The 55520-nt window shown below is 71.1% G+C and carries 53 protein-coding genes and 1 tRNA gene (2 of these 54 cut by a window edge); 27 read left to right on the plus strand and 27 right to left on the minus strand.

The window, feature by feature from the left end; all coding sequences use genetic code 11:
- Window positions 1–1127, plus strand: partial view of a UDP-N-acetylmuramate dehydrogenase gene (locus QFZ26_RS11400; protein WP_307042161.1) — the 3' portion only. It extends 64 nt beyond the left edge of the window; the window shows 1127 of its 1191 coding nt (coding positions 65–1191); the start codon falls outside the window, past its left edge; its stop codon occupies window positions 1125–1127.
- 107 nt (window positions 1128–1234) lie between these two features.
- On the opposite strand, the gene QFZ26_RS11405 is transcribed toward QFZ26_RS11400, so the two are convergent.
- Both QFZ26_RS11405 and QFZ26_RS11410 read right to left on the minus strand, forming a co-directional pair.
- Window positions 1235–1618 carry a hypothetical protein gene (locus tag QFZ26_RS11405; protein WP_307042163.1) on the minus strand — a complete coding sequence of 128 codons (384 nt, stop codon included), beginning with the start codon at window positions 1616–1618 and terminating at the stop codon, window positions 1235–1237.
- Window position 1619: 1 nt separating this feature from the next.
- Window positions 1620–3317 carry a PspC domain-containing protein gene (locus QFZ26_RS11410; protein ID WP_307042164.1) on the minus strand — a complete coding sequence of 566 codons (1698 nt, stop codon included), beginning with the start codon at window positions 3315–3317 and terminating at the stop codon, window positions 1620–1622.
- A 114-nt stretch (window positions 3318–3431) separates the two neighbouring features.
- Between QFZ26_RS11410 and QFZ26_RS11415 the strand changes: the two genes are divergently transcribed.
- The gene (locus QFZ26_RS11415; protein ID WP_307042165.1) at window positions 3432–4661 is read left to right on the plus strand and encodes an ATP-binding protein; all 1230 of its coding nucleotides are present in this window, start codon (window positions 3432–3434) and stop codon (window positions 4659–4661) included.
- Window positions 4654–5322: a LuxR C-terminal-related transcriptional regulator gene (locus QFZ26_RS11420; RefSeq protein WP_307042168.1), complete on the plus strand. Its 669-nt coding sequence runs from the start codon at window positions 4654–4656 to the stop codon at window positions 5320–5322. Before QFZ26_RS11415 ends, QFZ26_RS11420 begins: the two co-directional genes overlap by 8 nt.
- A 114-nt stretch (window positions 5323–5436) precedes the next feature.
- Here QFZ26_RS11420 and QFZ26_RS11425 read toward each other — a convergent pair whose 3' ends face one another.
- The 6 genes from QFZ26_RS11425 to QFZ26_RS11450 form a co-directional block, all read right to left on the minus strand.
- Window positions 5437–7143, minus strand: coding sequence for a long-chain-fatty-acid--CoA ligase (locus QFZ26_RS11425; RefSeq protein ID WP_307042170.1), 1707 nt, complete (start codon window positions 7141–7143; stop codon window positions 5437–5439).
- Complete coding sequence (locus tag QFZ26_RS11430) at window positions 7140–8402, minus strand: bifunctional phosphatase PAP2/diacylglycerol kinase family protein (RefSeq protein WP_307042172.1); 1263 nt, start codon at window positions 8400–8402, stop codon at window positions 7140–7142. The genes QFZ26_RS11425 and QFZ26_RS11430 overlap by 4 nt, the downstream gene beginning before the upstream one ends.
- Before the next feature lie 443 nt (window positions 8403–8845).
- On the minus strand, window positions 8846–9487 hold the full coding sequence (locus QFZ26_RS11435; protein ID WP_307042174.1) for a response regulator: 642 nt from the start codon (window positions 9485–9487) through the stop codon (window positions 8846–8848).
- The gene (locus QFZ26_RS11440) at window positions 9484–10725 is read right to left on the minus strand and encodes a sensor histidine kinase (protein WP_307042176.1); all 1242 of its coding nucleotides are present in this window, start codon (window positions 10723–10725) and stop codon (window positions 9484–9486) included. The genes QFZ26_RS11435 and QFZ26_RS11440 overlap by 4 nt, the downstream gene beginning before the upstream one ends.
- Window positions 10726–10745: 20 nt before the next feature.
- Window positions 10746–11561, minus strand: coding sequence for an ABC transporter permease (locus QFZ26_RS11445; RefSeq protein ID WP_307042179.1), 816 nt, complete (start codon window positions 11559–11561; stop codon window positions 10746–10748).
- A complete protein-coding gene (locus tag QFZ26_RS11450) occupies window positions 11558–12451 on the minus strand; it encodes an ABC transporter ATP-binding protein (RefSeq protein WP_307042180.1) in 894 nt (297 codons plus the stop codon). The genes QFZ26_RS11445 and QFZ26_RS11450 overlap by 4 nt, the downstream gene beginning before the upstream one ends.
- A 274-nt stretch (window positions 12452–12725) precedes the next feature.
- On the opposite strand from QFZ26_RS11450, the gene QFZ26_RS11455 reads away from it, so the two are divergent.
- Window positions 12726–14300 (plus strand): carboxypeptidase-like regulatory domain-containing protein, encoded by a 1575-nt coding sequence (locus QFZ26_RS11455; protein ID WP_307042182.1) that lies wholly within the window; start codon window positions 12726–12728, stop codon window positions 14298–14300.
- A gap of 1 nt (window position 14301) precedes the next feature.
- On the opposite strand, the gene QFZ26_RS11460 is transcribed toward QFZ26_RS11455, so the two are convergent.
- From QFZ26_RS11460 to QFZ26_RS11470, 3 genes are all read right to left on the minus strand, one after another.
- The gene (locus QFZ26_RS11460) at window positions 14302–15645 is read right to left on the minus strand and encodes an RNA polymerase sigma factor (RefSeq protein WP_307042184.1); all 1344 of its coding nucleotides are present in this window, start codon (window positions 15643–15645) and stop codon (window positions 14302–14304) included.
- Between the two features lie 19 nt (window positions 15646–15664).
- A complete protein-coding gene (locus QFZ26_RS11465; RefSeq protein ID WP_307042186.1) occupies window positions 15665–16075 on the minus strand; it encodes a YciI family protein in 411 nt (136 codons plus the stop codon).
- A gap of 115 nt (window positions 16076–16190) precedes the next feature.
- Window positions 16191–16934, minus strand: a complete 744-nt coding sequence (locus QFZ26_RS11470) for a LysE/ArgO family amino acid transporter (RefSeq protein ID WP_307045052.1) — start codon at window positions 16932–16934, stop codon at window positions 16191–16193.
- Between the two features lie 77 nt (window positions 16935–17011).
- Between QFZ26_RS11470 and QFZ26_RS11475 the strand changes: the two genes are divergently transcribed.
- Window positions 17012–17956, plus strand: a complete 945-nt coding sequence (locus tag QFZ26_RS11475; RefSeq protein WP_307042188.1) for a LysR family transcriptional regulator ArgP — start codon at window positions 17012–17014, stop codon at window positions 17954–17956.
- 18 nt (window positions 17957–17974) lie between these two features.
- On the opposite strand, the gene QFZ26_RS11480 is transcribed toward QFZ26_RS11475, so the two are convergent.
- Together QFZ26_RS11480 and QFZ26_RS11485 are read right to left on the minus strand one after the other, a co-directional pair.
- Entirely contained in the window at window positions 17975–18193 is a 219-nt protein-coding gene (locus tag QFZ26_RS11480) for a dodecin (protein WP_307042190.1), read from the minus strand.
- A gap of 103 nt (window positions 18194–18296) precedes the next feature.
- A complete protein-coding gene (locus QFZ26_RS11485) occupies window positions 18297–19514 on the minus strand; it encodes a pyridoxal phosphate-dependent aminotransferase (protein ID WP_307042192.1) in 1218 nt (405 codons plus the stop codon).
- Between the two features lie 107 nt (window positions 19515–19621).
- On the opposite strand from QFZ26_RS11485, the gene QFZ26_RS11490 reads away from it, so the two are divergent.
- On the plus strand, window positions 19622–22639 hold the full coding sequence (locus QFZ26_RS11490) for a hypothetical protein (RefSeq protein WP_307045054.1): 3018 nt from the start codon (window positions 19622–19624) through the stop codon (window positions 22637–22639).
- Between the two features lie 25 nt (window positions 22640–22664).
- Here QFZ26_RS11490 and QFZ26_RS11495 read toward each other — a convergent pair whose 3' ends face one another.
- Window positions 22665–24191: a deoxyguanosinetriphosphate triphosphohydrolase family protein gene (locus tag QFZ26_RS11495; RefSeq protein ID WP_307042194.1), complete on the minus strand. Its 1527-nt coding sequence runs from the start codon at window positions 24189–24191 to the stop codon at window positions 22665–22667.
- A gap of 231 nt (window positions 24192–24422) precedes the next feature.
- Between QFZ26_RS11495 and QFZ26_RS11500 the strand changes: the two genes are divergently transcribed.
- The 5 genes from QFZ26_RS11500 (at window position 24423) to rplA (ending at window position 27174) form a co-directional block, all read left to right on the plus strand.
- Window positions 24423–24495: transfer RNA gene (locus tag QFZ26_RS11500), tRNA-Trp, on the plus strand.
- A gap of 40 nt (window positions 24496–24535) precedes the next feature.
- Entirely contained in the window at window positions 24536–24811 is a 276-nt protein-coding gene (secE, locus tag QFZ26_RS11505) for a preprotein translocase subunit SecE (RefSeq protein WP_307042196.1), read from the plus strand.
- Between the two features lie 65 nt (window positions 24812–24876).
- Window positions 24877–25803: a transcription termination/antitermination protein NusG gene (nusG, locus tag QFZ26_RS11510; RefSeq protein WP_307042198.1), complete on the plus strand. Its 927-nt coding sequence runs from the start codon at window positions 24877–24879 to the stop codon at window positions 25801–25803.
- 153 nt (window positions 25804–25956) lie between these two features.
- Window positions 25957–26385 (plus strand): 50S ribosomal protein L11, encoded by a 429-nt coding sequence (rplK, locus tag QFZ26_RS11515; RefSeq protein ID WP_307042201.1) that lies wholly within the window; start codon window positions 25957–25959, stop codon window positions 26383–26385.
- Window positions 26386–26484: 99 nt separating this feature from the next.
- A complete protein-coding gene (gene rplA, locus QFZ26_RS11520) occupies window positions 26485–27174 on the plus strand; it encodes a 50S ribosomal protein L1 (protein ID WP_307042203.1) in 690 nt (229 codons plus the stop codon).
- 82 nt (window positions 27175–27256) lie between these two features.
- Here rplA and QFZ26_RS11525 read toward each other — a convergent pair whose 3' ends face one another.
- On the minus strand, window positions 27257–28042 hold the full coding sequence (locus tag QFZ26_RS11525) for an alpha/beta fold hydrolase (RefSeq protein ID WP_307042205.1): 786 nt from the start codon (window positions 28040–28042) through the stop codon (window positions 27257–27259).
- Window positions 28043–28301: 259 nt separating this feature from the next.
- Window positions 28302–28664, minus strand: coding sequence for an acylphosphatase (locus tag QFZ26_RS11530; protein WP_307042207.1), 363 nt, complete (start codon window positions 28662–28664; stop codon window positions 28302–28304).
- Window positions 28665–28670: 6 nt separating this feature from the next.
- Between QFZ26_RS11530 and QFZ26_RS11535 the strand changes: the two genes are divergently transcribed.
- A complete protein-coding gene (locus QFZ26_RS11535) occupies window positions 28671–29027 on the plus strand; it encodes an iron chaperone (RefSeq protein ID WP_307042209.1) in 357 nt (118 codons plus the stop codon).
- 92 nt (window positions 29028–29119) lie between these two features.
- On the opposite strand, the gene QFZ26_RS11540 is transcribed toward QFZ26_RS11535, so the two are convergent.
- A complete protein-coding gene (locus QFZ26_RS11540; protein ID WP_307042212.1) occupies window positions 29120–30484 on the minus strand; it encodes an NAD-dependent succinate-semialdehyde dehydrogenase in 1365 nt (454 codons plus the stop codon).
- 188 nt (window positions 30485–30672) lie between these two features.
- Here QFZ26_RS11540 and QFZ26_RS11545 point away from each other — a divergent pair, with 188 nt between their 5' ends.
- Both QFZ26_RS11545 and QFZ26_RS11550 read left to right on the plus strand, forming a co-directional pair.
- Complete coding sequence (locus QFZ26_RS11545) at window positions 30673–31845, plus strand: CaiB/BaiF CoA transferase family protein (RefSeq protein WP_307042213.1); 1173 nt, start codon at window positions 30673–30675, stop codon at window positions 31843–31845.
- Window positions 31842–33044 (plus strand): acyl-CoA dehydrogenase family protein, encoded by a 1203-nt coding sequence (locus tag QFZ26_RS11550; protein WP_307042215.1) that lies wholly within the window; start codon window positions 31842–31844, stop codon window positions 33042–33044. The genes QFZ26_RS11545 and QFZ26_RS11550 overlap by 4 nt, the downstream gene beginning before the upstream one ends.
- 118 nt (window positions 33045–33162) lie before the next feature.
- Here the strand turns inward: QFZ26_RS11550 and QFZ26_RS11555 are convergent, their stop codons facing one another.
- Entirely contained in the window at window positions 33163–33546 is a 384-nt protein-coding gene (locus tag QFZ26_RS11555) for a hypothetical protein (RefSeq protein WP_307042217.1), read from the minus strand.
- 241 nt (window positions 33547–33787) lie between these two features.
- Here QFZ26_RS11555 and QFZ26_RS11560 point away from each other — a divergent pair, with 241 nt between their 5' ends.
- From QFZ26_RS11560 to QFZ26_RS11575, 4 genes are all read left to right on the plus strand, one after another.
- Window positions 33788–34606 (plus strand): amino acid ABC transporter substrate-binding protein, encoded by an 819-nt coding sequence (locus QFZ26_RS11560; protein ID WP_307042219.1) that lies wholly within the window; start codon window positions 33788–33790, stop codon window positions 34604–34606.
- Window positions 34607–34726: 120 nt separating this feature from the next.
- Window positions 34727–35389: an amino acid ABC transporter permease gene (locus tag QFZ26_RS11565; RefSeq protein ID WP_307042221.1), complete on the plus strand. Its 663-nt coding sequence runs from the start codon at window positions 34727–34729 to the stop codon at window positions 35387–35389.
- Window positions 35390–35465: 76 nt separating this feature from the next.
- Entirely contained in the window at window positions 35466–36218 is a 753-nt protein-coding gene (locus QFZ26_RS11570) for an amino acid ABC transporter ATP-binding protein (protein WP_307045056.1), read from the plus strand.
- A 22-nt stretch (window positions 36219–36240) separates the two neighbouring features.
- On the plus strand, window positions 36241–36990 hold the full coding sequence (locus tag QFZ26_RS11575) for a Pr6Pr family membrane protein (RefSeq protein ID WP_307042223.1): 750 nt from the start codon (window positions 36241–36243) through the stop codon (window positions 36988–36990).
- Here the strand turns inward: QFZ26_RS11575 and QFZ26_RS11580 are convergent.
- The 3 genes from QFZ26_RS11580 to QFZ26_RS11590 all read right to left on the minus strand — a co-directional run bounded on the left by QFZ26_RS11580 (window position 36887) and on the right by QFZ26_RS11590 (window position 41432).
- Window positions 36887–38380, minus strand: coding sequence for a flavin monoamine oxidase family protein (locus QFZ26_RS11580; RefSeq protein WP_307042225.1), 1494 nt, complete (start codon window positions 38378–38380; stop codon window positions 36887–36889). The two genes, QFZ26_RS11575 and QFZ26_RS11580, sit on opposite strands and share 104 nt — an antisense overlap.
- Before the next feature lie 98 nt (window positions 38381–38478).
- Window positions 38479–39894 carry an aspartate aminotransferase family protein gene (locus QFZ26_RS11585; protein ID WP_373460759.1) on the minus strand — a complete coding sequence of 472 codons (1416 nt, stop codon included), beginning with the start codon at window positions 39892–39894 and terminating at the stop codon, window positions 38479–38481.
- 53 nt (window positions 39895–39947) lie between these two features.
- Window positions 39948–41432: a CoA-acylating methylmalonate-semialdehyde dehydrogenase gene (locus tag QFZ26_RS11590; protein ID WP_307042226.1), complete on the minus strand. Its 1485-nt coding sequence runs from the start codon at window positions 41430–41432 to the stop codon at window positions 39948–39950.
- A gap of 158 nt (window positions 41433–41590) precedes the next feature.
- On the opposite strand from QFZ26_RS11590, the gene QFZ26_RS11595 reads away from it, so the two are divergent.
- From QFZ26_RS11595 to QFZ26_RS11605, 3 genes are all read left to right on the plus strand, one after another.
- Window positions 41591–43261 (plus strand): PucR family transcriptional regulator, encoded by a 1671-nt coding sequence (locus tag QFZ26_RS11595; RefSeq protein ID WP_307042228.1) that lies wholly within the window; start codon window positions 41591–41593, stop codon window positions 43259–43261.
- 257 nt (window positions 43262–43518) lie between these two features.
- Window positions 43519–43977, plus strand: a complete 459-nt coding sequence (locus QFZ26_RS11600; RefSeq protein ID WP_307042230.1) for a VOC family protein — start codon at window positions 43519–43521, stop codon at window positions 43975–43977.
- Between the two features lie 13 nt (window positions 43978–43990).
- Complete coding sequence (locus tag QFZ26_RS11605) at window positions 43991–44725, plus strand: winged helix-turn-helix transcriptional regulator (protein ID WP_307042232.1); 735 nt, start codon at window positions 43991–43993, stop codon at window positions 44723–44725.
- Between the two features lie 28 nt (window positions 44726–44753).
- On the opposite strand, the gene QFZ26_RS11610 is transcribed toward QFZ26_RS11605, so the two are convergent.
- A complete protein-coding gene (locus QFZ26_RS11610) occupies window positions 44754–45338 on the minus strand; it encodes an MOSC domain-containing protein (RefSeq protein WP_307042234.1) in 585 nt (194 codons plus the stop codon).
- A gap of 243 nt (window positions 45339–45581) precedes the next feature.
- On the opposite strand from QFZ26_RS11610, the gene QFZ26_RS11615 reads away from it, so the two are divergent.
- Window positions 45582–45899 (plus strand): hypothetical protein, encoded by a 318-nt coding sequence (locus tag QFZ26_RS11615; RefSeq protein ID WP_307042236.1) that lies wholly within the window; start codon window positions 45582–45584, stop codon window positions 45897–45899.
- Between the two features lie 183 nt (window positions 45900–46082).
- Window positions 46083–46733: a hypothetical protein gene (locus QFZ26_RS11620; RefSeq protein ID WP_307042239.1), complete on the plus strand. Its 651-nt coding sequence runs from the start codon at window positions 46083–46085 to the stop codon at window positions 46731–46733.
- Between the two features lie 17 nt (window positions 46734–46750).
- On the opposite strand, the gene QFZ26_RS11625 is transcribed toward QFZ26_RS11620, so the two are convergent.
- Both QFZ26_RS11625 and QFZ26_RS11630 read right to left on the minus strand, forming a co-directional pair.
- Complete coding sequence (locus QFZ26_RS11625; protein WP_307042241.1) at window positions 46751–47110, minus strand: cupin domain-containing protein; 360 nt, start codon at window positions 47108–47110, stop codon at window positions 46751–46753.
- Window positions 47107–48555 (minus strand): NAD(P)/FAD-dependent oxidoreductase, encoded by a 1449-nt coding sequence (locus QFZ26_RS11630; RefSeq protein ID WP_307042243.1) that lies wholly within the window; start codon window positions 48553–48555, stop codon window positions 47107–47109. The genes QFZ26_RS11625 and QFZ26_RS11630 overlap by 4 nt, the downstream gene beginning before the upstream one ends.
- Window positions 48556–48697: 142 nt before the next feature.
- Here QFZ26_RS11630 and QFZ26_RS11635 point away from each other — a divergent pair, with 142 nt between their 5' ends.
- Window positions 48698–49489 carry a glycoside hydrolase family 16 protein gene (locus QFZ26_RS11635; RefSeq protein WP_307042245.1) on the plus strand — a complete coding sequence of 264 codons (792 nt, stop codon included), beginning with the start codon at window positions 48698–48700 and terminating at the stop codon, window positions 49487–49489.
- 12 nt (window positions 49490–49501) lie between these two features.
- Here QFZ26_RS11635 and QFZ26_RS11640 read toward each other — a convergent pair whose 3' ends face one another.
- Together QFZ26_RS11640 and QFZ26_RS11645 are read right to left on the minus strand one after the other, a co-directional pair.
- Complete coding sequence (locus QFZ26_RS11640; RefSeq protein ID WP_307042247.1) at window positions 49502–51046, minus strand: helix-turn-helix domain-containing protein; 1545 nt, start codon at window positions 51044–51046, stop codon at window positions 49502–49504.
- A 136-nt stretch (window positions 51047–51182) separates the two neighbouring features.
- Window positions 51183–52136 (minus strand): TIGR03557 family F420-dependent LLM class oxidoreductase, encoded by a 954-nt coding sequence (locus QFZ26_RS11645; RefSeq protein WP_307042249.1) that lies wholly within the window; start codon window positions 52134–52136, stop codon window positions 51183–51185.
- 270 nt (window positions 52137–52406) lie between these two features.
- Between QFZ26_RS11645 and QFZ26_RS11650 the strand changes: the two genes are divergently transcribed.
- From QFZ26_RS11650 to QFZ26_RS11660, 3 genes are read left to right on the plus strand one after another with little or no spacing between them, the layout of a single operon-like run.
- Window positions 52407–53201 carry a hypothetical protein gene (locus tag QFZ26_RS11650; protein ID WP_307042251.1) on the plus strand — a complete coding sequence of 265 codons (795 nt, stop codon included), beginning with the start codon at window positions 52407–52409 and terminating at the stop codon, window positions 53199–53201.
- Entirely contained in the window at window positions 53198–53662 is a 465-nt protein-coding gene (locus QFZ26_RS11655; protein WP_307042253.1) for a phage holin family protein, read from the plus strand. Before QFZ26_RS11650 ends, QFZ26_RS11655 begins: the two co-directional genes overlap by 4 nt.
- On the plus strand, window positions 53659–54252 hold the full coding sequence (locus QFZ26_RS11660) for a DUF3618 domain-containing protein (protein ID WP_307042255.1): 594 nt from the start codon (window positions 53659–53661) through the stop codon (window positions 54250–54252). Before QFZ26_RS11655 ends, QFZ26_RS11660 begins: the two co-directional genes overlap by 4 nt.
- A gap of 63 nt (window positions 54253–54315) precedes the next feature.
- Here the strand turns inward: QFZ26_RS11660 and QFZ26_RS11665 are convergent, their stop codons facing one another.
- Window positions 54316–55520, minus strand: partial view of an amidohydrolase gene (locus QFZ26_RS11665; RefSeq protein WP_307042258.1) — the 3' portion only. 451 nt of this gene lie beyond the right edge of the window; 1205 of the gene's 1656 nt are visible here — the last part of the coding sequence; its start codon lies beyond the right edge, outside the window — the gene reads right to left on this strand; it ends in the stop codon at window positions 54316–54318.

The raw sequence follows: 55520 nt of genomic DNA on the forward strand, positions 1-55520 counted from the left end.
TCGTGACCGCCACGACCCAGCGCGATCTCGTCGACCTCGCCCGTGAGGCCTGGGCGACGGATGCTCCGTGGCTCGCGCTCGGCGGCGGCTCGAACCTGCTCGTGGCCGACGACGGCTTCGACGGCACGGTCATCCGGGTCGCCACGCGCGGCATCGAGGTGCTGCCGAACCCCGGCGACGCGGCATCCGCCCGCATCCGGGTGCAGGCCGGCGAGTCGTGGGACGACCTCGTCGCGTGGACCGTCGAACACGGCTACTCGGGCATCGAAGCGCTCTCGGGCATCCCGGGGTCGGTTGGCGCCGCCCCCGTGCAGAACATCGGCGCCTACGGGCAGGAGCTCGAGGCGACCCTCGTGGCGATCGATTTCCTCGACGAGGGCGCCGATGCCCCGCGCCGCATGACCGCCGAAGAGCTCGAATTCGGCTACCGCACCTCGGTGCTGAAGCAGGGGCTGCGCGGCATCGTCGTCTCGGTCGAGCTCGAGCTGCACGACACCGCGGCCGAGCGTGCCGTGCTCGGCGAGGCTCTCGGCCAGCCGATCGCCTACGGGCAGCTCGCCGACGCGCTGCAGGTGCAGCTCGGCGACCGGGTGCCCAGCGCCCTCGTGCGCGACAGCGTGCTCGCGCTGCGCCGCGCGAAGGGCATGGTGCTCGACCCGACCGACCCCGATTCCGTGAGTGCCGGGTCGTTCTTCACCAACCCGATCGTCAGCGAGCACGCTGCACGAACGCTTCCGGCGGGCGCACCCCGGTGGTACCTCGAGCCCGAACCGCCCGAGGAGGTGACGCCGCTCGGCTCGCTCGCGACGGAGTCGCCGCTCGACGCGTTCCTCGCGCACCAGGCGGCGCTCGAGGCATCCGTCGACGAGTCTGGTGCCGCGGCAGGCGAGTCGCTCGTGAAGCTCTCGGCGGCGTGGCTCATCGAGCAGGCGGGCGTGCACCGGGGCTTCGCCCTGCCCGGCTCGCGCGCCGCCGTCTCGTCGAAGCACACGCTCGCGCTCACCAACCGGGGCGGCGCGAGCGCCGACGAGATCGCGCAGCTCGCGCGCTTCGTGCAGAGCCGGGTGCAGGCGGAGTTCGGCATCGTGCTCCAGGCCGAGCCGATGCTCGTCGGGCTCGAGCTGTAGCCTGCGCGCTGTAGCCTGACCGCCGAACGCGTCATTTCGCGCCATCCGGGTGGCCTGCATCGGCCATCGTGTCGGGATATGACGCGTTCGAGTGATTCGCGGGCTCGTCAGCGCGTGGCGCGCTCGCCGCGGCGGATGAGCCCGACGATGCCGAACAGCGCCACGATGATGCCCAGCACGACGACCGCGTAGAGCGCGGCCGCGAGCGGGCTCAGCGTCGTGAGCCACTCGCCGGTCGCCTCCCGGCGGTCAGGGTCGAGCATGATCCACAGGGCCGTGCCGGCGAGTGCGCCGAACAGCAGCGACCAGACGAGCGCGCCCCAGCGCACGGTCGGTCGAGCGTGGGCGGATGCCGCGGCGCCCGTGTCGCTCGGACTGGCGGGCTCGTCGTGCGCCCGGTCGTTCCAGCCGGCGATGACGGCCGTGACGGCGGCATCCGTGTCGGTCGGGTGTTCCGGCGTCGTGCCCGGAGTCTCAGCGGACGCGTTCATTTCATGCTCCTTCACGGATGTCGACGTGCACGTCGCCCGATTGCTGCGTGAGCACGATGCGCACGTCGGCGGTCTCGGCGCCCCCCTCGGCGGGGCTGATCACGCCGGTGTCGCCGCCGAGCAGGAGGACCCTGCTGTCGGTATCGCCGAGCTGCGGCATCGACTCGGTCGAGCCGTCGGGTGACGAGATGAACAGCTCGATCGCGCCGGCTTCAGCGGCGTCGAGCAGCACCCGGGCGCCCTGGTCGATCGTGATCCAGGTGTCGCCGGTGCCCTGGCTGAGCTCGATGGTCGGCGTGCCCGAGTCGAACCTCGGCGTGACGTAGAAGTAGGCGTCGCCGAACGGCTGCACGAGACGCTGGGAGTGGTCGACCGCGATGCCGTAGCTCGGCGGCACGAGCGCTCCCTGCGGCATGATCGAGGCGCCCGCGACGGCCACGAGCATCGACGCGGTGGTGAGCGTCGCGAAGAACGCGAGCGACCCGCTGCGGCGCCGGCGCAGTGCCGCGACGAACATGCCCAGGGCGAGCACGATGGTGGCCACGGCGAAGGCGATCGGGATCGCGAAGTCCGCGACATCCGCTGCGCCCAGCGCCCAGATCGCCGCGATCGAGCCGGCCACGAGGGCGATGCCGATGGCGGTGCAGACGTAGGCGGCGCTCGCACGGGGCCGACTCGCCCGACGTTCGGCCCGAGCCTCCTCGGCGAGGGCGGTCAGGGCGATGGCGCGCTCCTTGTTCTCGGCGGCGGCCCTGGCGCGTGCGGCGCGGTCGGCGTCCTGCTGCGCCGTCTTCCACGCCGCGTGCGAGAGACGCCACGCCTCGTGCTGGGCGCGCCACTCCGCGATGGCCGCGGCGTCGGCGCCTTCTGCGGGCACCGGCGGCTCGGCGGTCGCGTCGGCCGGGGGCGCGGCAGGCGCCGTCTCCGGTGCCGTCGTTGCCGCGGCGGTGAACGCCACCGCGCCGGTCGCCGCGGCGGCAGGCCGTTCAGCGGGCGGGAACGGGTACGTGCCGGCTGGATTCCCCGGGCCGGCGGCGGCGCCTGCGGAAGCCATTCGCGGTCCGCCGCCGCCCGGGGAGTGCTGGGAGGCTCGACGCGCGAGCCAGATGACGAGCACGACGAGGCCGGCGACGACGGCCATCACCCAGAGCACCCGCAGTGGCCACAGCACGTCGATGCCGGCGACCGACCAATCGGGCCACCAGCGCCAACCGAGCCAGCCGCCCTGCACCAGCGGGACGAAGCCGATCACGCCCATGACGGCGATGCCGACGATCGCCGGGTCGACGACGCCGCGCGTGAGCCGCTCGAAGTGGATCTCGCCGTCGACGTCGGGCAGCAGCAGCCACGCGATCGCGTAGAGCAGCACGAACGGAGCACCGAGCACCGCGACCACGACGACGATGCCGCGCAGGATGATCGGGTCGATGCCGAGCCGGGCGCCGACCCCGGCGCACACGCCGCCGAGCCATCCGGCCCGTCGCGGAACGCCGAGCCGGCGGAGCCAGGCAGAGAAGCCGATGCCGGTGCCCGGCGCGGCCGCGGCATCCGCTCGCCGATCGGAACCGGCCGCACCGGGGGCACCGGAGGATGGAGCCGATCCGGCCGCGCCCTCGGCAGACTGGCCGGACCCCGTGGAGTCCCCCTTCACGTCGTCCGGTGCTGGGCCCGCCTCTGGGGCGGTCGAGTTCGTCTCCATGCCTCGATGCTGGCAGTGCGGCGGATGCCCCGCCATGGGGTGAATCCCTGATTCGACCCTGAGCCGCACGCCCCGGCCTCGGTGGCCGGGCGCGGGTCTGCTTGGATGGCTGGCATGGAGTCGACCGGCGAGACCGTGGCGGATGCCTCGCGCACGTCGCCCGCGGGCGGCGTCGGCGTCGTGCCGCTCGCCCGCGCGCGGCACTGCGTCGCGACGGGCGTCTCAGCCGGCCTCGCCGCCCACCTCGGCTGGCCGCCGGCGATCGTGCGCGCGGCCTTCATCGTGCTCTCCTTCGCCGGCGGCGCCGGAATGCTCCTCTACGCGTGGCTGTGGGCGTTCATGGCGGTGGCGCCCGGCGACGAGCGGCCGACGCACCGGGCGCCGGTCGCGTGGATCCTGGTCGCCGGCTCCGCTGCGGCACTCCTCACGGCGTGGGCGACGAGCGGCCGCATCGTCGAGGCCGGCGGCACCGGGCTCGACTGGTGGTTCGGCGTGGTGCTCGCCGGGGTCGGGCTCGCCGTGGCATCCGGTGCCTGGGCGACCTTCATCGACCGCCCCGACCCGGCGCGGGGGCCGCGCACGGAACTCGCGGTGCGCATCTCCGCCACGGCCCTGCTCGTCATCACCGCCCTCGCCCTCGTGCTCGGGCCGAACGCGTACTGGTACCCAGTGCCGACGTTCGCCGCCGCGCTGGCCGCCGTCATCGGCATCGCGCTCGTCTACGTGCCGACCCTCATCGCCCAGTGGCGCGACCTCACGGCCGAGCGCACGAAGCGCATCCGTGAGGAGCAGCGCAGCGAGATCGCCGCGCACCTGCACGACTCGGTGCTGCAGACGCTCGCCCTCATCCAGAATCGTGCCGGGGCGACGAGCGAGGTCGCCCGCATCGCCCGGGCGCAGGAGCGGGAGCTGCGCGACTGGCTCTTCGCCGGCGACACGCCCGCCGACAGCGATCTCGGCACCGACCTCCGCGACTTCGGCGCGGCGCTCGAGATCGATTACGCGGTCACGGTCGACGTCGTCGTCGTCGGGGAGTCTCGCGAGCGGGGGAGCGGCGAGCTCGCGGCCGCCGCACGCGAGGCGATGCTGAACGCCGCCCGGCACGCGGGCGGGGAGGTGTCGGTGTACGTGGAGTCGAGCCCCGAGGCGGTGGAGGTGTTCGTGCGCGACCGCGGGCCGGGTTTCGCGCTCGCCGAGGTGCCGGGCGACCGGCTGGGCGTACGCGAGTCGATCATCGGCCGCATGCGGCGGGCGGGCGGCTCGGCCGTCGTGCGTGCGGGCGCCGGCGGCATCGGCACCGAGGTGCGGCTGCGGTTCCCCGACGAGGAGGCCGGTCGTGGCTGACCCGGTACGCGTCGTCGTCGTCGACGACCACTCGATCTTCCGGTCGGGGCTGAAGGCCGACCTCGACCCCGGCATCCTCGTCGTGGGCGAGGCGCACGACGTGGAGTCGGCAGTCACGGTGGTGACGGATGCCGCGCCCGACGTCGTGCTCCTCGACGTGCACCTGCCCGGGGCCGACGTGCCCGCAGGCACGAGCGGCGGCGCGGAGGTGATCCGCCGTGCGGCGGCATCCGTGCCCGGCACCCGCTTCCTGGCCCTCTCGGTCTCGGACAAGGCCGAAGACGTCGTGGGCGTGATCCGAGCCGGCGCCCGCGGGTACATCACGAAGGGGTCATCCGGTGCCGATGTGAGCCGCGCGGTGCATGCGGTCGCCGGCGGCGACGCCGTGTTCTCGCCGAAGCTCGCGGGCTTCGTGCTCGACGCGTTCGGCGCAGCGGTGGGCGAGACGGCCTCGGCGAGCGATGAGCTCGACCGGCTCTCGGCGCGCGAGCAGGAGGTCATGCGGCTCATCGCCCGCGGCTACGCCTACAAGGAGGTCGCCGCCGAGCTGTTCATCTCGACGAAGACGGTCGAGACGCACGTGTCGGCGGTGCTGCGCAAGCTGCAGCTCTCGAGCCGGCACGAGCTCACCGCGTGGGCCAACGCTCGCCGGCTGCTCTGACCAAGCGACGCATGCCCCGACTCCCCGCCAGCGCAGGAAAATGGGCATGACGGCGTCGCCTCAGGCGATCTTGCGCCTCTTCTCCTGCAACAACGCGCGATCTGAGACGGCCGCTCAGCTCGCGGCGCGCTCCTCGAGGAGCCGCTCGCGCACCTGGCGCCGCAGCACCTTGCCGATGAGCGATCGAGGCAGTTCATCGACGGGCGTGATGCGCCTGGGCACCTTGTACGCGGTGAGGCTCTCGCGGCAGAAGTCGCGCAGCACCTCGGCGTCGAAGACCGCGCCCTCACGCAGCTCGACGGCCGCCGCGACCTCTTCGCCGCCCGCCGACCGGGGCAGGCCGACCACCGCGGCACCGCGCACGTCGGGGTGCCGCAGCAGTGCGCCCTCGACCTCCGATGGCGAGACGTTGAAGCCGCCCGTGATGATGAGCTCCTTCACCCGGTCGACGACCGACACGAAGCCGTCGTCGGCGACGCGCACGATGTCGCCCGTGCGGAGCCAGCCGTCGGGCAGCAGCGTCTCGGCCGTCTCGGTCGGGCGCCGCCAGTAGCCCTGGAACACCTGCGGGCCGCGAATGAGCAGCTCGCCCGCTTCACCCGCCGGCCGGTCGTCGTCGGGATGCTCCGGGTCGACGACGCGGATCTCGGTGCTCGGGAACGGCACGCCCACCGTGCCGGGGCGCCGCGTCGGCCCCATCGGGTTGCCGAGTGCGACGGGCGAGGACTCGGTCATGCCGTAGCCCTCGACGAGGAGGCCGCCGGTCACGGTCTCCCATCGCTCGACGGTGGCTTCGGGCAGGCTCATCGCGCCCGAGATGGCGAAGCGGATGCCCCGGAGCGGCGCCGTGCCGCGCTGCTCCGCCGCCCGGGCGAGCGCGTCGTAGATCGGCGGCACCGCGGGCAGGAACGTGGGCGGCGAGTGCTTCGCCGCCGCGAACACGAGATCGACGTCGAACTTCGGGAAGAGCACGAGCCGAGCGCCGAGGCTCATCGCGAAGGTCAGGCAGAGCGTCATGCCGTAGGCGTGGAACAGGGGCAGCACCCCGTAGAACACCTCGTCGCCCTCGCGGAGGCCCGGCACCCAGGCTCGGCCCTGCATGGCGTTGGCGCGCAGGTTGCGGTGCGTGAGCACCGCGCCCTTCGGGGTGCCGGTCGTGCCGCTCGTGTACTGCAGCAGGGCGATGTCGTCGAGCCCCGGCCGCGGATGCCGCTTCGAGATGGGCCGGCCACCGGCCACCTTCTCCCAGGCCGCGACGCCGCGGGCGGTCGGCTTGGTGGTGAGGGCGGCGCGCGACGCCCGGGCCTTGCGGATCGGCAGGCGAAGGGCCATCCGTTTGCCGAAGGGCAGGGCGCGCGTGAGGTCGACGGCGATCAGGTGCGCCGGCCGGATGTCGCGTGGAAAGTCGGCGACCGTGTCGGCCACCGCATCCCACACGACCGCGACCTTCGCCTCGTGGTCCTCGAACTGGTGCCGCAGCTCGGGCGGCGTGTAGAGCGGATTGTGCTCGACCACGATCGCGCCGAGCCGCAGCACCGCGTAGAACGCGGCGACGTGCTGCGGGCAGTTCGGCAGCACGAGCGCGACCCGGTCGCCGGCGCGCACCCCGAGTCGACGCAGCCCCTCGGCGGCGCGCGCGATCTGCGAGCCCAGCTCGCGGTAGCTCGTCTCGGCCCCGAAGAACTCGAGGGCGGTGCGACCGCCGAAGCGGGCGACCGCATCGTCGATCATGTCGGCGAGTGTCTGCGTGGGCTGCTCGATCTCGTGCGGCACCTCCTCGGCGTAGTGGGCCAGCCAGGGTCGGTGCTCGTACGGATTCACCGTGCGATCGTATTCCTCGTGACTGGTCTCGTGCTGGCAATCGCGTCGCCGGCTCGTGGCGTCGCGGCCGGCCGGTACACGCTGAGCGACGCGGCCACCACCCGCACGGTGCTGCGGTATCCGAGCCGCGGGTCGCGGGCGGAGGCCTCGGCCGTCGCCTCGAGCGCGACCTCGCCGTCGTGGGCGAAGCCGGGCGGCTGCCCGTGCCGCGGGTGCACCGTCACCTCGAGTGACTTCGTGGTGAACGACTCGATGCGCCGGGGCAGCAGCCGGATGCTCCGCAGCACCGCGCTCGTGCGCCGGCCGAACGCGAGCGACGCCGCCGCCCGGGCGCGAGAGCCGGCGTGCAGCATCCGCACGTCGAGCACGCCGCCGTCGAGGCGCCGTCGTTGCAGGGGCGCGGGGGTACCCGGGTCGTTCGGCCCGACGCCCACGAAGAGCGTCCAGACCCGGGCGCGGCGTCCGGCGACCACGATCGTCACCGGGTCGGAGCGGCGGAGCACGCGTGCTGCGGCGATCACGGCGGCGGGCCACTTGCCCCAGCGCTGCTCGCGCCGCTCCCGCTCGGCGACGAAGTCGGGGTAGATGCCCACCGAGGCCGTGTTCAGCACGGTGATCGGCTGGTCGTCGCCGAACGCGAGCTCCGCGACATCCGCCCGCACACCCTCGCCGCGCTGCAGCGCATCGACGGCGAAGTCGACGGATGCCACGCCCGCCGTGCGCGCGAAGTGGTTGAAGGTGCCGCCCGGCACGACGACGAGCGGCAGGCCGGCCGCCCTCGCCTGGTGGGCGACCGACGCGACCGATCCGTCGCCGCCGCACACGCCGAGGATGCGGGGCGGGTGGTCGCGTGCGAGCACCGCGCGCACCACCTCGCCGGGATCCTCGTCGTTGTCGAGGAGCTGGATCTCGGCGTTGGGCAGGCGATCGGCGAGCACCCTCGCCGGGTCCTGCCGCACGACGCCCGTGCCCGACGACCGGTTCACGACGAAGAACACCCCGTCGCCGTCGGGCGAGGCGGGCAGGGTGCAGTCGCGACCGCTCGGCGGGGGCAGCGGCATCTCGCCGGGCCGGGGGCGCACGAGGACGGCGCTGAGCCCGGCGACCCAGACGCCGAGCGCGATGCCGCCGACGACATCGGACAGCCAGTGCGCGCCCGTGTGCAGCCGCGAATACGCGACCCCGAGCGCCGCGGGCGCGAGCGTCGCGCCGAGCCGAGGCGACTCGAGGGCGACCTCCGGCCGCGAACGCGGCGGCACTCGCCGAATGGCCCGACGGGAACGACGGCGTGACCGGGGGCTTCGGCAGGTGCCGGCCGATCGGGACGTCGGCCAGCAGCGGGCGGTCACCGCCGAAGATGCGCTTCGCGATGAGGTTCGTGAGCGCGCTCGCCACGAGGAGCGACACGAGGCCGCGGCCGGCGGCGCGACGACGGCCGACCACGAAGAACGCGCCCGCGAGGCTCCACCAGAGCACGCCCTTGTCGGCGAACCCGCTCACGTGCGACCAGAACCGGTCGGCGAGTGGATGCGCGTGCCGCCCGTTCACGGCCGCGCCGGCCGCGGCATCCACGCGCCGCACCCAATGCGGCAGGATCCGGGTGCGGCGCACGGCGACGCGGAGGCTCGTGAATGCCATCCCGACAGCGTAGGTGCGGGCGCGGGTCGCGTCCACGGGTTGCGGAGCGGCGCGCGAAGATGCTTCAGATCAGGCCCAACTCCATGGCCCGGGTCACGGCGCGAGTGCGGTCGTTCACCTCGAGCTTCTCGAAGACGTGCAGCAGGTGCGTCTTCACGGTCGCCTCGCCGATGAAGAGCGACCGGGCGATCTCGGGGTTCGATCGGCCCGTGGCGACCAGACGCAGCACCTCGAGCTCGCGCGGCGAGAGCTGGGGGGCAGCGGATGCCGCGGAGGCACCTGCGCGAACGCGGGAGACGAGTTTCGCCGCGATCGACGGCGCGAGCACGGTCTCGCCGGCGGCGACGGCGCGGATGCCGGCGAGGATCTCCGCCTGCGGCGCCGCCTTCAGCAGGTAGCCGCTCGCACCCGCCTCGATCGCGGCGAGGATGTGGTCGTCGGTCTCGTACGTCGTGAGCACGAGCACCCGCGTGCCAGGCGACGTCGCGACGATGCGGGCGGTCGCCGCGGCGCCGTCGAGCACCGGCATCCTGAGGTCCATGAGCACGAGGTCGGGTCGCTCCGCTTCGGCGACGGCGACCGCCTGGGCGCCGTCGGCCGCCTCTCCGACGACCTCGATGCCGGGCTCCGACTCGAGGAGCCCGACGATGCCCGCTCGCACGATGGGGTGGTCGTCGGCCACGACGATGCGGATCGGATCGGTCATTCGGTGGCTCCTGCGGCTCCTGCGGCGTTGTCGGCGCGGTCGGTGGTGTCGACGGTGTCGTCGTGGGCATCGGGCCGGGCGCTCGGCACGGTGACGCGGAGCACGGTGCCGCCGCCCGCGCCCGGCTCGACCGCGAACGACCCGCCGACCAGCGCAGCCCGGTCGCGGAGGCCCGCGAGCCCGAACCCGCGCTCGCCCGGCACCGTGGAGCCGGGCCCGACGCCGTCGTCGCGCACGCTCAGCACGACCTCGTCGCCGACCGGGGCGAGTGCGACCGTGACCTCGGCATGTGACGCCTGAGCGTGCTTCCGCACGTTCGCGAGGCCCTCCTGCGCGGCGCGGAGCAGCACGACCTCGTGTTCGCGGCTGAGTGCCGCGGCATCCGATGTCACCGTGACCTGCACCCCCGTCTCGCGCTCGAACGAAGAGCCGAGGCGACGCAGGGCATCGCCGAGTCCACCGTCGGCCGAGATGGGTGCGAGCGATGCCACGAGCCCCCGCGCCTCGGTGAGCGCGTCGCGGGCCATCTGCTCGATGAGCTCGACGTCACCGCGCGCTGCGTCGGCCGCCTCGCCGTCGACCGGCGCCAGCCGATTGCCCGCCCGCTGCGCCACCATCACGAGCCCGGTGAGGCTCTGTGCGATCGTGTCGTGGATCTCACGGGCAAGCCGTGCCCGTTCGTCGACGACGCCCGCATCGCGATGCATCGCGGCGAGCTGACCCTGCGCCGCCTGCAACTCCGCAAGGAGCCGCCCGCGTTCCTCGCCGTATTCGGCGATGCGGGTGATCCAGAGTCCGAGCGCGATGCTGAAGACGACGGAGAGTGTCGCAATGGGCACGCCGCTGAACGGGTCGCCGAAGTGCAGGGCGTAGCCGACGGCCATGCCGGCGGCCACCAGCACATTCGACGCGATGGCGGCGGCGATCGCGGGCGCCGTGGCCCACAGGAACGGATACACGAAAGCTTGCAGGATCGCGACGCCGGGCTCGAAGAATGCGCCGACCGCGACGATCGCCGCGAACGAGACCGCGATCATGACGTAGTGCCCCATCGGCGCCGCGGGCTCCCCAGTGGCGACGAAACGGCGCGCATACACGGCGTACAGCACGAGGAAGGCGGCGGCAGCGGCCCACGTGCCCCATTCGCCCGAACCGTACGGCGGCTCCCGAAGGGTGATGAGCACGGTGACGGATGCCACGGCGATCGCCGCGGCATCCCACCACCGCACTGTCAGCATGCTGCTACCTTCGCACGCGGTCACGCGTCTCGTCGGATCCATCGAAAGGTCAACCGGCTGATGACGAGCCCGACGACGAGCCATGCGACGAGCCAGAACGCGACCCACCCGAGCTCCCACTCGCCCTGTTGCTCGAGCACCTTGAACGCATCGGGCAGGAACACGGAGCGCATGCCCTGCGCCATCCACTTCAGCGGGAACAGGCTCGCGACGTTCTGCATCCACTCGGGCAGGATGTTGAAGCGCAGGTAGACGCCCGAGATGAACTGCAGCACGAGCACGATCGGGATGACGACCGCCGTCGCGCTCTTGCCCGAGCGCGGCACCGCCGAGAGCGCGATGCCGAGGAGGGCCGAGGTCGCGACCCCGAGCACGAACACCCATGCGAACGTGAGCCACGCCCCTGCCTCGGTGGGCATGGCGATGCCGAAGAGCGTCGCCGAGACGAGCAGCAGGAGCGCCGCCTGCAGCGTGGCCGTCACGAACACCTGGCCGATCTTGCCGAGGAAGTACGACACCGGCGAGAGGGGCGTGCCCCCGAGTCGCTTGAGCGTGCCGTCGCCCTTCTCGGTGGCGATGTCGACGGCGAGGTTCTGCACGCCTGACAGCAGCATGCCGGCCGCGAGCATGCCGGGAAGGTAGTAGGCGCCCACCGAGATCCCCTCGACGCCGGGGGCGACTTCGATGTCGCCGGCGGCACTGAAGGCCGCCGTGAAGATGCCGAGCATGATGATCGGGAACAGGAAGGTGAAGAACACCGCGTCGGGCGAGCGGAAGTAACCCTTCGTCTCGTAGCCGATGCGCGACGCGCCGATCGGCAGGATTCCGGTGCTCATGCGAGTGCCTCCTCGTCGTCGCGCGCGTCGGCGCCGGCCGCGCGCACCAGTTGCAGGTAGATGTCTTCCAGGCCCGGCCGGATGACCTCGAGCCCCTCGGGCTCGCGGCCGAGTTCCGCCACGACGGATGCCACGAGCTCGGCCGGCCGCTCGGTGCGCACCTCGTGCGGGGCGCCGTCAGCGCCTCGCCATCGCACGATGGGCACCCGCGCGTCGGCGCCGCCGAGCGAGTCGACCGGCCCGACGTCGACGAGCTTCCCCCCGAGGATGACGCCCGCGCGGTCGCCGAGCTGCGCGGCCTCGTCGAGGTAGTGAGTCGTCAGGAGGATCGTCGTGCCCTCGGCCTTGAGGCCGCGGATGAGGTCCCAGAACTCGCGGCGCGCCTCGGGGTCGAACCCTGTCGTCGGCTCGTCGAGGAACAGCAGCTCGGGCCGGCCGATGATGCCGAGCGCGACGTCGACGCGTCGGCGCTGCCCGCCCGAGAGCTTGGAGATGCGCGTGCGCGCCTTCGCCTCGAGGCCCACGGCGGCGATCACCTCGTCGACGTCGCGCGGGTTCGGGTAGAACTTCGCGAAGTGCGCGAGCTGCTCGCGCACCGTGAAGACGCCGCTCTCGGTGGCCGACTGCAGCACGATGCCGACCCGCGCCTTCCAGTCGAGCCCCGCATGCGCGGGATCGGCGCCGAGCACGCTCACCTCGCCGGCGGTGCGCAGCCGGTAACCCTCGAGGATCTCGACGGTCGTCGACTTGCCGGCACCGTTGGGTCCGAGCAGGGCGAAGGTCTCGCCGCGTGCGATGTCGAGGTCGATGCCGTCGACCGCGGCGAGCCTCCCGTAGACCTTGCGGAGCCCGCGGATCCGCACCGCGGCATCCGTGCGTGTGATGTCCATGCTCCGAGCCTGCCGCGTCGTCGCCTCGCGCGGCAGCCCCCATGCGGTCGATTCGACCATCCACCGATGGGTGGATGATGCCGCACCATCAATGGTGGATGCATCCCACGCGGTGCCCGGTGCGCGCGTGTGCCGCGAGGCCCCGCGATCCTCGCCTCCTGGCCTGAGTGGGGCGTATCGGGAACGTGCGCGCGGCCGGATATGCTTCAGCAGCGTGTCCGGCGATGAATGCCGTGCATTTCCCCCGCGCTCTGCGCCCTACCCAGAGGATTCGATGACGAACCACCTCATTCCGCGCGCGCGATCGCGCGCGATCACGCTGCTCCTCGCCCTCAGCTTGTCGGCTGGCGCCGCCCTCGGCGGCTCGGTGCCGGCATCAGCCGACGAGACGTCTGGCACCATCTCCGGAACCATCGTCGGCCAAGGAGATCCTGCGGTGCCCTTGACGGGTGGCGCCGAAGTCACGGTCTACCCCGTGGACTCGACGATGCCGAGAGGTTTCGCATCCGCAACGGCGGGGGCGTTCACCCTGTCCTTCCTTCCGGCCGGCGAGTACCGGCTGGCGGTGCGCCAGTGGATGGCCACCGGGTGGGCCAACGTCCCCGCGATGGCCGGCTTCAGGCCGACGCTCGAGGAACTCGCCACCCTGCCGATCGTGCAGGTCGTTGCCGGGAGCACTACGACCACCGAGGTCGTGCTTCCTCGCCTGGCGTCGATCAGGGGCACCGTCACCTCCGCTGTCGATGGCTCCGCTGTCGCCGGCGCGTCCGTGTCGGTGACCAACGTGGCGCCGTTCGGCCGCGGCGGGTACGCGACGACGGATGCCGCAGGTACCTACGTGATCGAAGGGCTGGACGCCGGATCCTACCGCCTGTCGGTCAGCTCGGGCGGGCTCGCCCCGTTCGAGTCCCCCGAGCTCGTCGTCGTCGGTGCCGGAGCTGCTGTGACGGGGGTCGACGCCGTGTTGAGCCGTGGCGGCACGATCTCGGGAGTTGTCACTTCGAGCGACGGTTCATCGGTCGTGGGCTCCCCGGTGAGCGTCCACGGAGCGAACGGATGGACCGTCAAGGTGACCAGCGTCAGAGCGGATGGCACCTACACGATCGATGCTCTTGCGCCCGGCGAGTACCGACTCGGCTTCGGCACGTTCAAGGACACCCCGGGGGAGTTCATCGAGGAGTGGTATTCCGACGCAGTCGACTTCGACTCGGCGACGGTCATCACGATCGCTGACGGCGAGACGCTCACGGGCTTCGACGCCGAGATCGCTCCGTTCGCTGAAACGATCGTTCCCGGCACCGTCACGATCGTCGGCAACGCCGCTCCGGGCGAGACGCTGACCGTCCACAACGGCACCTGGACTCCCGCCCTCGATACGACTCGGCACGAATGGCTTCGCGACGGCCAGCCGATCGAGGGCACCTTCTGGAACCAGTACACCGTCACCGAGGCCGACCTCGGAACCCGTATCTCGGTACGCGTCACCGGCTCCGCATTCGGCGTGCGTTCGGCCACGACGACGAGCGAACCCACCAAGGTCGTGAAGCAGCGCATGGCGCCGGGCATGCCGTCAATCGTCGGCGCTCCCCAGGTCGGCGGACTCCTCACGGTCGAGCCAGGCGACTGGACGCCCGACCCGGTGCGCTTCTCCTACCAGTGGCTGCGCTGGGGCCAGCCCATCGAGGGAGCCACGTCGCGCAAGTACACTCCCACCGAGCAGGACGCCGGAGCGTACCTCTCCGTGCGGGTCACGGGCCACAAGCCCGGCTGGGGGGCCACGAGCGTCGTGAGCGCGTGGTCGGGTCCCGTGCAGGCGGTGCCGATCTTCGTTCCGACCGCGCAGGGGTGAGTCAGGCCGGGTCGAGCGCCGCAAGCCTCCGTTGGAGGAAGCGGCGCTCCGGCCCGGTCGGCGCGAACTCGATCGCGGTGCGGTACCGTCGCGCCGCTTCGATGACCCGCCCGCTTCGGCGCAGCAGTTCGGCCTGCGCCGCGGCGAGGAGGTGAGCGTCGCCGAGCCGCCCGGATGCCTCCAGCCGCCCGAGCTCGGCGAGTGCGTCCTCCACGTCGCCGGCCAGTCCGAGCGCCACGGCGCGGTTGAGCTCGATGACCGGCGTCCGCCCTGCAGCGAGGAGGACGTCGTACCAGTCGGTGATCGCGCGCCAGTCGGTGTCTTCCGCCGTTCGAGCCCGCGCGTGCACCGCCTGGATCTCGGCCTGCACCCGGTAGGGCCCGACCTCATGTCCCGGGCTGCGCACCTCGAGCAGTGCCAGCCCTTCGGCGATCTCGGCCCGGTTCCACCGGGAGCGGTCCTGGTGCTCGAGCGAGACGAGCTCGCCGTCGGCGTCGACGCGGGCGGCGGATCGCGCGTGCTGGAGCAGCAGCAGCGCGAGGAGGGAACGGGCCTCGGCGGCATCCGGAATCAGCGCCACGACGAGCCGGGTGAGACGGATCGCCTCCTCCTGCAGGTCGAGCCGGAGCAGCCGGTCGCCCGACGACGCGAGGTACCCCTCGTTGTGCACGAGCATGAGCACCGCGAGCACGCCGCCGAGCCGCTCGGGAAGCTCCGTGGCAGACGGCACCCGGTATGGGATGCCCGCGTTGCGGATCTTCCGCTTGGCGCGCACCAGACGCTGCGCCATCGTCGCCTCGGGCACGAGGAATGCGCGTGCGATCTCGGGCGTCTCGAGCCCGCCGACCGTGCGCAGGGTGAGCGCGACCCGCGCCTCGAGCGGCAGCGCGGGGTGCGCGCACGTGAAGATGAGCCGCAGGCGGTCGTCCCATTCGGGCCCGGATGCCGCGAGGTCAGCCGGATCGTTCGGCGACCCGCCGCCCGTCAGCTCGTCCATCGCGATCCACTCCTTCAGCTTCCCGAACTCGACGCCCCGGCGGCGCAGCACGTCGAGGGCGCGGTTCCGCGCGACGGTCGTGAGCCAGGCGCCAGGATTCCGGGGCACGCCCTCGACCTCCCACCGACTCGCTGCCCGCTCGAACGCGTCGGCGGCCGCCTCCTCGGCGAGGTCCCAGTCGCCCGTCGCACGGATGAGCGAGGCGACGATGCGGGTCCACTCCTCGCGGTACACGCGGGTGACCGCGTCGGCGACGTGCGCGGCCCCGGGCCCGGCGTCGGCGACCTCGCCGCCGACGCCGGCCGAGTCGGGCGCGGCATGCGCTGCCCGATCGTCGATGCCGCTCATGCGCGACCAGGCGTCGCGTTCACGACCCCAACGCCGGCTCGGTGCGGCGCCCGCGATCGCCGGCCTCGCGATCTTCCCGCGCCACGGGGTCCTCGGCGGCGTCGATCGGCCAGAAGGGCCGGAGCTCGATGCGACCGAACCTCGCCATGGGGTGCTTGCTCGCGATCTCGATCGCCTCGTCGAGGTCGCGGCAGTCGAGCACGTCGAACCCGGCGATCCACTCCTTCGACTCGGTGAAGGGGCCGTCGGTCACGAGGAGCTCACCGCTGCGAACGCGCACCAGGGTGGCGTCCTCGACGGGCCGCAGCCGCTGCCCGAAGACGTGCACGCCTCGCGCGTCGACCTCCGCGACCCACTCGCCGATGTTGTCTTCGGCCGGAACGAAGGACTCGGCCTCGGGGTCGGTCGCCACGAACATCATGTACTGCATGGTCTGCTCCTCAGTGCTGGGGTCTGTCGTACTCGATGGTGTCCTCCGTGTTTCACACGGTATGCCCACACGACGAACGGCGGCAGGGCGAATCGACACCTGCCGCGAGCCGGCGTCAGTGCGGGAGCACGAGCAGCACGCCGAGCGCGACCATCACGACGGCGATCAGGCCGTCGAGCACCCGCCAGGCCCGCGGGCTCGCGAGCACGCCGCCGAGGAGGCGTGCGCCGTACGCGAGGCCGAAGAACCAGAGGATGCTCGCAACCCCGGCGCCCACCGCGAACGCCCAACGCCCGTCGCCGTGCGTGTTCGCGACCGACCCGAGCAGGAAGACCGTGTCGAGGTACACGTGCGGGTTCAGCCAGGTGAGGGCGAGGCACGTGAGCACCGCGGTCGCGAGCGTCGAGCGGGCGACGCGGGTGCGCGGCACGGTCGTGGTCGTGGTCGTGGTCGTGGTCGCGAGGGCAGCGGATGCCCCGGGGCGAGAGGATGCCGCGGGTGTCCCGTCCCCGGCATCCGCCCGCCCCGGGGCATCCGTCACCGCGGACGCATCGCCGCCGGCGACGAGCGCCTCGCCGCTCGGGCGCAGCGCCCGCCGGGCGGCCAGCACGCCGTAGCCCACGAGGAACGCGGCGCCGGCCCAGCGGATGACCTCCACGAGCCACGGCACCGCCGTGAGCACCGCCCCGATGCCCGAGACCCCGACGAGGATGAGCGTGAGGTCGCTGAGCGCGCAGATCGCCGCCACGGCGAACACGTGCTCGCGCCGGATGCCCTGCCGGAGCACGAACACGTTCTGCGCCCCGATCGCGACGATGAGCGAGAGGCCGAGGCCGAGGCCGGCGAGAGCGGAGGAGATGGGCACGAACCGACGGTACGCGGCATCCGTCAAGCAATCCAGCTCAAGATTCTTCAGCTGCATTAGCATCGCTTCAGATGGAGATTCCTCTCGACCTCGCCCGGACCCTCGCCGCCGTCATCGACGAGGGCACGTTCGACGCGGCCGCCCGGCGCCTGCGCATCACGCCGTCGGCGGTCTCGCAGCGCATCAAGTCGCTCGAGCTGCAACTGGGGCGCGTACTCGTCGTGCGGTCGAAGCCGGCGCGCGCCACCGACGCCGGTGCGGCCATCGTGCGGCTCGCGCGGCAATTGGCGCTCCTCGAGCACGACGCGCTCGCCGACTTCGGCCTCGGCGACGACACCGCGCGACCCGTGTCGGTGCCGCTCGCGGTGAACGCCGATTCGCTCGCCACGTGGTTCCTGCCGGCGCTCGCCCGAGTCGCCGCGCGGCATCCGGTGGTCTTCGACCTGCACCGCGACGACCAGGACTTCACCGCCGGGCTCCTCGAGTCGGGCACGGTCATGGGCGCGGTCACCTCGCAGGCGACGCCGGTGGCCGGATGTCTCGTGCGCCCGCTCGGCGTCATGCGCTACCAGGCCGTCGCGACTCCCGCCTTCGTCGCGAGGTGGGCGCTCACGGCACCGTCGCGCACGAGCGGAGCGGATGCCGCGAGCTCACCCGCGCCCGACGACCGTGCCGCGCTGGCGGCCGCGCCCATCGTCGACTTCGACCGTCGCGACGACCTGCAGCGCGAGTACCTCGCCGCGTCGGGCCTCGACCCCGAGACGCCGCCCCGGCACTTCGTGCCGGCGTCCAACGACTTCGCGACGGCGATCAAGCTCGGGCTCGGATGGGGCATGCTCCCGGGCTTCCAGTGCGACGCCGAGCTCGCGAGCGGCGACCTCGTCAGCCTCGGCGGGTCGCCGATCGACGTGCCCCTCCACTGGCAGCAGTGGAACCTGCGATCACCGCTCCTCGACACGATCGCCGACGAGCTCGGCGCCGAGGCGCGCACCGCGTTGCGGCCGCTGACGCGCTGACGCGTACCGATGCGCGGATCAGGCCTCAGGATCTTCGATCTTGAAGCCGACCTTCATCGTCACCTGGTAGTGGGCGACGGCGCCGTCTTCGATCTCTCCGCGCACCGAGACGACCTCGAACCAGTCGAGGTTGCGGATGGTCGCCGCGGCGCGGGCGATGCCGTTGCTGATCGCGGTGTCGATGCCGTCGGGCGACGTGCCGACGATCTCGCTGACGCGATACGTGTGGTTGCTCATCGTGATCTCCTCCGCGCGGTGGGACGCCATCGTTCCCGCTCCTGCCGACGGTACTCCGGCACGTGGGCGATGGTCGAGTGTCGCCGCGGGGAGCGGTGGCGCGTCAGGCGAACAGGCGCTGCAGCCGCTGCACGCCCTCGAGCAGGGGTGCGTCGCCCAAGGCGTAGCTGAGCCGCAGGTAGCCAGACGGGCCGAAGGCCTCGCCCGGCACCGCGGCGACCTCGGCCTGGTCGAGGATCAGGTCGGCGAGCTCGAGCGAGGTGGTTGGCGTGACGCCGCCCCACTCGCGGCCGAGCAGCCCCGAGACGTCGGGGTACACGTAGAACGCGCCCTGCGGCACGGGCACGGTCATGCCGTCGATCTTCGCGAGCTCGGCGACGATGGTGCGGCGGCGGCGGTCGAACGCCCGGCGCATCTCCTCGACCGCGTCCTGCGGCCCGTTGAGGGCGGCGATCGCCGCTCGCTGGGAGATGTTCGACACGTTCGACGAGAGGTGCGACTGCAGGTTCGCGGCGCCCTTGATGACGTCGGCCGGGCCGACCATCCAGCCGAGCCGCCAGCCGGTCATGGCATAGGTCTTCGCGACGCCGTTGACGAGGATCGCCTGGTTCGCGAGCTCGGGCACGGCCTCGACGATCGAGAGCGCACGCGGCGGCGCGCCGCCTTCGTCGTCGGCGTAGGTGAGGTTCTGGTAGATCTCGTCGGAGACGACCCAGATGCCGTGCTCGAGCGCCCATTCGCCGATCGCCCGCACCTGGTCGGCGGGGTAGACGGCACCCGTCGGGTTCGACGGCGAGACGAACAGCAGCACCTTGGTGCGGTCGGTTCGCGCCGCCTCGAGCTGCTCGACGGTGACCAGGTAGCCCTGGTCGGCGCCTGCGAACACGTCGACCTGCACGCCGCCCGCGAGCTTGATGGCCTCGGGGTACGTGGTCCAGTACGGAGTGGGCACGAGCACCTCGTCGCCCGGATCGAGCAGCACCTGGAAGGCCTGGTAGACCGCCTGCTTGCCGCCGTTCGTCACGACGACCTGGCCGGGGGAGACCTCGAGTCCGGAGTCGCGCAGCGTCTTCGCCGCCACCGCCTCTCGCAGCTCGGGCAGGCCCGCGGCCGGCGTGTACCGGTAGTTCTTGGGGTCGTGCGTGGCGGCGAGCGCCGCCTCGACGATGTACTCGGGCGTCGCGAAGTCGGGTTCGCCGGCTGCATAGGAGATGACCGGGCGCCCCTCGGCTTGGAGGGCCTTCGCCTTCGCATCGACCTTGAGCGTCGCGGACTCGGCGATGGCGGCGATACGGGCGGAGAGGCGCGGGTGTTCGGTCACCTGCCCAGCGTACTTCGCCGCGCGGGCGCGCGCCGAGCTGAATCGACCTGCTCATCTGCGCACTCGAGTGGGACAATCGTCCCACTCTTGGTACGCTGCACCGCGTGATGACGCAGACCCGACGACCGGTGCTCGTCGGGATCTCGCTCGCAGTGCTCCTCGCCCTCGGCGTGGGCGTGGCGTTCGTGCTCGGCGATGAGCTCGGCATTCGCAGTGAACCCGCCGACGTGCCCAGCGAGACGCTGGTCGCCGCACCCGAGACCCCCGCCGTCGGGCCGCCGGCGTTCACGCGCATCAGCGCGCCGGCATCCGCTCGCCTCGACCTGGCCGTGAGCGAGCTCGACGACGCCGTCGCAGAGGCGGATGCCACCGACGGCGCCGTCACCCTCGACGTCAGCGTCGGTGATGGGCCGGCCGACGACGAGTCGTACTCGCTCGAGGGCACGGCCGATGCGCTCCGCATCGTCGCAGCGGGCGAGGCGGGCGCCGTGCGCGGCGTCTACGACCTCGCGGCGGCCGTTCGCGACCGGAGGTCGATCACCGAGCACCTCGGCGAGACGGTCGACTCCAGGCTCGACTTCCGCATGGCCGACCTCGGTGCCGTCGGCGTGACCGTCGATGAAGCCGAGTGGGCCGAGGGCGACGACTACTCGCACAACTCGAAGGCGTTCGCCGACGTCATCCTCGCCGAGGCACCGTACATCGACGAGACGGCGCTCGAGGCATCCCGCATCGAGTTCGAGGAGTACGTGCAGCACGTGCTCGCCGAGGGCTACAACGCCATCGCGATTCCCGGGTTCATCGAGTACCTCACGTTCGACCGGGTCGGCGACGGCGACGACGTCTACGGCGCCGACGACACGCACGTCGCGCGCGCGCTCGCGATGCAGGAGGCGTTCGGCCCGATGTGGCAGTACGCGCACGATCTCGGCCTCGACGTCTACTTCCGCACCGACATGCTCATGCTCACGACCCCGCTCGAGGAATACCTCGAAGCGGAGTTCGGCGGCCTCGCCACCGAGGACCCCGCGTTCTGGGACGTCTACGCCGCGGGGCTCGACGAGCTCTACGCCGCGATGCCCTACGTCGACGGCGTGCTCATCCGCATCGGCGAGGCCGGCCGCGTCTACGACCTGCCCGGATGGGACTACTACTCCGAGCTCGCCGTGACGACCGTCGACGCCGTGCGCGCGATGCTCACGGCCTTCACCGGGCAGGCCGAGGCCGCCGACCGCGAGGTCATCTTCCGCACCTGGAGCGTCGGCGTCGGCGCGGTCGGCGACATGCACACGAACGCCGACTCCTACCGCGCCGTGCTCGACGGCATCGAGTCCGAGCAGCTCATCGTCTCGACGAAGTACACGCTCGGCGACTTCTACAGCCACCTGCCGCTCAACGACACCCTCGAGATCGGTGAGCAGCGCCGCATCGTCGAGTTCCAGAGCCGGCGCGAGTTCGAGAACTTCGGCGCGTTCCCGAACGACCTCGGCGTGCTCTACCAGCAGGCATTGCAGCGGTTCATCGCGGCCAACCCCAGGGTCGAGGGCATCTGGACCTGGACGCAGGACGGCGGCCCGTGGCGCGCCGGCCCGCTCTCGCTCGAGCTGAAGGCGGGGTTCTGGCAGCTGCCCGAGCTCAACACCGAGCTCGCCGTGCGCCTCGCCCGCGACCCCGACGCCGACCCGGCGGCCATCACCGCCGACTGGGCACGACGCTGGTTCTCCGACGACCCCGCGACGGTCGACGCGATCGGCCGGGCGATGGCCGACTCCCGCACCGCCATCACCGACGGGCTCTACATCGGGCCGTTCGCCGACCGGCGCGTGTTCGCCATCGGCCTCGAGCCACCGCCCATGATGTGGATCTTCGAGTGGGACATCGTCACGGGCGACAGTGCCGTGCTCGACGTCATCTACGAGGTGAGCCGCGGGCGGCTCGACGAGGCGATCGAGGGCGGCCCGCGCGCGCTCGCCGCAGTGGAGCGCATGCGAGCCGAGATCGAGGCGACGGATGCCGCGAGCTGGCACGATCCGGCGCTGCGCGACGAGTTCCTCGCCACCCTCGACTACCAGGCGAGCACCTACGCGTTCCTCGCCGACTACCGCACCATGTTCCTCAAGCACGCCGAGTGGCACGACACGCATTCGGGCGAGGCCTACGAGGCCTGGGATGCCGCGAGGCTCGCGTACCGGGCGAGCGCCGCCGAGCACGAGGCCGCGTACTCGGGCGATCCGTATCACCCGGCGTACAACCTCACCGCCGCGGAGCTCGGCGTCGACCGCGCCGAGCGCGACCTGCCAATGGCGTGGGCGGCCCGCATCACGCTGCTCCTCCTCGCGGCCTGGCTGGCCTACGGCATCGCCGCCGGGTACGGCAGGGCGAAGTGGCCGGGCGCTCGCGCGGCTCGCGCCATGTGGGTCGCCGCGACGCGACCGTGGCGGGCCGTCGAGGTCACCCGCGACCTCGGGCGACTCGATCGAGCCCTGCTCGTGGCCGTGCCGGCGGTCTTCCTCGCCGCGAGCCGCGGCATCCAGACCTGGTTCCTCGCCGCGTCGCACCTCATCGTGACGCTGGGGTCGTGGCTCGTGTTCGCGATCGCCGTGCTGCTCCTGCTCCGGCTCGCGCGCCGTCCCGCCTGGCCGGTGCTCGCCGCGATCGGCGGTGCCGCGGTGCTCCGCATCGGCCTGCTCCTCGCCGTGCTCACGCCCACAGGCCCCGGCGGGTACTGGTTCGAGTTCTGGACCGACCCGCTCGCCCGCTCGATCTACGTCACGATCGCGTTCGCCGCGTTCGGGTGGGTGATCGTCGCGGCCGGCTGGGCGCTCGCCGTGCAGCTCGGTGCCAGGCGAGCGCTCGGCGCCCTCGTCGCGGCGGTCGGTGCGGTGCTCGCCGTCTTCGGCGCGTTCATCGCGACGCTCGGCCTCGAGTCGGCGCTCACGACGTGGAACGACGAGATGGCGCTCCTGCCATGGGGTCTCTCGCGGATCCTCGGCATCACCGTCTACCTCGACATCCCCGCCGACACGGCGTGGGTCGCCGCGGCTGCGGGCGTCGTGCTCGTCGTCGTCGGGGTGCTCCTGGCGCTGCCGTGGCGTCATCGAAGCCGTGCTGCCGCCGTGGCCTGAGCCGCGGCATCCGTCGCCCCGTGGGTCAGAGGTTCTTGCCGATGTCCCAGAGACGGTCGGGGCGCCCGTCGAGCGCCTCGGCGACCGCGAGCGCCTGATCGTCGGAGAGTGAGGCGACGTAGTCGACGACGCCGCGGCCGATGCCGAGCGACCGCACTTCGGCGGCCTCGGGCGTCGGGACGCCCTCGGGACGGGACTCGCGGAGCCGCGCATAGCCGTCGCTCGCGATCTCGACGAGCTCCTTGAGGCGCTGCGGCACTCGATCGCGATCGTGCTCATCGGTGATCCAGGCGTGGAGTCCCTTGACCGCCCGTGACAGCACCCGGCTGAGGCCGCGCTGGTACATCACGATGTCGGCGCGGTCGAGGATGAAGTGCCGGTGCACGAACTTCAGGATCTCGACCTCATGCCACGCCCGCCGGTCGAGGGTCACGAGTCCGGCACGCACCACGTCGGGCGGCGCCGGCACGACCGACGACTGCAGGTGGCTGATCCAGCGGTTCGTGAACGACGAGAGCGAGCGTTCCGACGCGATCGAGCCGTCGAACTGGATCGCGAGCAGCCCGTCGACGAGGTCTTCGGCGACGACGTCGACGGCGTCGGCGAACGCGTCGTCATCGGCGACCCACGGGTCGCTGCGGCCGAGCTTGCGCCGCAGGCTCTCGAGTGCGCTGCCGGGAGGCGCCGTGCGGGCGGCGAGCGCCTCGTCGTCGAGCCCGCGCAACGGCACGCTCGACTCGATCCAGCCGCGGAACTCGCGCGCGACCGCGCCCTGGCTGAGCACGCCCGCGCGGTAGAAGTCGTCGACGTCGTGGATGGAGTAGGCGATGTCGTCGGCGATGTCCATGATCGAGCACTCGAGCGACTGCTGCAGCGGCGGAAGGCCCGCGCGGGCCTGCTCGAGGTCGAGGGCGTCGATGCCGTAGGCCGAGAACTTCAGGGCGTCCACGCCGTCGGCGGTGCGGCGGAGCCCACGCGGCAGCGGCCCGTCGCTTCCGCCACTCGCGGCCGCGTCGCCGACGTACCGGGTCCACGGGTACTTCGCGACCGCGGTGCGAACCGCCGCCGTGAGGTTGAGGCCCCGTGGCGCCGCCTCGCTCACGTCGAGCGCGGTGAGGATGCGGTAACTCTGCGCGTTGCCCTCGAACCCGTCGACGAGCCCCAGCGTCTCGCGCGCGAGCCGGTCGAGCACACGCTCGCCGAGGTGTCCGAAGGGCGGGTGGCCGAGGTCGTGGGCGCTCGCCGCCGCCTGCACGACCACGGCGTCGCAGCCGTGCTCGAGTGTGAGCGGACGCGCCGGCGACGCGGCATCCGTCAGCTTGACCGCGATCGCGCGTGCGACCGCCGTCACCTTGATCGAGTGGGTGAGCCGGTTGTGGATGAGCGGCCCGGCGCCCGGCTGTGCGATCACCTGGGTCACCGCCGAGAGGCGGGAGAAATACGGGGAGAACCTGATGCGCTCGAGGTCGAGCCGGAACTGCGAGTGCTCGCCGGTGACCTCGGCACTGCTGCGAGGCTCCGGCACCAGGCGGGCCGCTCGTTCCATGGGCATACGCCCAATCTATGCCGCCGAGGCGGGGGAGAGCGGGAGCGGTGCGCCCCGGCATCCCGGGCGGCATCCGCCCAGCTTTACTCTGCCTGCACGGTCGCATACACTTGGTGAGGTTGTTGAAGTCAGCCAAGATTTTCCGCGCCTGTTTTCTGGCTTACCCCCGGTGAAGAACGTGGTCAATCGTGGTGCCTCGACACCCGTGGAACAACGCCGGTCCTCCGGTCGTTCCATAGGGCGGTGGCTCAATTGGTAGAGCAGCGGTCTCCAAAACCGCAGGTTGCAGGTTCGAGTCCTGTCCGCCCTGCGAGCCGGCAGCGATTGCCGGCCCACGAAAGGTGTACCAGGTGGCCCGGAAAGTAATCGACGAACCCAGTGAGGACGTCGTCGCCAACGCGAAGCGCGATCGCGCCTCGCGTCGGAACCCTTTCGCACGCATGGCACTGTTCATTCGACAGGTCATCGCCGAACTCAGGAAGGTCGTCACCCCGACCCGTAAGGAGCTCGTCAGCTTCACGGTCGTGGTGCTCGTGTTCGTCGTCATCATGATGACGCTCGTGTGGGCCATGGACCAGTTGTTCGGGTGGGCAGTGCTGTACGTCTTCGGGACACCGGCGGGCTGATCGGGCTCTCCGCCCGATACTCCGCCGCGGGCTTCCGCAGGCGAGACAGAGGAAAAGGATCAGAAGTGGCAAAGTACGAGCGCGATGACGTCGACTGGGCGACGGCTGCTGAGCAGTCGTCGGAAGACGACGAGGCCCAAGAGGGCTCGTCGCTCGAGCACGACGAGGAGTCCGTGGAGCCTGCCGAGCAGCGCGCGGTGCACATCGTCGACGATGAGGGCAACAACATCGACCTCGATGCGGTGCTCGACGCGATGGCCGAGTCCGCCGATCCCGAGGCCGACGCGGTGATCGACGACGCCCTCGACATCGACTCGCCCGAAGAGGCCGAGGCCGCTGCCGAGGCCACCGAGGAGGAGGCCGAGGAGGCCGCCGACCCGTACGCGGAGTTCCGCGCCGAGCTCCGGTTCCTCCCCGGCAAGTGGTACGTCATCCACTCCTATGCGGGCTTCGAGCGCCGCGTGAAGGCGAACATCGAGCAGCGCCGCGAGTCGATGGCGATGGCCGACTACATCTACCAGGTCGAAGTGCCCATGGAAGACGTGGTCGAGATCAAGAACGGCCAGCGCAAGATGGTCACGCGCGTTCGCATCCCCGGCTACGTGCTCGTGCGCATGGACCTCAACGAGGAGAGCTGGTCGGTCATCCGCCACACTCCCGGGGTTACGGGCTTCGTCGGCAACGCGCACAACCCGACCCCGCTCCGTTTCGAAGAGGCCTTCGGCATGCTGAAGAGCCTCGTCGAGATCAAGGACGTCGCACCCGTCAAGGGAGCGAAGGGCGGTGCGGCCGCAGGTGCGACCCGCGGCATTCCCGCCGAGGTCGACTTCGAGGTCGGCGAGACCATCACGATCAAGGACGGCTCGTTCGCCGGCCTTCCCGGCACGATCAGCGAGATCAAGCCCGAGAGTGGCAAGCTCACCGTGCTCGTCTCGCTCTTCGAGCGCGAGACCCCGGTCGAACTCAGCTTCGACCAGGTCACCAAGCTCTAACCCTCCCAGACAGCACGCAGCGGCCCTCCGGTACCATCGGAGGGTTGTGCTGCGTTCAGCACGGACGCAGCACCACAGATCACCGCCGCCCGGAACGGCCGGGCGTGCGGGAGAGTGCCCCTCACGGGGCGTTCGAACAGAAAGAGAGAAATCATGGCACCGAAGAAGAAGGTCACCGGTCTGATCAAGCTTCAGATCAAGGCCGGCGCCGCGAACCCGGCCCCGCCCATCGGCCCGGCCCTGGGTCAGCACGGCGTGAACATCATGGAGTTCTGCAAGGCCTACAACGCGGCGACCGAAGCCCAGCGCGGCAACGTCATCCCCGTTGAGATCACGGTCTACGACGACCGTTCGTTCACCTTCATCCTGAAGACCCCGCCCGCCGCCGAGCTCATCAAGAAGGCCGCCGGCGTCGCGAAGGGCTCGGGCGTCCCGCACACCACCAAGGTCGGCAAGCTGACCCAGGCACAGGTGCGCGAGATCGCCGAGGCGAAGATGGTCGACCTCAACGCCAACGACCTCGACGCCGCGTCGAAGATCATCGCGGGCACCGCTCGCTCGATGGGCATCACGGTCGAATAGGCCTCGACGGATGCCACGCGGCATCCGTTCACCAGAACTCAGCATCCGTGGCAGCGCCCGCCAGGCGCAGATGACCACACTCTCTCAAGGAGAAACAACATGGCACAGAAGTCCAAGGCCTACCGGGCCGCGGTCGAGAAGATCGAAGACGGCAAGTTCTACACCCCGAGCGAGGCAGTCGCCCTCGCGAAGGAGACCGGCTCGGCGAAGTTCGACTCGACCATCGAGGTCGCGCTGAAGCTCGGCGTCGACCCCCGCAAGGCAGACCAGATGGTGCGCGGCACCGTCATCCTCCCGCACGGCACCGGCAAGACCGCCCGCGTCATCGTGTTCGCAACCGGCCCCGCGGCCGAGGCTGCGATCGCGGCCGGCGCCGATGAGGTCGGCGGCGCCGAGCTCATCGAGAAGGTGGCCGCCGGCTACACCTCGTTCGACTCGGCGGTCTCGACCCCCGAGCTCATGGGCCAGGTCGGCCGTCTCGGCAAGGTGCTCGGTCCCCGTGGCCTCATGCCGAACCCGAAGACCGGCACGGTCACCCCGAACGTCGGCCAGGCCGTCTCCGACATCAAGGGCGGCAAGATCGAGTTCCGCGTCGACAAGCACGCCAACGTGCACTTCGTCGTCGGCAAGGCCTCCTTCTCGACCGAGCAGCTCGAGGAGAACGCCAAGGCCGCCCTCGAAGAGGTCGTGCGCCTGAAGCCGTCGAGCTCCAAGGGCCGTTACATCCAGAAGGGTGCGGTGTCGACGACGTTCGGCCCCGGCATCCCCCTCGACGTCAACGCCATCTAGTCTCACGCAGTCTGCACGAAGGGCTCGCCGGTTCGCCGGCGGGCCCTTCGTCGTCGTTCGTGCGGCGATCGCGTCGGACCGGTCATGGACCGAGGCGGGCGATGAATGTTCGCAGCTGTGCATCGAAGGCGGGCCCGGTGCAGTCGTGGCCGAGTCCGGGGAGCTCAGTGAATCGCGAGTCGGGGATCGCACTCGCGATCGCGTGTGCCGCTGAGTACGAGCTGCGCGTGTCGGCGGTGCCCCGGATCACGAGCGCGGGCACGCGGATGCGGGAGAGAACGGGTCGAAGGTCGAGGCGCGCGAACGCTTCGAGCACGGCGCCGGTCGTGTCAGGGCGCCAGGCGATGACCGCCTGACGTGCGGTCGCGAGTCGCTCGGGCGCGGCACGGCGCTCGAAGACCGTCTCGAGGAATCCGTCGACCCATTCCTCGGCCGGCGTCGTGCGCGTGGACTCGACCGCCGCGATGCGCTGCTCGAGATCATCGGCGGGCAGGGATCCGGCCCACCCTGCGTAGGGCCCGGCGAGCACGAGCGCGCGGGGGACCTCGGGATGATCGCGGGCGAGCAGCAACGCCATGACGGACCCGAGCGAGAGCCCGCAGACGACCGGGCGATCGAGGCCGAGCGCGGCGATGAAGCCCGCCAGCACGTCGGCCCAGTCACTGGCGGTCCAGCCGGACGGCACGTCGCTCGAGCCGCCGCATCCCGGTGCGTCCCAGGCGACCACATCGTGACCGGACTCGAGCGCCCGGATGTCAGCGCTCCAATCGCCGGAGTCGCCGAAGGCGCCGTGCAGAAGGATGATCGGAACGCCGAATCCACCCCGGCGGTACGTGATCGTGAGGCCGCCGACTCGCACCGAGTCCATGGCGCCGATGCTACGACGATCGGCGATCGTCGGCACCGCGTCGAGGACGAGCGTCCCGCCCGAAGGCGGCCGGCGTGGTGTCGGTGGCCGTCCTCATGTCACGGGGCCGGCGTACGCTGGCGCTATTAGTGAACGAACCAGCGCTGTCGTCGCCTCGGTCGCCACCCTCGGCGCTGAGCGGCGCCGCAGCTCCGAGCCCGTCGATGACGAGCGGCGGCACCACGGCTACGAGTGGTCCTCGTCCTGAGCGGTTCACGCTTCAGGCGATGACGCTGAACGAGCGCTCCCCGGTGGCGGTGAGCTCCGTGACATCCGTGCGCTCGACCATCGCGCCGCGCGGGCCGGTGGCGAGCCAGTCGAGCATGGCGGCGACGGATGCCTCGTCACCCTCGATCTCGGCCTCGACGGTGCCGTCGGGGCGATTGCGCACCCAGCCGCCCAGCTCGAGGCGGCGCGCCTCGGCGCGAGCGGCGTAGCGGAAACCCACGCCCTGCACGTATCCGTGCACGACGACGTGTCGGCGAATCACTCCTTCAGCGTATTCGTCGGCGGCGGCGGCCACGGCGGCGACGCCGGCGCGTCCGGTGCGACGGACGACCGGCGAGCGCTCCGCGCGTACCATGACGCCATGGGGGAAGTCAGCGACTACATCGCCGCGCTGGAGGGGCCCGAGCGCGACGTCATCGAGCGGATCCGGTCGCGCGCCGTCTCGCTCGTGCCCGAGGCGGTCGAGGGCGAGAGCTACGGCATGCCGGCACTGCGGTACCGGGACTCCCCGCTGCTCAGCATCATGGTGGCGAAGCGGCACATCGGGCTCTACCCGTACAGTCCGCGGGTGGTCGGCGCGGTCGAAGCCGAGCTCACCGAGTATTCGTGGTCGAAGGGGACGATCAGGTTCACGCCGGAGCATCCGCTGCCCGACTCGCTCGTCGACCGCATCATCCTGCTGCGTCGCGACGAGATCGACACGGCGAAGAGGCCCTGAGCGCAGGACGACACGCCGATTCGGCCCCGAAACAGGAAGACGCGACCTGTTCTGGTCGCGTCTTCCCGCTTCCGCCGTGTTCAGCTGCGGCGTCAGCCGATGCGGATGAGCTTCTTGTTGACGAACTCGTCAGCGCCGAGGCGGCCCATCTCGCGGCCGGTGCCCGAACGCTTCACGCCGCCGAACGGCAGCTCGGCGCCGTCCATGAGCACGCCGTTCACGAACACCATGCCGGCCTCGATGCGGTCGGCGACGCGCATGGCCTGCTCGTCGTCGGTCGTGAAGACGTAGGACCCGAGGCCGAACGGGATGTCGTTGGCGAGCTCGATCGCCTCGTCTTCGCTCGTGGCGCGGTAGACCTGCGCGACGGGTCCGAAGAACTCCTCCTTCGATGCGGGGTTGTCGCGCGAGACATCCGCCAGCACCGTCGTCTGGAAGAACGCGCCGTCACGCGAGCCGCCGCGCACGACCGTGGCGCCGTGCTCGACGGCGCGCTTGACCTGGTCGTCGAGGTTCTCGGCGGCCTTGAGCGACGAGAGCGGACCGAGCGCGGTTCCCTCGGCGGTGGGGTCACCGGGCTCGACCTCGGCGAGCTTCGCGGTGAACTTCTCGACGAACGGCTCGTACAGCTCGTCGATCACGATGAAGCGCTTCGCGGCGTTGCACGACTGCCCGTTGTTGTCGAGCCGCGCGTCGACCGCGGCCTGGACGGTGCCGTCGAGGTCATCGGTCGACAGGAGCACGAACGGGTCGGAACCACCCAGTTCGAGCACGACCTTCTTCAGGTGCTTGCCGGCGATCGCGGCGACGGCCGATCCGGCGCGCTCGGATCCGGTCAGTGAGACGCCCTGCACCCGCGGGTCGGCGATGACCTGCTCGATCTGCTCGTGCGAGGCGTAGATGTTCACGTACACGCCGTGCTCGGCCCCGGCGTCGGTGAACATCTGCTCGATCGCCGCGGAGGATTCGGGGCACTGCTCGGCGTGCTTCAGCAGGATCGTGTTGCCGATGACGACGTTCGGGCCGGCGAAGCGGGCGACCTGATAGTAGGGGAAGTTCCACGGCATGACGCCGAGGAGCACGCCCACCGGTGCGCGGCGGATGACGGCGCTGCCCGACCCGGCGAGCAGCTCGATCGGCTGGTCGGCGAGCAGCCCCTCGGCGTTGTCGACGTAGAACCGGTAGATGTCGGCGGCGAAGTCGACTTCTCCGAGTGCCTGCTCGATGGGCTTGCCCATCTCGCGCACGATGATCTCGGCCAGCTCCTGGCGGCGCTCGATGTGCAGGTCGGCGACGCGGGCGATGATCGCGGCGCGCTCCTGCACGCTCGCCGAGCGCGCCCAGCCTCGGTAGGCGGCGTCGGCGGCGCCGATGGCCTGGTCGAGCTCGGCGTCGGTGATGGTCGGGTAGGTCTTGAGCGTCTCCCCGGTGGCCGGGTTGACGACGGCGTAGCTCATGGGACTCCTCGTTCGATGGGTATGGTGCTGCATCGGTCACCGCGCAAGGCAGGTGTCGACGCTGCACACCTGACGCCAAGCCTATGCGGGATCATCGAGCATGTGGATCGACAGGGTGTCACTTCTGCCGCATCTGTTGGACGCGTTGTACAGCAGGCCCGGCGAGTCGGCATGGGTAGGGTGACGGCATGGCACCGATGACGGGCGACGGCGTGCTGGGCGGCATCCGCGTCGCCGACTTCTCGCGCGTGCTCGCCGGGCCGTACGCCACGATGATGCTCGCCGACTTCGGGGCCGACGTCGTGAAGATCGAGTCGCCCACGGGCGATGACACGAGGCACTGGCGTCCACCGGTCGACGCCTCGGGGCAGGCCACGTACTTCGGCAGCGTCAACCGCAACAAGCGATCGGTCGCGCTCGACCTCACCGATGCCGCGGGGCTCGACGAGGCGCGCCGGCTCGCGGCATCCGCCGATGTCGTCATCGAGAACTTCCGGCCGGGCGTCATGGAACGTTTCGGGCTCTCGTACGAGGTGGTGCGCGCCGTGAACCCGGGCGTCGTCTACTGCTCGATCACCGGATTCGGCGCGGGTGAGGGCGCCGAGCTCGCGGGTTACGACCTGCTCGTGCAGGCGGTCGGCGGGCTCATGAGCATCACGGGCGAGCCCGACGGCGATCCGGCGAAGGCCGGGGTCGCGCTCGTCGACGTGCTCACCGGCCAGAACGCGGTCGCCGGCATCCTGCTCGCCCTTCGGGAGCGCGATCGCACGGGTCGGGGCCAGCTCGTCGAAGTGAACCTGCTCTCGAGCCTGCTGTCGGCGCTCACGAACCAGGCCGCGTCGACCCTCGCGACCGGCGCCCCACCGCGTCGGCTCGGCAACGCGCACCCGAGCATCGCCCCGTATGCCGCGTTCCGTGCCGCCGATCGAGAGCTCGTCATCGCCGTCGGCAACGACCGGCAGTTCGGGGCACTCGCGGGGGTCCTCGGGCTCGCGCCCGAGCTCGTCGACGACCCGCGCTTCGCGAGCAACGCCGACCGCGTCGCCCACCGCGCCGAGCTGACGACCCTCATCGAGCAGCGGCTCGCCGCGGCATCCGCTGCGCACTGGATCGAGGCCCTGTCGGCCGCGAGCGTGCCTGCGGGCCTCGTGAACGACGTCGCCGAGGCCATCGCGTTCGCCGAGTCCCTCGGGCTCGAGCCCGTCGCCCAGACTCTCGCAGGCGCGCAGCGAAGTCGCACGATCGCGAATCCGATCGGGCTCTCAGGAACGCCCGCCGCCTACCGCACGCCGCCGCCGTCGCTCGACGAGCACGCCGGCGCCGACTGGCATCCGACCCCCTCGAAAGGACCCTGCCGATGACCGTCACCGCCCCGCGGATCGACGCCGTGTTCGACCTCGATGCCCTGCTCGGAGAGGAGGAGCGCGAGTGGCAGCAGAAGGCGCGAGCGTTCGCCCAGGAGCGCATCCTGCCGGTCATCGAAGACGACTTCGAGACCAAGCACTTCCGCCACGAGCTCGTGAAGGAGCTCGGTGCCGCGGGCTTCCTCGGCATGCACCTGCAGGGCTACGGATGCGCCGGTGCGGGCGCCGTCTCGTACGGGCTCGTGTGCCTCGAGCTCGAGGCGGCCGACAGCGGGTGGCGCACCTTCGTGTCGGTGCAGGGCTCGCTCGCGATGAGCGCCATCCACCGCTACGGGTCCGAGGAGCAGAAGCAGCGGTGGCTGCCCGGCATGGCGGCCGGCGACCTGATCGGATGCTTCGCGCTCACCGAGCCGCAGGGCGGCAGCGATCCCGCCGGCATGACCACGACCGCGCGCCGCGACGGCGACGGCTGGGTCATCGACGGCGCGAAGCGCTGGATCGGACTCGGTTCGCTCGCCGACGTCGCCGTGGTGTGGGCAAAGGTCGATGACGGCGCCGGCGACGGGCGCGGTGATGGCGGCCGCGCGGTGCGCGGGTTCCTCGTTCCGACCTCGACGCGCGGGTTCACGGCGACGCCCATCGAGGGCAAGCTCTCGATGCGCGCGTCGGTGCAGTGCGACATCGTGCTCGATGGCGTGCGGGTCGGCGACGACGCGATCCTGCCCGGAGCGAAGGGGTTGTCGGGGCCGTTCGGGTGCCTCAACGAGGCGCGCTACGGCATCGTGTGGGGGGCGATGGGCGCGGCCCGCTCGTGTCTGGAAGCCGCGATCGAGCGTTCCACCTCGCGGGAGGTGTTCGGCAGGCCGATCGGCGCGAACCAACTCGTGCAGGCGAAGCTCGCCGACATGTTCCTCGAGGTCGAGAAGGGGATCCTCCTCGCCCTGCACCTCGGCAGGCTCAAGGAGCGTGGCGCCCTCACGGCGGCGCAGATCTCGGTGGGCAAGCTCAACAGCGTGCGCGAGGCGCTGCACATCGCGCACGAGGCGCGCGCGATCCTCGCGGGCGACGGCATCACGAACGCGTGGCCCGTCATGCGGCACGCTGCGAACCTCGAGTCGGTGCGCACGTACGAGGGCACCGACGAAATCCACCAGCTGATCCTCGGGCGCGAGCTGACGGGCTTGAGCGCGTTCTGACACGCCCGGCTCCATGCCGCGAGTGGCCGCCGGTGGCGCGGCGCCGGGAACGGCGAAGGGCGAACGGCGAAGGGCGCCCCCGGCCGAAGCCGGCGGGCGCCCTCGAGCACATGCCGGGTCAGTTGACGCCGGGGATGACGATCCAGCGGTTGAGGAGCACCAGCCACACGGCGATGAACACGAGTGCCGCGATCGTGATGGCGCGGCCCGTGCGGCCTCCGAGGAAGAGCGCGACGACGAGCACGATCAGCGTGACGATGCCGAGCACGAGCGATCCGAACGGGATGCCGGGCAGGAACAGCGACAGCAGGAAGAGCGCAGCGACGACGAGCTCGATGACGCCGATGATGGTCGAGCCGCCACGACCGCGGAGACGCAGGATGCCGTCGACGAGCGCGAGCGCTCCGCCGATGAGCGCGATGATGAGGAGCCAGGTCAGGGTGATCATGAGTTCCTTCGGGTTGGTGTGGGGGTGCACCGCGACGTGGGAGAGGACTCCCACGCCGGCGCCAGCATATCGGCGTGCTTCCGCGCGCCGCGAGGGGTTGCCCGCGACGCGCCGCACACGGTATTCCGCGTCGCGCATGCACGAGCGCGGGAGGCATCCGCCGCGAATGCCGGCGATCCGGAATGAAACCCGGAGTAACGCCGTTTCCTTCACGGACGAGCCCGTGATGGACTCGATCCCGGCGGTTGTCCGACGACACGCTCGCAGCCCGACCTCCCCACGAACGGAGCACACCATGACCCGCGCCCCCCGCGCCCGTACCCTGCTCGGCCTCGCCGCGGCATCCGTCGCCGCATTGGCCCTCGCCGCCTGCTCGACCGGCGCGCCCGCCGCGAGCGAGTCCGCCGGCGACGACGAGTACGGGCTCGTGAACGCGGGCACGCTCACCGTGGCGACCGAAGGCACCTACCGCCCCTTCAGCTTCCACGAAGACGGCTCCGGCGACCTCGTCGGCTACGACGTGGAGGTCGCCGAGGCGGTCGCCGACAAGCTCGGGCTCGAGATCGAGTTCGAGGAGACGCAGTGGGACGCGATCTTCGCGGGCCTCGACGCCGGCCGCTTCGACGTGATCGCGAACCAGGTCTCGATCAACCCCGAGCGTGAGGAGCAGTACCTGTTCAGCTCGCCGTACACGGTGTCGCCCGGCGTCATCGTCGTCAAGGAGGGCGACACCTCGATCTCGAGCTTCGACGACCTCGCAGGCAAGACCACCGCGCAGTCGCTCACGAGCAACTGGTACGCGCTCGCGCAGGAGTCGGGCGCCAACGTCGAGGCCGTCGAGGGCTGGGCGCAGGCCGTCACCCTCCTCGAGCAGGGCCGCGTCGACGCGACCATCAACGACAAGCTCACCTACCTCGACGACGTGCAGACGAACGGCGAGCGGGGCCTCGCGGTCGCGGCTGAGACCGACGACCCGTCGCTGAGCGCGTTCGCCCTCACGAAGGACAAGGCCGACCTCGTCGCCGCGATCGACGCCGCCCTCGAGGAGCTCCGCGCCGAGGGCGTGCTCGCCGAGCTCGGTGAGAAGTACTTCGGCGCCGACGTCTCGGAGTAAACCGCCCGTGCGGGCCCGACGGCCCGCGGTCCCCGCGTTGTCGACGTCGCCGCGACGTGCGACGCTGGGTGATCGCGGGCCGTTCGCCGGCCCGCCTCCCAGATCGAAGGCGGTGAGGCGATGAGCGGCTGGCAGCTGTTCCTCGATTCCTTCTGGCCCCTCGTGTGGGGCGCCGTGAGCGGAACTATTCCGCTCGCGCTCGCCTCCTTCGCGATCGGCCTCGTGCTCGCACTCGGCATCGCCCTGCTCCGGCTCTCGAAGAACCGGGTGCTCTCGGGCTTCGCGCGGTTCTACATCTCGGTGATCCGCGGTACGCCGTTGCTGGTGCAGCTCTTCGTGATCTTCTACGGCCTGCCCTCGCTCGGGCTCGTCATCGACCCGTGGCCGAGCGCGATCATCGCGTTCTCGCTCAACGTCGGCGGGTACGCCGCCGAGGTCATCCGTGCCGCGATCCTCTCCGTGCCGAAGGGGCAATGGGAGGCCGGGTACACGATCGGGATGTCGAACGGCATGACGCTTCGCCGCCTGATCCTGCCCCAAGCGGCCAGGGTCTCGGTGCCGCCGCTCTCGAACACCTTCATCTCGCTCGTGAAGGACAGCTCGCTCGCCTCGCTCATCCTCGTGACCGAGCTGTTCCGGGTGGCGCAGGAGATCGCCGCGTTCAGCACCGAGTTCATGCTGATCTACCTCGAGGCGGCGCTCATCTACTGGGTCATCTGCATCGTGCTCGCGAGCGGGCAGGGCATGCTCGAGAAGAGGTTGGACCGCTATGTCGCAACGTGATCCCAATGGCGAAGCGCGGCGGCCGGATGCCCCGGGCGGAGACCCGCTCGCCCCGGTCGCTCGTCCCGACGACTCGATGCTGCTCACCGCACGCGGCATCCGCAAGTCGTTCGGCGACAACGAGGTGCTGCGTTCGATCGATCTCGAGGTGCGACGCGGCGAGGTCGTCGTGCTCATCGGGCCGAGCGGCTCGGGCAAGACGACGGTGCTGCGGTCGCTGAACGGGCTGGAGACACCGGATGCCGGCACCATCGACTTCGCGGGCGGGCCCGTGCTCGACTTCGCGACGCCGATCACGAAGGCTCAGCGCTTCGCGCTGCGCGACCGCTCGGCGATGGTGTTCCAGCAGCACAACCTCTTTCCGCACATGACGGTCATCGAGAACGTCATCGAGGGGCCGCTGCGCGTGCAGCGAGTGCCGAAGGCGCGGGCGATCGCCGAGGCATCCGCGCTGCTCGACCGGGTGGGGCTCGCCGAGAAGCGCGACGCCTACCCGTTCGAGCTCTCTGGCGGGCAGCAGCAGCGGGTCGGCATCGTGCGCGCCCTCGCGCTGAGACCACAGCTGCTGCTCTTCGACGAGCCGACGAGCGCGCTCGACCCCGAGCTCGTGGGCGAGGTGCTGCAGGTGATCAAGGAGCTCGCCGACGAGGGCTGGACGATGGTCGTCGTCACCCACGAGCTGAGCTTCGCGCGCCAGGCCGCCGACGAGGTGCTCTTCATGGACGGTGGCGTGGTGGTCGAGCGCGGCGCGCCCAAGCAGATCTTCACGAACCCGTCGCACGAGCGCACGCGGCGCTTCCTCGATCGGATCCTGCGGCCACTCGACTGAGCGCTGGCGTACCGTGGATGCCATGCCCGCTCGCAGCCCCGGAGTCACGGTTCGGGGCCGCGCAGTGAGGCGCGGTCTCGGCGTCTTCCGCCTGCTCGTCGCGGCGCTCGAGGTCGTCGCCCTCGTCGGCAACTTCCAGTACGTGCTCGGGTTCCGCTTCTTCGCGACGACGAACTTCTTCAGCTACTTCACCGTGCAGTCGGCGATCGGCGCCGTCGTGACGCTCGTGATCGCCGGCGCCTTCGCCCTGCTCACCCCGAGGGACCCGGCGTGGCTCGGCATCCTCCGAACGATGGTCACGGTCTACGTGCTCATCTCGGGAATCGTGTTCGGGCTCATCGTCGTGCAGGCGTCGACGCGCGACTACCGCGTCGACGTGCCATGGTCGGACACGCTGCTGCACTTCGTCGTGCCCGGGCTCGCGGTCATCGCGTGGACGACCGACAGCGTGCTCGCGGTCAATCCGCGCGTGCCGTGGTCGACCGTCGGCTGGGTGCTGGTGTATCCCTCGGTCTGGCTCGTGTACACCCTCGTTCGCGGCGCCGACGTCGGGTGGTACCCGTACTTCTTCCTCGACGAGGCACAGGTCGACGGCCCGGCGGGCGTCGCCCTCTACTGCGCGCTCGTGGTCGTGATCTTCGTGGCCCTGACCGCCGTGCTCGTGGCCGTCAACCGGGCGTTGTGGCGTAGGGGGCGAGGTCGGCGAGAATCGCCTCGCGGAACTCCTCGTCGTCGAGAGGCTCGAGTCGCGTCGCCTGCTGCGCAGCGATGACGCCGACGAGCACCGCCTCATCGGTGCCGCGGCCGACATCGATCCAGGCGGAGACGGCCGGGTCGGCTGCGACGAGGGTGAGCACGTTCGGTGCGGCGGCGGTGGTGGCCGGGGGGTCGGGCGTCGCGGCATCCGCTCGCCAGAACGCGGACTCGAACCGGAGCCAGACCAGGTCGACGATGCCCATGCCGAGCATCGAGATCGCACGCTGGTGCCGCAGCGGCAGCGACGGGCTGAAGCGCAGCGTGTCGGTCTTCAGCACGCCGAGCGGCACCGTCACGACCGCACGGTCGACGGTGAGCGATTCACCAGAGTCGAGTCGCAGGCTGACCCGCCGGTCGTTGTAGGCGATGCGGGTCACGACGCTCGACACGGCGATGTCGGCGGTGCTCGCGAGCGAGTCGACGTAGTCGGCCAGGCGTCCGGTGATGAGGCGTGTGGGCTGCTGTCGCCGCTCGGCGTCGTAGCCGAGCGCCGAGACCTGGGCGGTCGTGGCTCCTGTCGCGGGCTGCACCTCGCTCACGATCGTGTGCGCGAGCCACTCGCCCGGCGTCACACCGGCACCGTCGGGTCCGCCCACGAGAGGAACGACCCCTGAGTCGACGAGCGCGGTGGCGAGTGAGACGTCGCGCTGCTGGGCGGCGGCCCACGCCTGCGCCGCGGCGACCGCCTCGGCACCGGTCGGTGGGATCGGCGCGGGTACCCCACTCGGCGTGCGAGCCTCGACGACCGGGCGGAACGGCACGGTCGCGACGGATGCCTCGGCGAGCGCCCCCCGCAGCGCGTCGTCGCTCACGAACATCGCCCCCAGCTGCAGGGGCTTGTCGAAGCCGTCGGCGTCGACGGAGTCGACGCGTCCGCCGACCCGGCCGCGCGCCTCGATGACGACGACCTCGAAGCCCGCCTCGAGCAGGGCACGCGCGGCGGTGAGTCCCGCGATGCCCGCGCCGACGACGGCGACGCGCTCGCCGGGTTCGCCGAGGCGGATGAGCTCTTCAGCGGCGTGGAATCCGGATGCCTGTGCGCCGTGCAGCGTGCCCGGCGACTCGGGGTCGCAGGCCTCGCCGGCGATCAGCAGCCGGTCGGCGACGGGCTGGGCGAGCGCCTCGCGGAGCCTGCGATCGGCGCCGACGGCATCGAAGCTGAAGGAGCCGCGAGCGAACGGGTCGGTGCCCCACCTCGACCGGCGCATGGCGGTGGGCGTGGGAACGCCGCCGGCCGGCGGCGTGGGCGTGGGGGTCGGCGTGGCGCTCGGCGTCGACGTCGGCCGCGGGGTGGGGCTCGGCTCGGGCGACGTGCAGCTCGCGAGCGCCACCGCCGCGAGGCCTGACAACGAAGCGGCGAGGAAGGTTCGCCGGGCCATGCCGCCGGGCGTCGCCCGTGAGTCCATGGGATTCAGGCTAGCCGACGCGTGGTCGCCGGCCGTTGGATCGGCGCGGTTCGCGTCGTTGGAGGCATCCGTCGCCGCAGCGCGCAGCGCGCAGCGCGCTACGCCACGTACCCGTCGGCGATGGAGAGCGCCTCGTCGATGATGTCGAGGCCGCGCACGAGCTCGGCCTCGGTGATGACGAGCGGCGGCGCGACGTGCAAGCGGTTGAAGTGGACGAACGGCCAGAGGCCCCCCTGCTTGCACGCGGCGGCGACCGCGGCCATCGGCGCGGCATCGGCCCCGCTCGCGTTGAACGGCACGAGGGGCGCGCGCGAAGAGGCATCCGACACGAGCTCGATCGCCCAGAACAGGCCGAGCCCGCGCACCTCGCCGACTGACGGATGCCGCTCGGCCATCCCCAGCAGTCGGGGCTCGACGACGCGCGAACCGAGGTCGCGCACGCGCTCGAGGATTCCATCGCGCTCGAAGACCTCGAACGTCGCGACGCCGGCGGCGCAGGCGAGCGGATGTCCCGAATACGTGAGTCCGCCCATGAACGCCACCGTGTCGAAGTGTTCGGCGATGCGTTGCGAGATGACGACGCCACCGAGCGGCACGTAGCCCGAGTTGACGCCCTTCGCGAAGGTGATGAGGTCGGGCACGACGTCGAACGCGTTCACCGCGAACCACTCGCCGACGCGGCCGAAGCCCACCATCACCTCATCGGCGATGTACACGATGCCGAACCGGTCGCAGAGCTCGCGTACCCCCTGCAGGTAGCCGGGCGGCGGCACGAGCACGCCGTTCGTGCCGACGATCGTCTCGATGATGATCGCCGCGATCGTGCCGGCGCCCTCGAGGATGATGACCTGCTCGAGGTGCGCGAGCGCGCGCGATGCCTCCTGCTCAGGGCTGTCGGCGTGAAACGACGACCGGTACGGGTACGGCCCGAGGAAGTGCGCGACGCTGCCGTCGCTCGGCTCGTTCGCCCAGCGGCGCGGGTCGCCCGTGAGCGAGATCGCGGTGGCGGTGCCGCCGTGGTAGCTGCGGTACATCGAGAGCACCTTGCGGCGGCCGGTCACGGCTCGCGCCATGCGCACGGCGTACTCGTTGGCGTCGGTGCCGCCGTTCGTGAAGAACACCCGGTCGAGGTCGCCGGGCGACACCTCGGCGATGCGACGCGCGAGGTCGCCTCTGACATCCGATGCCATCGACGGCTGGATCGTCGAGAGCCGGCCGGCCTGCTGCTGGATCGCCGCGACGAGGTCGGGGTGCTGGTGCCCGAGGTTCAGGTTCACGAGCTGCGAACTGAAGTCGAGGTACGCGTTGCCCTGGTAGTCCCAGAACGTCGAGCCCTCGCCCGCGGCGACCGGCAGCGGGTCGATGAGGGCCTGCGCGCTCCAGGAGTGGAACACGTGCGCGCGGTCATCGGAGCGCACCTGCGCCTCGGCTGCGGCGTCGGGCAGCGGATGCCACGTGCCGCGCCGGTCGGCGTACGTCGCCGTCGCGGCATCCGCCGGCTCCGGTGCATGCATCGCCTGGGTCGCCGACGTCGGGGTGATCGTGTCGCTCATGTGCGTGCTCCGCTTCAGTGGTTCGACGGGAAGCCGAGGCTGATCTGCGACTCGTTCGGGTCGGGCCAGCGCGTGGTGACGACCTTCGAGCGGGTGTAGAAGTGCACCGACTCGGGACCGTAGATGTGCGAGTCGCCGAAGAGCGAGTTCTTCCAGCCGCCGAACGAGTAGGCGCCGATCGGCACGGGGATGGGCACGTTGACCCCGACCATGCCGACCTCGACGTCGATCTCGAACTGACGGGCCGCGCCGCCGTCGCGGGTGAAGATCGCGACGCCGTTGCCGAAGGCGTTGCCGTTGACGAGCGCGATGGCCTCGTCGTAGTTCTCGACGCGAACGACCGAGAGCACGGGGCCGAAGATCTCGTCGTCGTAGGCCCTCATGCCCGGCTCGACGTGATCGAGGAGGCTCACGCCGACGAAGAATCCGTCGCCGTCGAACACCTTCGCGGTGCCGTCGACGACGACCGTGGCGCCCTCGGCGGCCGCGCCCGTGACGTAGGAGGCGACCTTGTCGCGGTGCTCGCGCGTGATGAGCGGACCCATCTCGCTCGCGGCATCCGTGCCGTCGCCGATGACGAGGGCGTCCATGCGCGAGCGCACCGCCGCGACGAGGTCGTCGGCGACGTCGCCGACCGCGACCAGCACCGACACGGCCATGCAGCGCTCGCCGGCCGAGCCGTAGGCGGCCGAGATGGCGGCGTCGGCCGCGCCCTCGAGGTCGGCGTCGGGCATGACGACCATGTGGTTCTTCGCGCCGCCGAGGGCCTGCACGCGCTTGCCCTGCTGCGAGGCGCGCTCGTAGATGGAGCGGGCGATCGGCGTCGAGCCGACGAAGCTCACGGCGCGAACGTCGGGGGAGTCGAGGATCGCGTCGACCGCGACCTTGTCGCCGTGCACGACGTTGAGCACGCCGTCGGGCAGCCCCGCCTCCTGGAACAGCCTCGCGAGGAAGACCGAGGCGCTCGGGTCCTTCTCCGACGGCTTCAGCACCACGGTGTTGCCGCAGGCGATGGCGCTCGCCACCATCCAGAGCGGCACCATCACGGGGAAGTTGAACGGGGTGATCGCCCCGACCACGCCGACCGGCTGCTTCGTCGAGTGCACGTCGACGCCGCGGGCGACCTGCTCGGAGTGCTCGCCCTTCAGCAGGTGCACGAGACCGGCGGCGAACTCCACGTTCTCGATGCCCCGCGAGATCTCACCCGCGGCGTCCGACAGCACCTTGCCGTGCTCGCTCGTGACGATCGCGGCGAGCTCGCCCTGCCGCTCGACGAGCAGCTGCCGCAGGCGGAAGAACACGTCGGCGCGCTTCACGAGGCCCGTCGCGCGCCAGCCGGGCAGTGCCGCCTTCGCCGCCGCGATCGCACGCTCGACCTCGGCGGTCGACGCGAATGCGACCTCGTGCTGGCGCTCGCCGGTGGCGGGGTTGAAGACCGGACCGGTGCGCTCGGCGTCGGCGGTCTCGTCGCCGTCGACGAAGTGTCGGATGAGGCTCATGTGGTTCCTTCGGGTCGTCGGTGACGGATGCTGCTGGCCGCCGATTCGGCGACTGCCGCCGCTCGGCGACCGGGCGAATCGGACACACTGCCCGGCAGTCGTCTAGGCTGGCGATCCCAGTGTCACACGGGTGGAGCGGTGCAGGAGAGGCGCAGTTGATGGCAGATCGTCGCGAAGATGAGACGAACCGAACGGATCGTCCGAGCCACGTGGTGCACGACGACGGCCTGCCCACGGTGCGGGAGATCGTCGCCCTCGACGCGGTGGTGGACGGCGTGCCCGAGGTGCTCGTCGGCGGTGATGCCCTCCACGCCAGGGTGCGGTGGGCGCACGTCTCCGACAGCCCCGGGGTGGCCCGCCTCCTCGACGGCGGGGAGCTGCTGCTCTCCACGGGTGCAGGCTGGCCGACCGATCTGGGCGAGCTCCGCGCCTTCATCGAGGGCCTCGCCGCCGTCGGCATCTCCGGGCTCGTGCTCGAGCTCGGCGTGCACTACCGCTACGTGCCCGCCGTCGTCGAGGCGACTGCCCGCGAGCGTGGTCTCGCGCTCATCGCGCTCCACCGCGAGGTGAAGTTCGTCACGCTCACCGAGGCCGTGCACAGCCGCATCATCTCCGAGCAGACCGAGGCGCTGCGGGCTCGCGACGAGGTGCGCGAGCGCTTCACCGCCCTGGCGCTGCGCGGCTCGCCCGCCGACTTCATCGTGCAGCAGCTCGCGCAGACGCTCGGCGCGGCCGTCGTGCTCGAGAACCTCGCCCACGAGGTCGTGGCCGCCGAGGTGCCGCTCGCCGCCGAGGAGGACCTGTTCACCCGGTGGGAGGCCCGGTCGCGCCGCGCGCATCGGCAGCACGGGCAGGGCCACGCCGGCAGCCGTGCCGCGGCCGCCGACGAGTGGCTCATCGTGCCGGTCGAGGCGCGGGGCATCCGCTGGGGTCAGCTCGTCGCCCTGCCCGGTCCGGCGCATCCCGCCGGACGCACGAGCGTGCTCGAGCAGGGGGCCATCGCGCTTGCCCTCGGGCGGCTCGCCGACGGCGACGCCGACGAGTGGGTGCGCATCGGACGGCAGCGCCTCGTCGACGGGCTGCTCACCGGCCGGTTCGCGGGCCTGCCCGGGGCATCCGCCCGGCTCGAGGCCGCGGGCCTGCCCATCGACGGCGCCCGTCTCCTCGGCGTGGTCGTCACCGGCGCAGCCGTCACCGCGAGGGCAGCGGATGCCGCGGCGCGCGAGCTCGGCGGGCGCGCCCTCGCCGGTGCGGCCCCCGACGGCGTGCTCACAGCACCCGCGACGATCGTGCTGCTCTCGCTGCCCGACTCGCGCTCGTTCGACGACGCCGCGGCGCGCGCCTTCGCGAGGTCGCTCGCGGGCGGCGATGCCTCGGCGGCTGAGCGGCTCGTGCTCTCGGTCGGTTCGGAGGCGGCGGATCTCGACGAGCTGCTCGCGTCGGCGCAGGAGGCGATCGACCTCGCCCGAGGCCCGGTGCGGCGGGCGGTTCGCGGCCCCGTGCTGCGTCGCGCCGACGAGCGACCGCTCATGCGGCTCGTCACGGCCCTGCGCGACGATCACCGGCTCCTCGAGCACGGCGAGCGCATGCTCACACCGCTCGTCGAGTACGACCTCGCCCGCGGCGGCGACCTGCTCGACGTGCTCGGCGCGGTGCTCGCGCATCCGGGCAACCGCACCGCCGCGGCCGCAGCGTCTCACCTGTCGCGGTCGGTGTTCTACCAGCGGCTCGCGCTCATCGCCGAGCTGCTCGGTGCCGACCTCGACGACGGCGAGACGCTCACCGCCCTGCACCTGGCGCTGCTCGTGCGGCGGAGCGCCATGCGCTGACGCTGTTTCGTGGCTCGCTGTCGCGCCCGGCCGCGCTGCGCGCGCACGCGCCGCGCGCGCACCCGCACGTGCCCGTTGCCCCGTGCCGAAAACAGGCCGACACGCCGCCTTTGCACAGAGAACAGGCCAGAGTGCCCGTGCCCTCGCGCGCATTGCCTGTATTCAGCACCAACCGTTTACTTGCTATTGACAAGTGCACTTGCAAAGAGCAAGCTAAGCGTATTCCCATCCACACCGACCAGACCTGGAGGCACCGAATGCCCACCTCGATCTTCGTGAACCTGCCCACGACCGACCTTGAACGGTCGAAGGCCTTCTACACCGCCCTCGGCTACGACATCAATCCGATGTTCACCGACGACAACGCCGCCTGCGTCGTGCTCGACGACAACATCTACTTCATGGTGGTCACCCGTGACTACCTCGGCACTTTCACCGACAAGCAGATCATCGACCCGAAGACCCACGCGCAGACGAGCATCTCGTTCACCCGCGACTCCCGCGACGAGGTCGACGAGATGCTCGCCAAGGGACTCGCCGCCGGCGGCAGCGAGCCGCGCGAGGCGCAAGACCTCGGCTTCATGTACTCGCGCGACCTCGAAGACCCCGACGGCAACATCCTCGGGTTCCTCTTCATGGAGCCGGCGGCCGCCGAGAAGGGCCCCGAGGCCTACCTGGCCGAGCAGGGCGCCGGCGCATCACCGACGTCGGCCTGACCGGGCCGGCGTCATGGCCACACGCGCCGTGCGCGGCTTCGGCCAGTACAGCGGCGCAGCCCGCGCGCTCGAGCGGGTCGGGGATCGATGGGCGCTGCTCATCGTCCGCGACCTGCTCGTCGGCGCGCGCCGGTACGGTGACCTGAAGGCGGGGCTGCCGCGCATCCCGACGAACATCCTCAGCGACCGGCTCAAGGAATTGCAGGAGGCCGGCGTCATCCGACGCGTGCCCACCGTGCGCGGCGGCTACGAGCTCACCGCACTCGGGCGAGGGCTCGAACCCGTCGTCGTCGCCCTCGAGCGATGGGGGTGGTCGCTGCTCGGCGAGCCGGCCGAGGGTGAGCTCATCACGCGTGACGCGCTGGCAATCGCGCTGCGCGCGGCGTTCCAGCCGGATGCCGCAGCTGGCATGCCACCCACCGAATACGTGCTGCACGTGGGCGACGTCTCCGTGGCGGCGGTCGTCGTCGGCAGCCGGCTCGACGTCGTGCCGATCGGCCACGACGCCCTCCCGCAGCCCCGGCGCCCCGAGCCCGAGCCCGCGTTCGAGGCGACCCTCGAACTCGTGATCCGTCCGTCCGGATTCCGCGACCTCATCTCGGGCGCGCCCGACTCCGGGGCGGCCCAGATCCTCGCGGGCGACGCCGACACGATGGCGCGCTTCACGCGCACGTTCCACATCGAGCCCGCCGAGCCGCCGACGGATGCCGCCGCCGAGGCCGGCGGAGCCGCGGCATCCGTCGCCTGATCTCGGTCGGGCGCCCGAGGCGACGGCCTCAGACCGGCTGCAGCGCTTCGTGCTCGCCCTCGGGCAGGGTGATGCTGAGCGGGTCGCCCGCGCGCACGACGCCGTCGCTGAGCACGATGGCCATCACGCCCGCGAGGCGCGTGACCTGGCCGTCGGCGCCGCGGGAGACGAGCCGCTTCATGAGGCCGGACTGGAAACCGTTGATCTGCTTGCACGGGTTGCGGAGGCCCGTGATCTCGACCTCGGCGTCGGTGCCGAGCCGGATGCGGGTGCCGCGGGGCAGGGACAGCAGGTCGACGCCACGCGTCGTGACGTTCTCGCCGAGCTGTCCGGGCGCGACGGTGAAGCCGTCGACGGCGACCTCGTCGAAGAGCTCGTGGTGGACGAGGTGCACCTGGCGTAGGTTCGGCAGTGTCTCCGTGGGTCGGTACCGGACGCGTCGGATCATGGTGGGCCCGGCGTGCGCGTCGCCCGCGACGCCGTGACCCGCGATGAGCGTGATCTCCTCCTGGAGCGGCTTGCTGAAGCGGTGCACGTCGTCGCTCGCGACGGCGACGACGGTCGCGGTGGAATCGGATGCGGTGGGGCTGGGGGAGTCATCGGTCGACACCATGACTCGAGCCTACGTCCGGGTCCGGGGTCGACCTGAGGAGCGCGGGCTGATCGGACTCAGGCCTCTGGGGGTTCGCGCGACAGAGGAGAAAGACCCGTGCGGTTTCCGACGACGCCGTGGCCGGCGCACTTCTCGTGACCCTCGCACTCGCGGGCTGTACCCCGGCCCGATCGAAATCGGTGCGGCCTACCCCGAGGTCCTCGGTTTGGTGCGGACTTCGAGAAGGTCGACTGGTGCGAAGGCGTGGTTCGCCTGCATCGTGACGGAACGGGGACGGCCATTCGCTTCCTGTCGGCAGACGGCGCCAGTGTTGGATCGGTCACTGTGTCGGGTAGGGACGTCGCCGCTCCAGTCACGGTTGAAGGCATCAGCCTCGGCTCGTCGATGGATGACCTCTTCTCGGCCTACCCGGATCTCTCGCTCTCCGGCCAGCCCGCCGCCGATGCATGGGCCTATGTGATCCCGACTGACGCTGGGGGACGTATGAGTTTCCTGACGAACGACGACGAAGTTCAGGTAATGGGTGTCGGGGCCGGAATCCCGAAGGAACCCTGCACCTGACCTGCGTCGCCAACCGGGCCGGGCGTCACCGCGAGACGTAGACCTTCGACGATGCGGTCGCGGGAGGGGGACGATACCGCGGGAGTTATGGAACTGATACCAAGGATCCTCTCGAAGCCGTGGGTCAATCCATACCCTGAGATCAGGCGGTTCCCCCGCAGGTGGTCGACTCGAGGAGAACCCATGTCACGGATCCGCCCATTCGTCTCCATGGCAGCCGCATTCGCCGTATCAGTGGTCGCCGTCCTTGGCCTCGCCGGGTGCGAGCCACCCGGCGAGGCGGTCGCCAGCGAGCCGAAGACGGCCGCGCCGTCGGTGTCGCTCACACCCACGCCCACACCGATCGAGACCATGCCGGCCTCCGTCGACCCCGCCGACGTGACCACGTGGCTCATCACCACCGGGGGCATCGGTCCGTTCGAGCGCGGTGCCTCGTACCAGGAGGTCATCGCCGGTCTGCCGTCGTTCGAGGTGTCGGAGTGGTGCCCATGGGTGGCGGGTCTGTCCGCCGAGGGTGCAGGCTCCATGATCCTCACCCACCCGGAGGGCGGCGAGGAGATCATCTCGGCATGGGTCACCGGACGGGCTGATGAGGCAGGAACCATCCCCGCGTCTCCATCGACGGAGGCCGGCATCATGCTCGGATCGACGATGGACGAGCTCGGCGCCGCCTACCCCGACCTCCAGCAGGTGAACCAGGTTGGGGCGGACTCGTTCGGCTATGCCGTCGGCGATGACTCGAACGGCTATCTCGACTTCATCGTCGAAGACGGCGCCGTCGTTCTCATCGGCGTGCAAGATGTCGCCGGAGTGCCCAAGGAGTTCTGCGGCTGAACCGCTGCGGAACGCCCTCAGGGCGCGACGTAGACCTTGCGCAGCGTCTGCCGCACCGTCCAGAGCGTGCGCATGCCGGCCTCGAGTCGCATGACCGAGCCCGGCGCCAAGATGACCGGGTCGGCGATCGGATGCTCGAACTCCACCGTCGCCGCACCGAACAGCACCACGAACACCTCGTCGGCCTCGGTGTCACGCATCGCGCCGGGGGTCATCTCCCACACGCCGACCGTGCCGCCGTCGGACTCGTCGAGCACCGCGTGACCCGTGGCCGGCGTGCCGGCGACCACCTGGTCGCGCGGCACCGGCTCGTGCTCGAGCGCGAGCGATGCGGCATCCGTCACCGTCGCCGCCCTGAGCCGCAGCTCGTCGCTCATGAGTCGAACCCGAGCCCGAGTGCGTCGAGGGTCTTCAGCAGCAGGTTCCGCCGGCCGCGGTTGTGGTCGGCGCGGTCGAGCGACCAGCGGGTCGCGTTGATGCCGAGCGCGGCGGCGGGCTCTGGCGGGAACGGCAGCGGGCGCTCGCGCACCATCTGCAGCGAGAGGCGCTCGGTCTCGCGGTGCTCGAGCCGGTCGAGCATCACCTCGGCGGCGAAGCGGGTCGCCGCGACGCCGAGGCCCGTGAACCCGGCGGCGTAGGCGACCCGGTCGTCGCGAGCGGTGCCGTAGAACGCGCAGAACCGGGTGCTGGTGTCGATGGCGCCGGCCCAGCGATGACTGAATCGCAGCCCCTCGAGCTGCGGGAAGGTCGTGAAGAAGTGGCTCGCGAGGCGTTCGTACGACTCGGCGCGCTCCTCGTACTGCCCGCGGACCCGACCGCCGTAGTGGTAGATGGCGTCGTAGCCGCCGTAGAGGATGCGGTTGTCACGCGTCATGCGGGAGTAGTGGAACTGGTTCGCCATGTCGCCGATTCCCTGCCGGTCGGCCCAGCCGATCGAGTGCAGCTGCTCGGCCGAGAGCGGCTCGGTCATGAGCACGTAGTCGTAGACCGGCACGGTCATGAGCGTGTTGCGCTTGAGGAGCGAGGGGAACACGTTGGTCGCGAGCACGGCGCGCGCGGCGACGACGCTGCCCCCGCCGGTCACGAGCTCGACCGCGCCCGTCGATCCGGGCGTCTCGATGCGGCGCACCGGTGACTGCTCGAAGATCTCGACGCCGAGCTCCTCGGCGACGCGAGCGAGTTCGGCGGCGAGCTTCGCGGGGTGCAGCAGGGCACTCGTGCGGGTGTGCCAGACGGCACCGAGGTAGGTGGGGGAGGCGACGGATGCCTGCACCTCGTGCTCGTCGAGGAGGCGCACCGTGTCGTCGCCGCGCGCCGCGGCATCGGCTGCCGTCTCGTGCAGCCACTCGACCTGGTGCGGCTCGACCGCGACGTCGAGTGAGCCGTTGCGCTCGAACTCGAAGTCCATGCCGAGCTCGGCTTCGGCGGCGCCGATCGCGTCGAGGTTCTCGAGGCCGAGCCGGTCGAGGGTGTCGAGTTCCTTCGGCCAGCGGGCGAGCCCGTTCTCGCGACCGTGCGTGAGGCTCGCCTCGCAGAAGCCGCCGTTGCGACCGGACGCCGCCCAGCCGATGGTCTTCGCCTCGACGAGCACGACGCGCGCATTCGGGTTGCGTCGCTTCGCGAGCACCGCCGTCCAGAGGCCGGTGTAGCCGCCGCCGACGATCGCGAGATCGGCGACGCGTTCGCCCGCGAGCTTGGGCCGGACCGCCTTCGCTTCGGCGGACAGGTCGTCGAGCCAGAACACCGAGTGCACGGTGTGCTCGAGCGAATGGGCGATGACGGATGCCGGTGGCAGTCGTCGCTCGAAGACGGTGGTTCCCACAGGATCACTCCGATTGCTGTCGTGTGATTCCATCCTCCTGCTCGGCCCGTGGCCGCGCTACGGGCTTGCTGTCGGGACATCCGCCCGTCGCCGGACAAGCCGACCGGATGCCGCGTGTCGGTGCGTCACGCCAAGATGAGCTGTGCCCGACACCATCGACTACGCCCGCTACGAGCTCGAGTTCGACGCCGACTTCTCCGGCCCCGACCTCGATCCCGCGCAGTGGCTGCCGTACTACCTGCCGCAATGGTCGAGCCGCGAGACGAGTCGCGCCCGGTACGAGGTGGGCGACGGCCTGCTCACCTTGCGCATCGACGCCGACCAGCCTCCGTGGTCCACGGAGTACGACGGGTCGGTTCGGGTGTCGAACCTGCAGACGGGGGTGCGGTCGGGCCCGGTGGGCAGCACCTCGGGGCAGCATCCGTTCCGCGACTCGCTCCTCGTGCGTGAGGCCCAGACCGAAGAGCGGCTGTACGCGCCCCGGTACGGCGTCATCGAGGTGCGCGCGGCCGCCAGCCCCGACCCCCACAGCATGGTCGCCCTCTGGATGATCGGCGTCGAAGACGAGCCCGAGCACTCGGCCGAGATCTGCGTCATGGAGATCTTCGGCCGAGAGGCGACCGAGGCCTCGGCACTCGTCGGCATGGGCGTGCACCCCTTCAACGACCCCGCGATCATCGACGACTTCGCGAAGGTCCCCGTCGACGTCGATGTGCGCGACTTCCGCGACTACGCCGTCGAATGGAGCCCCGAAGGTGTGCGCTTCTTCATCGACGGGAGCCTCGTGCGCTCCACGAGCCAATCGCCCGACTACCCGATGCAGCTCATGCTCGACATCTTCCACTTCCCGCCAGACGCGGGCTACGCGGGCGATGCGGGCCCGTATCCCAAGGAGTTCCGCGTGCAGCGCGTGCGTGGGTTCCGGCACGTGTAGCCCGTTCGCCGGTCAGGGGCGGGGCGCGTGCGCCTCGAGGAACTGGAACACCTCGGTCTGGTCGACGCCCGGGAACGTGCCGGTGGGCAGCGCTGCGAGCAGGCTCGTCGGGGTTCGCGCCGCCGGCCACGACTGGTCGGCCCAGCGGTCGGCGAGGTCGCCCGGCGGGCGGCGGCAGCAGCTCTCGTCGGGGCAGCGCGACACCGCTCGGTGCGGTGTCTCCCGCCCGCGGAACCACTTCACGTGCTCGAACGGCACGCCCACCGACACCGAGTACTCGCCCTCCTTCGCCTTCTCGATGCGCGAGGTGCACCAGAAGGTGCCCGACTGGGTGTCGGTGTACTGGTACCAGGGGCTGAACCGGTCTTCGACGTCGAAGACCGTGCGCGCGGTCCAGTTGCGGCAGACGGTGGTGCCCTCGACGGCGCCCAGCGCATCGGAGGGGAACCGCACGCGATCGTTCTCGTAGGCCTTGATGATCGTGCCGGACTCGTGCACCTTCATGAAGTGCACCGGGATGTCGAGGCGCGCGGTCGCGAGGTTCGTGAAGCGGTGCGCTGCCGTCTCGTATGACACCGCGAAGTGGTCGCGGAGCTCTTCCATCGAGATGCGACGCAGGTTCTTCGCCTCGGTGAGGTAGCGCACCGCGGCCCGCTCGGGCAACAGGATCGCGGCGGTGAGGTAGTTCGTCTCGATGCGCTGACGCAGGAAGTCGCCGTAGTTGCGCGGCTCGTCGTGGTCGAGCAGGTGGCTCGCGAGCGCCTGCAGGATGGGCGACCGCGAGTCGCGCGACGGCGACTGCTGCGTCGGCAGGTAGATGCGCCCGTGCCGCTTGTCGGTGACCGAGCGGGTCGAGTGCGGCAGGTCGCCGACGTAGTGCAGCGAGTAGCCGAGGTGCGAGGCCATGTCGGCGACGAGCTGGTGGGAGACCGGTCCGCCGGCGTGCCCGACCGCTTCGAGGAGCTCTGCGGCCTTCGCCTCGAGCTCGGGATAGAAGTTGTCGCGGGCTCGCATCTCGGCGCGGAGCTCGGCGTTGGCGCGTCGCGCCTCCTCGGGCGTCGCGGCCCGCTCGCGGTGCAGCCGGTCGATCTCGTGGTGCAACGTGAGGATCGTCTGCAACGTCTGGTCGGTGAGGCCCTTGCCGACGCGGAACGGCGGCAGTCCGAGGGCGGCGAAGACGGGCCCGCGCTGGGCGCGCTCGACGGCGATCTCGAGGGCGGCACGTTCGCTCGGGGCATCCGTTCGGAGCAGTTCGTCGACGGATGTCCCGAGTGCGAGTGCGATCGTGCGCAGCATCGAGAGCCGGGGCTCGCGCTTGCCGTTCTCGATCGCCGACACCTGCGACGGCGCCCGATCGATCGCGGCGGCGAGCTCGCCGAGGGTCATGCCGCGAGCAGTGCGCCGCTCGCGGATGCGACGGCCGAGTGTGAGTGCGTCGACCTCATCGGCGGCCGGTTCGGCGATGCCGGCCGCGCCGGCCGCGCCGGCCGCGCCGGCGGCTGGCGCGGGGCGGGTGACGGCGAGTGCCGTCGAACCGGAGCGATCCGCAGTGACCATGATTCGATGCTCACATGCGCGAGCGGATGCCGCAAACGGAAGAATCGCGATTGTTCTGTCGTTTGCGCCGATTCGCCGCGGAACGACCATGTTGGGTGGCATCCGAGCAGCGAAGAAGCGCCGTTCTGCACGAGGTTCACGCCGTCAACTGCGGCTTGAGCTCGTTCGAGAAGAACTCCATGAAGCCGTCGGGGTCGGGGCCGTTGTTCGCGAGCACCACGTGGTCGTAGCCCGCCTGCTCGTAGCTGCGGATCGCCTCGAGGTGCTTCGCGGCATCGGGTCCGCACGGCATCTGCTTCGCGACGTCCTCTTCACGAACGAAGCGAGCGGATGCCTCGAAGTTCGCGGGGTTCGGCAGCTCGCTCATGACCTTCCAGCCGGTGAAGGACCAGCGGCTCGACTCGAAGGCCGCCTTCACCGCCGACGCCTCGTCTTCAGCCCACGCGAGCCCCACCTCGCCATAGGTCGGCCCGCTGCCTCCGGCGTCACGGAATGCCTGCAGCAGCTTCGGCTTCGGCTCGGTGCCGAACATGCCGTCGCCGAGCTCGGCGGCGAGCGCCGCAGCCTGCGGGCCGCCCGCAGCCACGGCGATCACCGGCAGTTCGTCGGGCAGGTCGAACACTCGGGCATCCTCGAGGTCGAGGTATTCGCCGCGGTAGGACTGGTAGCCGCCCTCCCACAGCAGCCGGATGATCTCGAGTGCCTCGCGCAGCATCGCCTGCCGCTCGGCGACCGCCGGGAACCCGCGGCCCACGACGTGTTCGTTGAGGCGCTCGCCGGAGCCCACGCCGAGGGTGAACCGTCCATCGGAGACGAGGCTCATGGTGGCGGCGGCCTGCGCGATGATCGCCGGGTGGTACCGCACCGTCGGACAGGTGACGCCGGTCGCGAGCCCGAGCGACGTCGTCTTCGCGGCGATCGCGCCGAGCACCGTCCACGCGAACGGGGAGTGACCCTGCGAGTCGAGCCAGGGATGGAAGTGGTCGCTGATCTCGACGAAGTCGAATCCGGATGCCTCGGCGAGCTCGGCCTGGCGCACGAGCTCCTGTGGGCCGAAGCCCTCGGCGGAGAGCTTGTAACCGTAGCGCATGGTGTTTCCCCTTCGACACCGGCGAGGTTACGCAGTCGGCAGCCGCCGCGGAAGGCGGTTGCGCCGCGCATGGCGGCTGGTGAGAATGCGTGGCGGCACCGCGTCCGGCGCGTCCCGCGCGCGGGCGCGTGGCGCACGCAGCCGTGCGGTTATACGCCTCCCTTCCCGTCGGGGCAAGTCCCTGTTCACGTGAGAACCGGCGACCTAACGTGGCGCTACCGGACCGCCTCGGTCCGGACCACCCGTGGACGACCAGGAGGAGAGTCGACGATGACGAACCACACCTCATCGGATGTGCCCGGCACCACCGTGCCCGACACGCAGTCCGGCATCCAGACCGGAACGCCGGTCGGCACGCAGACCGGCACGCCGGTCGGCGGCAAGCCGCCGCTCAAGGACGAAGCGGCGACCGTCGCTGCGGACGCCGGTGACGCGGGCCGTCGCGTGATGGATGTCGCGAAGGACGAGACCAAGGGCGTCGCCGAGGAGACCCGCCACCAGGTTCGCCGTCTCACCGACGAAGTCGGCAGCGAGCTGCGTCAGCAGGCGGCCACGCAGCAGGTGCGCGTCGCCCAGGGACTTCGCTCGGCCGGCTCGGAGTTCTCGCAGATGGCCCAGGGATCGACGAACTCCGGGTACGCGACCGAGCTCGTGCGAGCGGCAGGCAACAAGGCCGATTCCGTCGCGCAGTGGCTCGACGCACGTGATCCCGGCTCCCTCCTGCAGGAGGTCAAGGGCTTCGCGCGCCGTCGGCCCGGCGTCTTCATCGCCATCGCCGTCGGGGCGGGCATCGTCGCCGGCCGTCTCACCCGTGCGCTCACGGCGCCCGAGGACACGTCGGGCACGGCGGCATCCGGAACCGGCTCCCGACCGGTGGGACTGACCACCTCAGGCCTTGGCGCGAGCGGTTCCACGGTGCCGACCGGTGACACCTGGGTGCCGGCAAGCCCCGGCGTCGCGGGTGACCGGTACACCGAGACGCCGAGCGTCGAGGCGAGCGAGTACCCCGACGCGAACGAGTATCCCGAGACGACCGAGTTTCCCGAGGGAGGCGGACGGCGATGACCGATGTTCCCCGTCACGGCATGCCCGCGTCCACGCACGCGCAGCCGGCCGACGTGCCGACGCCGTCCGAACAGCAGGCTGCGACCACGTCGCTCGGCGGCCTTCTCGCCGAGGTGAGCCGTGACATCTCGACGCTCATGCGACAGGAGGTCGAGCTCGCGAAGGCGGAGCTCAAGCAGACCGCCAAGCAGACGGGCAAGGGCGCAGGGTTCTACGGCGGTGCCGGCGTGGCCGGCATCTTCACCCTGCTGTTCCTGTCGATCGCCCTCTGGTGGGCGCTCGGCTACCTGATGGGCAACGCCTGGTCCGCCGTGATCGTCGCGGTGCTGTGGGGCATCGTCGCCGCGGTGCTCTACTTCACCGGCAAGAAGGAGTTCGACGAGGTCGAGGGCATGCCCCAGACCGTGGACTCGGTCAAGCAGATCCCCGACGCGCTGAAGAGGAATGAGGAGAACCGATGAGCAACCCGGATGTCGTCCGTTCGGACGACCCTGATGTGATCCGCTCGGACATCGAGCGCACCCGACGTGAGCTCGGACAGGATGTCGACGCGCTCGCCGACAAGGTGAACCCGGGCAAGGCGGCCCAGCGCCAGACCGAGAAGGTTCGTCGCGCTGCGACCCGCCTGAAGGACCGGGTCATGGGCACCGCCTCCGATGTCGTGGACTCGACCCAGGACGCGGTCGGCCACGCCGGTGAGGCCGTCGCCGACGCACCGCGCAAGGTGGCCTCGGCCACGCAGGGCAACCCGGTCGCCGTGGGCCTCATCGCCTTCGGCGTCGGTTGGCTCCTGTCGTCGCTCGTTCCGGCGTCGAAGCCCGAGCGCGACATGGCGGACAAGCTGGAATCGGCCGCCGCCCCGCTCGTCGACGAGGTGCGCGACCTGGCGAAGGAGTCCGCCGACCACCTGCGGGAGCCCGCCCGCGAGGCGGTCGATGCCGTGAAGGGACGTGCCGCCGAGGCCGTGGACACCGTCAAGGCCGAGGGCGCCGATGCGGCGACCGAGGTGCAGGCGGAGGCCAAGCATGCGGCCGAGCGCCAGATGGAATGACTCGAACGTCGAGCTGACGCGATTCGGCGCCTCACCCGGACGGGTGAGGCGCCGGACGTTCGTTCAGGCGTCGGATGCCGCGTACACTCGCTGGCCCTCGACGAAGGTCTGCGACACCCGCGTCGCACCGATCTCGGCGGCCGGCCCTGCGAATGGGTCGCGATCGAGCACGACGAGGTCGGCGAGCTTGCCCACCTCGATGGTGCCGGTGTCGTCGAGGTGGTTCACGAACGCCGACCCGGCCGTATACGCGGTCAGCGACGTCGTGAGGTCGATCGCCTGCTCGGGGAGGAACGCCTCGAACTCACCCTCCTCGTGACCCGGCGCGGCCTTCCGATTCACCGCGACGTGGATCGCCGCGAGCGGATCGGGGGTCGACACCGACCAGTCGCTGCCCGCCGCGAGCACCGCTCCCGACCGCAGCAGGTCGCCGAACGGGTATTGCCACGCGTCGCGCGGGGATCCGAGGAACGGCAGCGTGAGCTCCACCATCTGCGGCTCGAGCGCCGCCCACAGCGACTGCATGTTCGCGACCACGCCGAGCTCACGGAAGCGTGGCACGTCTTCTGGGTGAACGACCTGGATGTGCGCGATGTGGTGGCGGTGGTCGTTGCGTCCGTTCCGCTCGATCGCGTGGGACACCGCATCGAGGCACTCGCGCACCGCTCGGTCGCCGATCGCGTGGAAATGCAGCTGGAACCCCAGCGCGTCGAGCTGCGGCGCAGCCTCGTTCAGGAGCTCGGGCGGAACGAACGAGATGCCCGAATTGTCGGTGGCGTGCCCGTGCCCGTCGTGGTACGGCTCGAGCATCGCCGCGGTGAAGTTCTCGGCGACCCCGTCTTGCATGATCTTGATGCTCGTCGCCGCGAAGCGCCCGCCCCGATACGTCGAACGTTTCTCGATGAGCTCGGGGATCTGCTCGAGCCCCCGTGTGCGGTCCCACCAGAGCGCGCCGACGACGCGCCCGGTGAGCGCGCCGGATGCCGCAGCGGCGACGTAGGCCGGACCGGGATCGCCCGCGTCGCCGTAGCTGCCGACGATGGCGTCCTGCCACGCGGTGACCCCGTAGGAGTGCAGGTATCGCTGCCCGAGGAGGAGCGCCTCGGTGAGCTGCTCGACCGTGGTCTCGGGGAAGAGCCGGTTCACGAGCGACATCGCGCCCTCGTGCAGCGTGCCGGTGGGCTCGCCGGATGCATCGCGCTCGATGCGGCCGTCGGCGGGGTCGGGCGTCTGCCGGTCGATGCCGGCGAGCCGGAGCGCGACCGAGT

The sequence above is a fragment of the Agromyces ramosus genome (assembly GCF_030817175.1).
GTDB classification, from domain to species: Bacteria; Actinomycetota; Actinomycetes; order Actinomycetales; family Microbacteriaceae; genus Agromyces; species Agromyces ramosus_A.

Excerpts from the sequence above, each read along its gene's own strand:
- QFZ26_RS11405 (WP_307042163.1), bottom strand. The coding sequence starts at position 1,618 with ATGAACGCGTCCGCTGAGACTCCGGGCACGACGCCGGAACACCCGACC.
- QFZ26_RS11410 (WP_307042164.1), bottom strand. The coding sequence starts at position 3,317 with ATGGAGACGAACTCGACCGCCCCAGAGGCGGGCCCAGCACCGGACGAC.
- QFZ26_RS11415 (WP_307042165.1), top strand. The coding sequence starts at position 3,432 with ATGGAGTCGACCGGCGAGACCGTGGCGGATGCCTCGCGCACGTCGCCC.
- QFZ26_RS11435 (WP_307042174.1), bottom strand. The coding sequence starts at position 9,487 with ATGACCGATCCGATCCGCATCGTCGTGGCCGACGACCACCCCATCGTG.
- QFZ26_RS11440 (WP_307042176.1), bottom strand. The coding sequence starts at position 10,725 with ATGCTGACAGTGCGGTGGTGGGATGCCGCGGCGATCGCCGTGGCATCC.
- QFZ26_RS11445 (WP_307042179.1), bottom strand. The coding sequence starts at position 11,561 with ATGAGCACCGGAATCCTGCCGATCGGCGCGTCGCGCATCGGCTACGAG.
- QFZ26_RS11450 (WP_307042180.1), bottom strand. The coding sequence starts at position 12,451 with ATGGACATCACACGCACGGATGCCGCGGTGCGGATCCGCGGGCTCCGC.
- QFZ26_RS11455 (WP_307042182.1), top strand. The coding sequence starts at position 12,726 with ATGACGAACCACCTCATTCCGCGCGCGCGATCGCGCGCGATCACGCTG.
- QFZ26_RS11460 (WP_307042184.1), bottom strand. The coding sequence starts at position 15,645 with ATGAGCGGCATCGACGATCGGGCAGCGCATGCCGCGCCCGACTCGGCC.
- QFZ26_RS11465 (WP_307042186.1), bottom strand. The coding sequence starts at position 16,075 with ATGCAGTACATGATGTTCGTGGCGACCGACCCCGAGGCCGAGTCCTTC.
- QFZ26_RS11475 (WP_307042188.1), top strand. The coding sequence starts at position 17,012 with ATGGAGATTCCTCTCGACCTCGCCCGGACCCTCGCCGCCGTCATCGAC.
- QFZ26_RS11480 (WP_307042190.1), bottom strand. The coding sequence starts at position 18,193 with ATGAGCAACCACACGTATCGCGTCAGCGAGATCGTCGGCACGTCGCCC.
- QFZ26_RS11490 (WP_307045054.1), top strand. The coding sequence starts at position 19,622 with ATGACGCAGACCCGACGACCGGTGCTCGTCGGGATCTCGCTCGCAGTG.
- QFZ26_RS11495 (WP_307042194.1), bottom strand. The coding sequence starts at position 24,191 with ATGCCCATGGAACGAGCGGCCCGCCTGGTGCCGGAGCCTCGCAGCAGT.
- rplK (WP_307042201.1), top strand. The coding sequence starts at position 25,957 with ATGGCACCGAAGAAGAAGGTCACCGGTCTGATCAAGCTTCAGATCAAG.
- rplA (WP_307042203.1), top strand. The coding sequence starts at position 26,485 with ATGGCACAGAAGTCCAAGGCCTACCGGGCCGCGGTCGAGAAGATCGAA.
- QFZ26_RS11525 (WP_307042205.1), bottom strand. The coding sequence starts at position 28,042 with ATGGACTCGGTGCGAGTCGGCGGCCTCACGATCACGTACCGCCGGGGT.
- QFZ26_RS11530 (WP_307042207.1), bottom strand. The coding sequence starts at position 28,664 with ATGGTACGCGCGGAGCGCTCGCCGGTCGTCCGTCGCACCGGACGCGCC.
- QFZ26_RS11535 (WP_307042209.1), top strand. The coding sequence starts at position 28,671 with ATGGGGGAAGTCAGCGACTACATCGCCGCGCTGGAGGGGCCCGAGCGC.
- QFZ26_RS11540 (WP_307042212.1), bottom strand. The coding sequence starts at position 30,484 with ATGAGCTACGCCGTCGTCAACCCGGCCACCGGGGAGACGCTCAAGACC.
- QFZ26_RS11545 (WP_307042213.1), top strand. The coding sequence starts at position 30,673 with ATGGCACCGATGACGGGCGACGGCGTGCTGGGCGGCATCCGCGTCGCC.
- QFZ26_RS11550 (WP_307042215.1), top strand. The coding sequence starts at position 31,842 with ATGACCGTCACCGCCCCGCGGATCGACGCCGTGTTCGACCTCGATGCC.
- QFZ26_RS11560 (WP_307042219.1), top strand. The coding sequence starts at position 33,788 with ATGACCCGCGCCCCCCGCGCCCGTACCCTGCTCGGCCTCGCCGCGGCA.
- QFZ26_RS11565 (WP_307042221.1), top strand. The coding sequence starts at position 34,727 with ATGAGCGGCTGGCAGCTGTTCCTCGATTCCTTCTGGCCCCTCGTGTGG.
- QFZ26_RS11570 (WP_307045056.1), top strand. The coding sequence starts at position 35,466 with ATGCTGCTCACCGCACGCGGCATCCGCAAGTCGTTCGGCGACAACGAG.
- QFZ26_RS11575 (WP_307042223.1), top strand. The coding sequence starts at position 36,241 with ATGCCCGCTCGCAGCCCCGGAGTCACGGTTCGGGGCCGCGCAGTGAGG.
- QFZ26_RS11580 (WP_307042225.1), bottom strand. The coding sequence starts at position 38,380 with ATGGACTCACGGGCGACGCCCGGCGGCATGGCCCGGCGAACCTTCCTC.
- QFZ26_RS11585 (WP_373460759.1), bottom strand. The coding sequence starts at position 39,894 with ATGCATGCACCGGAGCCGGCGGATGCCGCGACGGCGACGTACGCCGAC.
- QFZ26_RS11590 (WP_307042226.1), bottom strand. The coding sequence starts at position 41,432 with ATGAGCCTCATCCGACACTTCGTCGACGGCGACGAGACCGCCGACGCC.
- QFZ26_RS11595 (WP_307042228.1), top strand. The coding sequence starts at position 41,591 with ATGGCAGATCGTCGCGAAGATGAGACGAACCGAACGGATCGTCCGAGC.
- QFZ26_RS11600 (WP_307042230.1), top strand. The coding sequence starts at position 43,519 with ATGCCCACCTCGATCTTCGTGAACCTGCCCACGACCGACCTTGAACGG.
- QFZ26_RS11605 (WP_307042232.1), top strand. The coding sequence starts at position 43,991 with ATGGCCACACGCGCCGTGCGCGGCTTCGGCCAGTACAGCGGCGCAGCC.
- QFZ26_RS11610 (WP_307042234.1), bottom strand. The coding sequence starts at position 45,338 with ATGGTGTCGACCGATGACTCCCCCAGCCCCACCGCATCCGATTCCACC.
- QFZ26_RS11620 (WP_307042239.1), top strand. The coding sequence starts at position 46,083 with ATGTCACGGATCCGCCCATTCGTCTCCATGGCAGCCGCATTCGCCGTA.
- QFZ26_RS11625 (WP_307042241.1), bottom strand. The coding sequence starts at position 47,110 with ATGAGCGACGAGCTGCGGCTCAGGGCGGCGACGGTGACGGATGCCGCA.
- QFZ26_RS11640 (WP_307042247.1), bottom strand. The coding sequence starts at position 51,046 with ATGGTCACTGCGGATCGCTCCGGTTCGACGGCACTCGCCGTCACCCGC.
- QFZ26_RS11645 (WP_307042249.1), bottom strand. The coding sequence starts at position 52,136 with ATGCGCTACGGTTACAAGCTCTCCGCCGAGGGCTTCGGCCCACAGGAG.
- QFZ26_RS11650 (WP_307042251.1), top strand. The coding sequence starts at position 52,407 with ATGACGAACCACACCTCATCGGATGTGCCCGGCACCACCGTGCCCGAC.
- QFZ26_RS11655 (WP_307042253.1), top strand. The coding sequence starts at position 53,198 with ATGACCGATGTTCCCCGTCACGGCATGCCCGCGTCCACGCACGCGCAG.
- QFZ26_RS11660 (WP_307042255.1), top strand. The coding sequence starts at position 53,659 with ATGAGCAACCCGGATGTCGTCCGTTCGGACGACCCTGATGTGATCCGC.